Source organism: Streptomyces sp. NPDC050085, from assembly GCF_044460595.1.
Taxonomy (GTDB): Bacteria; Actinomycetota; Actinomycetes; order Streptomycetales; family Streptomycetaceae; genus Streptomyces.
In genome coordinates, this window is sequence record NZ_JBITJZ010000001.1 from 935,704 (window position 1) to 990,894 (window position 55,191).

Consider the following 55,191-nt stretch of genomic DNA (forward strand, 5'->3'; position numbering starts at 1 on the left):
TGAGCGGGCGACGGTAGCCCTTCTTTGTGTAATGGACGTGGTGCTCGCGCAGTTTGGCAATTGGGCGAGCCAGCGGGTTCTCGCCCTTGAAGTCCGGGTTTGGGCTGGTCAACGCGATCGACGGCTCCGGCCGGGACACCCGAGGCAGCTTCCCGTAGATACCTTGAGCGCGATGCAGCACGCCTGACTCGGTCACCAACGCCGTCACCTGCCGACCGGTTGCGTCATTACCCAGCCGAAACCCCACAACCAGCGTCGCCATCAGGCTGATCTCCCTCCACCAACACTGCCACGCTAGCCAGTAGATATGTCCCACGCCTCGGGATGCCGCAGGTTTCCCCGAAACTGACGCCGACGAGCCAGGCAGCTGCCCAGACGGCACGGCGAAGGCGTTGTCAGTGGCGTACGGCATGGTGGAGCCATGAGCACGCGTGCGACGGGTCACAGCACCGAAACAGAGCGGCAGATCCCAGCCCGGTTGTCCGAGATCGGACCCGGCTGGCGCTCCTTGCTGCAGCGCCTGCACCAAGACCTCTCCGATCTTGCCCCGGACTATCAACTCGACTCCCTCACCAGCCGATTCGGCGGACTCCGGATCAGCCTCGCCGACCGTTTCGACACGGACGGAGAGTTCGACGGGAACTTCGCCGACCGCGCTGGCGCCCTTATCGACGCCGCCGAGATCGAATCCGAGAAGACCTGCGAGACGTGCGGTCGGCTGGGCCGCCCACGCTTTCACGGGGACCAGACTCGTACCTCGATCGTCACGCTGTGCGAGTCCTGCCACGCTCGGCCGCAGCCCTGACCCCTGACGCACCACCTCGACCGGCAGAGTCGTCCGCAACGGCGGCATCAAGCTGCACGGTGACAAAATTGACACCAACATCCTTGATTCTCAGGGGCGTTGCTGCCTGAGCCGGTACGTTATCCGGTCGTGAAGCCGTTCATGTTCCGCATCGCCCCCGCCGATTCCGCTCACCGGGGAACGATGAGAGGGGAGACGAGGGCGTGATGCTGGACGCAGGGAGGGGCCGCAGAGGTGAGTAGCACCGGAGACGCGGGCGAAGGCCGTGTGCAGCTGTACATGGAGGAACGTGGCTGGAAGCTGATCGAAGGAGGGGTCGGCCTCAGGACCGAGGACTTCGATCTCGTCTTCAAGCGGGGCAGCCACGTCCTGGTGACTCAGATCAAGACCTCCAGTGCGGACGACGGGCGGATCCTGTACCGGAACACGCACCCGCACGAATCCGCCAACGCCCTGGTAGACAAAGCGATCGCCCGCAGTGGGCGCGCCATCATGGTTCTGGTCCACCTGCCCGAGGCACCGACAATCACCCTTGTCACACGCGACGGACATCCCGTGCTGGAGACCACCATGCCCGAGCCCAGCCTTATCACTTGGGCAGATCCCGTCGACTTCGCGGCCAAGGTCGAGAAGGAGAGAGATGAGTACGCCAGCAGCACGTATCTGATTGGAAAGAGGAAAGGCCAGCCGCGCCGGCGGGAAGGTCTCTGGTACCCGGTATGCGTCGATGAGTTCCCCGCCCTGTCATCGCTCCTGGAGGACCTCGAAGTCGGGGACGAGGACCGGTGACCTGCCCAACTCGCCGTGATCCTCGACACATCGGACGTTCGGGGTGGGGGCGGAATGCGACATTACTCGTCTCACCCAACGCGACACCCACTGCTCGCCTCCACCGCTCGAAAGCGACACGACCTGCGGGGGACACAGCCTGTGCCGCGACTTCAGCTGCCGGATCGTCGTACGGGCCCAGCGGCGTTGCCGTGGTGGGCACGATCGGCAATGCCGCCTTGTTCGGCGGCCCGGCGGCCGTCGGAGCCCTCGCGACCGCCACCACCTTGCCCGTCGCGCTCACTGTTCCCATCGCCCTGGCGTTGCTGCTCGCCCTCGCCGCGCGAGCCGTCACACCACCTCAGGGCCGCTGACGCCCTCCGGCTCGCCGGACGTCCGGCCCGTGAACCGAGCACCTCGCTCCCCTACCACCCCGTGCGCCTTCCCGACACGAGACAAGGAACGGCACGATGCCAGCCGGAAATCCGCTCCCGGCAGCGGGAAGTCGAGGACGGCGCTACGGCCATGGCCAGGCGACTGTGCTGCTCCCGACAGCGCCCCAACGAATCCAGCACGGTGGACAACTCCCTTGTGTCGACTGCCGTATGTATGGTTGAGCAGCCATGGATCGCAACAATGCGGAGGGCTCTCTGTGACACTGCCCCTTTCATCTTTGCCCCTCACAGAGCGACATCCATTCACTCGGTATGCCCTCGCAGTAAATACATTCCGGCAGGGCAAATTTGAGGCTACGGTCAAGCGGCTTGACAAACTCGCGCCCAGCCTGGAAAGACGCTCGCTACTCAGCCAGGCCCTGGTGGAAGAAGCAGGCATACAACTCGCCTATGCGCTGCACGGACTAGGCCGGCACGCGCACGCCGAGACGCATCTGCGGTGCGTCGTCGAAGCGCGGATCGCCGATTGGAGCCGAGATTGCGCAGCTACGCTCGAAGCCTGCGCCCGGCTCGCCGAGGTCATCGGAGCACAGCGCCGTATCACGCAGGCAGAAACCCTCCTTGACGAGGCAGTCGAACACGCCGAGCAACTGCCGCAGTTTCGACGGAGCGAGACGATCGCGGACCTGCAAATGGTCATATCCTGGCTGCAGTTACGCGACGGTCGGCCAGCAGAGGCCGCTGTCCTTGTCGGCCCGGCCCACGCACAATTGACCTCCGGCTATGGCAGCGATGACTACGAGGTACTGTCCGCACAGACCCTCTGGGTCGACTGCCTCGCCCGCACCGGCAAACTCAACTTCGCGGCCCAGAAGGCCAAGGACGCCCTCACGATCCGCCCACGCGAACTCGGCGCGGACCACCCCTACACCCGGACAACGCAACCCCGCTGGCCAGCATCGAGAACGCCTGCCGCCCAGGCGAGAGCTCCACTGGGCGGACTGGGCAGTCGCCGCAGGATCCCGGCCGCAACGCCCCGGACGCGCGGCCTGACGATTAGGCTGCGGACCGAGATCACGTGTACAGGACAGCCGAGGCCGGCACTCGCGGTTCCCGGTCAACGAAGTTCTCCACATGGAATGGTGCACGGACAACCGCCTCGGCGACGGTCAGGTCGAGCTCGGAAACGGCTTCTCTCAAAGCCCACGGGCACCGTGTACGGGGAGGCGCGCACATGAATGAGCAGTCGGAACCACGAGCACAGCCCCAGTGGAGGCACTGGCACCGACGCGTGCTCGCGACCTTCATAGGCATGTTATGCGGAATGGGTTACTACGCCTGGGCAGTCCGTGATGGAGCGCGCTTCCAAGTATGGCTTCTCGTCCTCTTCTCGGGCGTGGGCGCGATCCTGGCGAGGCGGATCATCAACAAAGTCACCGCCGGGCGATGAGACTGTTCGGCCGACCCTGGCCGAACAGGTCATGAGCCGGGTCGCCACGGCATGACGTCCGCGCTCACCAGCGTTTTCACATACTGACGCCAGCAGGGGCATGAGGCTCCTCGCGGCGGTGGCGCTCGCCACACACCGCGGTCGCCGGTGCCCGTATCCCGCGCGCACCGACGAAACCCCCGTGACTGGGAGCGATGCCCATTACGTTCGTAGTAGAGCCCGGTTCGGGCTCGTGGCCTTCGGGGCCGGTATGACTCGTTGCCCCTGTCGTTGATGATCCGGGGGGGTGCTGTCGTCGGTCCCGGTGGCACCGGTTGATCGCTGATGGAAGCGTGTCCGCCTGCGGGCAGGGCTGCGTAATCTGGCTGCCGGTCTCCGGTGCCCCGGTGGGCCACCGGCCGCGACTCCGGGGAGGGATTGCCCGTGACCAGCAACAACTTCACCTCGATCGACGTGTTCTGCGCCCTGGACGTGGGCAAGTCCGAACACCACGGCACCGACCTGCTCCTCGATCGTTTCCCACACTGACGGAGATCATTTCCCGCCGTCCGAGCCAGGTCCCGCCCCACGGCCAGGTATTTGACGCCCAACCCGAACGGCTAAAGCAACGGCGTTGCACTTCGCGGGACGCGATCGAACTACTCGCTGCCAGGGTCCACCGTCAGTGCGCTGGACGAGGTAGACGTCAGGCCATGTGTTACGGCTGTCGGACAGGATCGCCTCGGCTCTCCGTCGTGAGCTCATCTCCAGCGGGTCGACGTCGGGGTGAGACTCGGAAGCGATGCCGTATTCAGTGGCGACGGACTCGGTCACAGTGACTCCTGATGCGTAGTTGGCGCCTACGCACGTACGGCCCACGGCATGCTCGTCAGCGACCTCGTCCTCCTGTAAGTAGGCAGGCAGGTCCCGTCCCCAGCGGCCTCCGCCCTTGGCCGAAGTCCAAACGGGCCACCGCCTCGCCGAGCGGCGGGCCTCGAGTACCGCTACGACTCTATACGGGTGGGGCTATACCGGCGGTTCGTAGTTGATGCTGAACCCCTGCTCGTGCAGCCGCATCGCCCTCCGCTCCCGACTCAGCCCCGCCAGCATATCCTCGATCATCAAGTTGGGGCTGGATCGCATCAACGCATCCTGGAACACGGTCATGCCGATGGCCAGATTCTGGTCCGCCTGGTGGGGCAGTGCGATCTCGTTGGTCTCGCCCTGGTCATCCGGACGCGGCGCTTCGGGCTCTGTATCCGCCCACGCCAACTCCAAGATCTGCGAGGAGTACGTGAGGTTGTTGATGTTCCAGGTCAGAATCTCCTCGTCGTAGCCCTCACCAGCGGCATCACCCAACGGGCCAACCTCCATATCGACCAACGCCCGAGCCAGCGCGTACTCAAGCCGATCGCGCCGAGCCCCGCCGACAGGGCCAAGCTCCTCGACCATCGCAACGGTGATCCCGGCAGCGACGAGCCGACGTGCCACAGCCCGGTACCCCTCGACGTTCTCCGGCGAGAGCGCCTTCAGCTCCCGGGCAACATCGCGCGCGAACAGCTCCCGGTCGCTCTCGCTGTACTCGGTCATGCGCAGCCCCCGCCCCCTTGATCTGGACAACCCCCGTCACCGTACGAGGCGCGCCGTGCTCCCGGCAGCCCGTCCTTGCAGTTCCGAGCCGACCACCGGTTTCACGCGGACGTCCCAGCCGAGTTCGCCCAGCTCACGGGCCAGCTCGCGGTCGTACCGGTTCCCGCCCGACGATCGGCGCTGGTCGTCCCATCCGGCCGGCACGACGAAGTACACGATGCTCTTCACCCATACCCCCTCGGTGTCCGCTCCTGAATACCGTATGACCGCCCCGCTTTGGGCTCAGTCCAAATCGCCGGTTGCCACGAGGTGCGCGATGAACTGCTCGACGACCTCGTCCTGGGACGCCTCCGGTACCAGGGCATCGGCGACGTCGCTCTCCCAGCCCCATTCCGTGTTGAAGGTGATGGACTGCCCCTGAGGCACGATCTGGTCCCGAAGCCATTGACTGAATTCGGCGGCGAGGGCGGCGGTGCCGTCGTTGAGGGCGATCCCCTCAGGGTCCAGCTTTGCCACTCCCTCCAGCGCTTCGTCGCTCAAAGTGATGCCGAAGTGCATGGCGCGCCCGCCGAGCAGTGGCTCCGAACGCGGGTCCTCGACCTGAATGAAGGAGTCGGGATCGCGTTCCAGCAGTCGGTCCTTCAGCGCCGAGTACGTCAGCCCCCAAGTCTGCCCGGGCGGCGGGGAGAAGATGTACATGGTGCGCAGCTCGGCCAGTTCAGACGCCTGCATCACGAGACCTTCCAGTCAGAGTTCCCTCGCAATCAAGGAACATAGCGGGCATAGCCCTTGACTCCGTACGCGGCCATCATGACCCGCCAGTACCCCACCGAGTCCTGGCTGTTCGTGATGGTCTCCACTCCGGGAAGTTCCGGGTTCTGCTCCAGGGCGGACTTGTACTTCTTGAGCTCCAGACGGTCCTTGGCATAGAGGAAGTCCTTCTTGCTCGACTGGTGGTTCTCACGCAGGTCTTCCAGACTTCGGTAACACCGTTGGTCGGGTTTGTTCACGTACTTGGCTTCGACGGCCATGCCGTCGCTGTCCCGGATGCCGTCCACCATGAGGGTGTTGCTCGCGCCCAGCCCCTTGGCGATCGGCACCTCGTACTCCGGGTAGCCCGCGACACGCTTCTGGTAGGCGACCTCGGCCGGCTTGCCGCCGGAGACGTCGCCTTGGCGCAGCGAGCTGAGCCATAGCTGGAAGTCCTTCTGTTCCTGGCCGGCCAAGAGCGGGAACCGCGGGTCCGGTGGATTCGGCTGCGGGACGGGCTGGACCCGGGGGCCGTTCGCGGGCCGGTACGCCGCCGGCACCAGCAGGGGACTGCGCACCAGCGGGGCCAGGAAGGGCGGCACCGGCGGCAGGAGTCCGCGCCCCTCGTCGGGCTTCGGGATCTTCACCCGGGCCTTGGACTCATCCAGCGCGTGCGCGATCTCGCCGAGACTGGCGATCTTCGGGTCGCCCGAGACCAGTTCGTGAAGGCCGCCGTCATGGCCGTTGCCGCCGAGGATGGGACGCTCCCAGATCGGCTGGGGATCGCCGGTCAGCGGGTTGTCCTCGTAGGGGATCTTCGGCAGGGCGGTGTCGATGTGGTCGGCGTACGCATCGCAGGCGTCGGCGAGCATCTTGCACGCGGCGTGAAGGTTCGCAAGCAGCGTCTCCTCGGCCCCCACCTTGCCGGGCGGGACCGTTTTGCCGACGAACTTCTCGAACCACTTCTGCGACGCGTCGGCAGCCTCTCCGGCCTGATCCAAAGTCGCCGTGCCCCAGGCGCCCTCCGCTTCCCAGTAGGTGTCACCCATGATCTTCGCGGCGGTGCGCCAGGAACCTGCGACGTTGCGCAGCTTCTCGCGCTGCCCGTGGAAGCGCTTGTTGAGGAGGTACTGGTCCGACCAGCTGGTCTCGCCGACGACTTCCGGCAGGTCCTCTGCGTTGTGGCTCGCGTACGGGGTGCAGTCCGGCCCGGTCGGCTGGGCGCCGATCTCCGGAGCCGTGATCTTCCCCAGCAGTTCGGCCGCGACCTTGCTCTCCCGCTTCAAGAACTCCTCGGCGCCTTTCACCAGAGCGTTCGCGCCTCCGGCCATGGCCTGATGGGCATGGCCGGAGGCGTCGAAGACGGCCGTCACCGCCGGTTTGTAGACGGCAGCGAAGGCGCGGCCCGCATCGTCGTCGCCGGCCATGCCTCCGTGTTCGCTGAGCTCGGTGAACAGCAGGCCGACCATCTTGTAGATGAGGTCACGGAGTCCCACCAGCGACCATGACGCATCCACGAAGTTGCGCGTCTGGTGCTGGATGTCCACTGGCATCGCGAGTCTCCTCCGTGCTCCCCCGGCTCATCCGGAACCGTACCCACCGCCGGTCCGGCCGCGGTCAACGCCCCCTTGCCGGTTCGGGGATTCAGCCGCATTCTCGAAGCCGCCGCTCCGCGCATGCGGTCGGTTTCGGTCACTCGTAAAGCAGTGCCTGCACTCGACAAGAACGCCTGAGCACAGGCGAATTACGCATTCGAACGCAGTTGCCGCGATCTGGCGGGCGCCTCTACTGCACTCAACGGCGATTTCACGCCGATCCTCATCCGGGTGCCGACTTGCCCCGTTGCCTTGGCCCAAAGCACGTTGCTAGCCTCCATCGATCTTCACGCGCGGAAGCCGGGCAGCGACGAGTTGGGGTGGGCACATGGCGGACCGTCCTTGGGAAGCGGATGCGTCAGCTAGCTTCGTGAGGCGCCTGGGACGCTCACCACAAGAACTGGGCCTCACCAGCAACTCCGAAGCATGTCCCGACATCTGGGAGATGAGCAACGGCGACATCGCGGTGATCGGCCGCGACGCCACCACCGAGACGATAAACCGGCTCCCCGAGGGCGTATCGATCGCCGCGGACGAGCGGCTGGTCATCATTCCCCGCAGCATGGCCGCTGCCGCAAAACTGGACCTCCCTGATGCCTGAGAACCACACCCCTTCGCCCGCGTACGGTCATCACATCAGCAGGCTCCGGAACTTGCCGTCCGGAGAGCGCGGCAGCTTCCTGCCTACCAAGGAGTATGTGAAAGCCTTCTAGTCCGACTACGCCCGTCCGGAAGTGGCCTACCTCGACAAGGTGGAGTGCGGCCAGGAATTCCAGGAACCCGGCTTCGACTCCTGGGAGGCATGCCGAAGTGGCGCCTGGAACAAGGCCGTTGACCTGCTGGGCGACCAGCCCGCCTTGGACCGCCATTTCTCTGACGCGGCCAGGCGGCGCATGCGCCAGCGGCGGCTGCGCTATATCGAGTGCCCGCCGACGGACTACATCGTGTGGGAAATGGCCGTTCTGAACGAGCGGGTCGCACGGGGCGAGCAGATCCGTATCGCGTCCGTCGATACGAAACCCGGCTTCCAGGCACCCCCCCCCCGCTGGTTTTCCGAGCTTGTCATTCTCGGGACCCTCAGCCTGTATGAACTGAGGTACAACCAAGACGGAATACTGGCCGGAGCATACCGGCACACCGGCCAGGAGCTGATTTCCGGCTGCCGGAAAGACTTTGACGAGCTGTATCAGCGGGGCGAGGAGTTCGACTCCTTCCACCAGCGCGTCACCCAGCCACTGCTCGACAGGCGCCGCGCCGAGGCCGCCTCATGACGGCACCGCCCACGGCTCCCCCGCCAGAACACCGTACGGGCCGCCGCTGGCAGGCACGGGCCTGGTTCCGCTCACGCACCATGGCCCTGGCGCTCGCCGTGTTCGCGATCGTGTGTTCCATGGGCCTCGTAGTGATCTCCCCGCTCGCCCTGCCCGCCCTCGACGGCCGAGGAGAAGACTGGCAGAAGATCAGCAACATCGCTCAGGCGTACGGCGCCGTATCCGCCCTCCTGTCCGGACTGGCCGTCATCGGCGTGATCGTCTCCCTGATCCTTCAGGCGCGCGAGGGGAAAGCATCGCGCGTACAGACCGCGCGCGCCGCGCACACCGATCTGATCAAGACGGCCATCGAGAACCCCGATTACCTGGAGTGCTGGGGCGGCCCGGACCCGACTCGGAGCGTGCTGTTGCGCCGCCAGCACATGTACATCAACCTCGTGATCTCGTACTGGGAGATGTCGTACGAGATCGGCGACCTCAAGGACGACTGGCTCGCGGCCGTCAGCGACGAGGTCTTCACCGGCGAAGTCGGCCGGTCCTTCTGGGAGCGGTACCGCAGCGCTCGGATGACAACGGCACCGTCCCGGCGGCTTAAGCGCTTCAATCAGATCATCGATGACCGCTACCAGCGGGCCCTCGCTACGCCCCCACGCACCGGTGTGCCGCTGCCCGACCACTCCGTGCCCGGGCTCGCACCGCCAGGTCCTCGCAGCTCGAGGCAGTCCTGACCCGCCACACAATCAGGAGCCTGGCGCGTCCGTAAGGTCGGCGAAGCAGACGCAGTCAACCGCCCTCCCGGCCCGCGTGGGATGTGTGATAGATCTGCACCCGGCGGTCTTTCGCCCGGCCCCGGATCCTTTTCGACTCGGCTCCCCAAGTACGGTCAACCAGATTCCGGGGCCGCTTCCTCCCCAGCCCACGCACTGGCATCGAGAACTGCCGACGCCACCTGGTGCCTGCCCCGCCGTGGGGACCCGATGCGCTTCCCGTCCCGCAGCCCGCGATCTGCCCGACTGCCGGAGATGGTGCAATCACTCCACTCACCTTCACATGCAATCCGAAGCATCACAACTGTCCTATGAATTAGGCTAGTTCAGGTATCCGCATGACACCCGCCGCGCGATTTCGTTCTAGCCCGGAGCGCCACATGCCCAACGACAAGCCGCTGCTCGACAGTTCCGTCCCGCATTCCGCACGTATCTGGAATTACTGGCTCGGCGGTAAGGACTGCTACGAGGCCGACCGCCGGGTCGGCGACGAGATCCAGGCCATCAACCCAGAGATCGTGCACGTGGCCCGTGCGCAGCGCGCATTCCTTACCCGCGCCGTGGCCCACCTGACTACCGAGGGCGGGATCCGTCAGTTCCTCGACATCGGAACCGGACTCCCCACCATCGACAACACGCACGACGTCGCCCAGCGCCACGCCCCCGAGTCACGCATCGTGTACACCGACCACGACCCGGTCGTCCTGCGGCACGCCGAGGCCCTGCTGACCAGCACGCCACAGGGCGCCACCGACTACATCCAAGCCGATCTGCGCGAACCCCGCGCCATTCTGGAACAGGCCGCACACACCCTCGACTTCACCGAGCCGGTCGCCCTGATGCTCCTGGGTATCGTCGCCCACATCACCGACGACCAAGCGTACACCATCGTCGACGAACTCAAGAGCGCACTGCCCAGAGGCAGTTACCTGGTGCTGTGCGATAGCACCGAGGCGTATCACCCCGCAGCGACACGCGCGATGGCCGAGCAGTGGAACGCGAACAGTGACAATCCGCGAGTCAACCGCACTCCGGAGCAGATAGCCCAGTTTTTCAACGGCCTTGACCTCGTCGAGCCCGGCCTGACCTCCGTATCTCAGTGGCGCCCCGGCGCCAACAGCACGCCGGCGCCGGTCAGCAGCTTCGGCGGCATCGGCCTCAAGCCCTGACGCCCACGCCCCGGCAAGAAGCAACGAGGTGCCGCTGGACGTGGCGCTCGTCCTGCTCTGCGGCGCTCACACACGCCGCAGCCCGACCTCATCTGCCCGGCGGGCAGCCGCAATGCGGTGGCACGAAAAGCCCGGTCAGAGCACGCGGACCGGCGTGATGTCATCGATCTGTATCTGCACCGGCTCGCTGTCGCCGGCTTCCGGTCGGCTCAGCTTGAGCTGGGCCGGCCAGGGAACCGGCCACTTGGCCAGCGCATCGACCTCGCTCCCACGGGGTTGCGCGGTCGCGGTGGCCCACCAACAGAACCAGCTGTAGAGCGCGGGCGCGTGCAGGCCGCGCACCAGTTGCCGCGACGGTTCGGCTCGCGGAGCGTGCGGGCTGGAGCCGGACCGAGCGAGGCAATTCCTTGGCTGGTGCTGGCATACAGGCGAGCGAAGGGTGTTCAGACGGCCGTCGGTGGTGTCACACCCAGAAGGGGCCGCCGCGCTGGGACAGGACGGTGGGGGTGAGCGTGTTCTCGAGGACGGCTTGCCTCCACAGGGTGCGGTTGTTGTAGTGGGTCTGGTCGATGACCTGAGGGTCGTTCTTCCACTCGGCGAGGTGCTGAGCGACGGCGGCCAGGATCACAGCGTCACTGGCCGCCCCCTGCTGGGGTGTGGCTGCGTGCAGGGCGGCCACAGCCGCATGAGCCGGGTGGTACCTCAGCTCCATCACGGGCTCCGGCGCGTCAATCCCTTGCCGGAGTGCGGTGATTGCCTCCTGGAGGTGCTCGTCGCTTTCCGGCGCGGGCACCGTCAGCAGCGCTTCGAGAAGCGCTGTGGCCTCGGCAGTGTTCAGCAGCGTGATGGTGCTGCCGCTGAAGGTGTGGTGGAAGACCCGAAGGAGCACGTCGGTGAGCCGGGGCTTGTCCCGCCGATCGAACAGGCAGTGGGAGCAAAGCCAAGCCATGGGAACGTACCGCCGCCGCGGGTGGGGCATCCGGCCGATGAGTTCACCGGTCATCACCGGTGCGGCGCACAGGTTGCAGGAGGAGTCCGCGATGGCCGCCTTCGTGCGCATCGGCGCGGTCAGGGCGCCGGGCTCCGGCGGCTCGGGGTAGGTATAGGCGCGATAGGAGTCGGGATCCTCGATCCAGGCCCGGGCCTGGATGATGGCCTCGCGTAGCTGCTCGTCCGTCGCCTCGGCGCGGCTGGGCGCACCCATCCAGTCGTTCAGCTGCCGTTGGACGAAGGGGATCGGCTCGTACACTACTGCCGCCAGCGGCCCCACGTAGGTGGCGAGTAGCTTGCGCAGCTCGGCCCCGTGCAGCATGTCGAGACCCTCCCAGGACAAGGCCGGGAGTCCGGTCGGCATGGAGTGCGGGTCTTCCAGCCATCGCTCGACATGGGTGAGCGCGAGACCGAGTTGAGCCAGCGAGACCTCTGACCTCGACTTCTCCCCAATCGAATCGTTGACGATGCCATTGACCCTGCGTTCATGGATACCCAACGCCGCAGCGAGCTGCTCCACCCCCCAGTTGATCCGCTGCCTTGCCTGGTTTTCGGTCAGCAGGTTGACCGGCTCACACATCCGGCACGGAACACCAGCCGCAGTGGCCGGCCGTTCGCCGCACTGCCCGCACACGAACCCCGGGCACGCCGAGCACAGCGTCTCAAGGCCCTCGCTGTCCTCTCCTGCCGGCAGGCACCGTTCCTCACGCAGCTGCTCGGCAAGCGACCAGCACTCACCCGCACACGTCTCGGCGGCGGCCGCGGCGCCGACTTGAGGTACCAGGGCCTCACGCACGATGGGCCACTGCTTGTCCGCGTGAGCGTCGGTGTAGCTGTCGGCATGCCAGTACTCGAACTGCGCCGCCCGGTAGGCGGCCAGGAGGCGCTTGTCGCTGCCGCCTGCGACCTTGCGGTGCTCGCGGTGATCGAGACAGCCGCACCGCAGCCGCTCGGCGTATCCCCAAAACTCGGCACCGAAAGCCCCGCACTGCGGACACATAGTCCACTGGTAGGGCTCGTCGTCGTAGATACTCATCCCGTTCGCCTCGTAAAACCGCCACGGCCCACTCAAGGGGTCCAGACGGCCCCACGTGTCGACGTCCGCCGTGTCCTCCGGGAAGAACGGGCCCTCGGCCAGCAGCACTTGACCGTGCCACTCCTCAGGTACCACTACCGGCATGCAGCGGTCCGCGTTCTCATCCCGGCCCTCGAACCACTCCTCGTAGCCTCCGGCCGCCATCGCGAACCGGGCCCACCACGCCGGGGGCTCGGCCTCCGCCATGAACCAGATCCGCTGCTGCGGCAGCCAGAACGTCGGCGTGCGCGGCGAGCTCTCGGCGTCGTAGAACGTCACCGGCTCGTACGCCCACGGCACCCGCAGGTGGTCGAAGAACACCGACCAGCGGGCATGGAGCTCCGTACGGAACCCCACCTTGACCACCTCATACGCCACGTTCCCGCTCCTGTCAATGCATCGGGATGCCGGGCTTCACCCTCCACCAGCAGGGCCAGCACCGGTGCGCGCCGTCACCAGTACGGCCCATCGGTGCCCCCCTTCCGAGGTACGACACCGGCTGTCGATGCCACCCAAGCACCGCCCGGAGTCGGCCAATCAGCAGACGAACCGACGCCGCCGCGGCAGCGTGGGCGGTCGACCCACTACCAGCGTCTGCCCTCGCGGCAGAACTCCTCCAGGGCACGGGAGGCGACAATGTGATCCGCCGCGCCCAGGAACTCCTCATCACTCAAGGGCTGTTGGAAGGCCGCCCAGGGGCGTGCACCTACGTGCGCGCACCACACCGTCCGCGCCATGTCCTGTCCGCGCCGATCCACGCGCTTCTGCCGGATGCCTTCGAGTGCTCCTGCTCTGCCTTGTCCAGTACGCCGCATGTGCTGGCGCCCGCCACGGTCGCGGCCCGTCAGGTACCTGCCGGGGCTCCGTGCGTGCGGACCGACTACACGGGCCTGGACAGAAGCGGAGCCCCAGTGGTGACCGTCACCTCCTGGGAGCCGTGGCCGTAAATGACGCCAGCCCAATCGTGCTCCCCGACACCGATCCGCTCGCCGGACAGCCCGTCACCACGCGAATGGCCCGCATCGGCATCACCGTGACCCACCGGAGCGAAATCCTGGAGCAGGTGACACTGGATCGCGACGAGGCCGCCCGGGTATCGGCACCGGTCGGCTCCCTGGCGATCCGACTCACCCGCGTCCACTACACCGACAGCAACCGTGCCGTCGAGACCGCCGACTTCCTGCTCCCCGCAGCCCACTGGACCATCGCCTACCACCACAAGCACCCTGCGGAGATCGCACGCACGCCCTACAGTTCACCTTGACCCCTCCTGCTGCCTGTCGCCAGTCAGCTACCGTGCCAAGGTGGACCCCAATCTCCTTGAGCAGATAACCGCGGCACGCTTCCCCACCATGTGGGCCGGCTGCATCGCCTGGTCCCAGGTACTCACCGACTGGCACGCAACCGCGTACCCGTCCACCTGGGCGAAGATCCAGGAGCCGTCGACCGCCGCGCCCGCGCAGACTATGACGTTCGTGGCCGCGCTCGTCGCCTCCGCGCTCCACATCTCCGCCGTGGAAGGCGGCGCGGATGCCTCCGACGGCGCCGCCGTGACGATGATCCCGCTCCACGAGGCGGCCCGCCTGCCGATGGAGCAGGGCCTGATGCTGCTGACGAGCGCACCTGTGACCGATCCCGTCTGGCCCGACCTGCCCGACCTCATCGCCGACTGGCGGGCCGAAGGGACCCAGGCCGCGCAGACCCGCGAGGCGGCGCTCGCCTTGGCTAACCGTGTCCTGGTCCAGCATGCCGAGCACGCGGTATCACTCGGTGACCGCCTGCGTGACCTCCCCCGCTACGTGCAGGCGATCGAACGAATGGCCTCCGCCCCCTACCCGCCCGGCCCACCCAACACCGGCCGCGCGAGAGCCGCGGTGCAGGCCACATCCGCAGGCATCGTGAAACAACTGCACATGGTGCGCTCCGGGTTGGGAATCGCCCAGCTGTTGGGGAAGGTAACACCCGCCGAGCGGCGCGAGGCGAACCTGCTCGAGGCCGCTCTCGCCGACAGCATCCAACTCGCCTTCGCTCACGACGCATCCGTGGAGCAACACGAACGCGCAGCCACCGGGGCAGCGGCCGTGCGTGACCACGATGCCGAACACCACACCCACGCCGGCCCAGTAGCCGCTACGGACGCCCGATGGCACGCCGACCCACTCGGCTACCTGCGCCAGGAGTACACCGCCTACCTCGCGGGGCGACCTCAGCCCTCCGCCGCGAGGAGCCGGTCGGACGGCACCTTCCACATCGAGCTCACCGCCCGCATCCGCGCACACCACGATCTCCCCGCCAGCAGCGTCTGCGGACAGGGGCGTCACGGGCACAACTACACGATCACCGTTGAGCTCACCGCACCCGCGGCGCTGATCGACGACGACGTCTCCACCCAGCTGCGTATCGCCATCGGTGAACTCGAGCATGCCCAGGGGCCGTTGGCAGGTGGCGGCCTGGATACGCTCAGCGACAACAACGTGACATCCGATCCGGTGCCAGACGAACGATGGTTCGCGTCCTGGCTCCACCAGCACATCAGTGCCCGCCTGCCGCACCCGGTGGGCGAGTACGTCCTCGTCCAGGTCGCCACCGACGGCGTCGGCACCGTGCCGTCGGTGCACCTGGGCGCTGCACGCTGACCACCACCCCGGCCGTCACGTCACCCTCCCCCGCGCTCGCCGGGGTCCTTGAAGCCGTGGTAACGGCAGACCAGTTGCCAGGTACGGCGGTTACTGTCCCACCACAAGGCATCGGCGACGCGGGCCGGGGACAGCCACTGGTGGGCCTGGTGCTCAAGCGTGTTGACGGTCACCGTCGTGTCCGAAGTGCTGACGGTGTACAGGGTCTTGTCGAGCGTCAGCGACGGGGATATCGCCACGGTCACGCTGGATGCGACTTCAACCAGGTGGGCGGCGGCCAGCACCAGACCGGTCTCCTCTTGGACCTCGCGCAGTACGGCGCGCAGCGGTGTCTCCCCGTCCTCGATGCCGCCGGTGACCGGCTGCCAGAAGGCATCGTGCCGACCGGGGCGGGCCGGCACCTGGAGCAGGAGCACGCCCCGATCACTGGTGATCCAGCACTCGATGCTGGAACGGATCTCCATCAGGCTTTGTCTGCCTGGGACAGCGGGCCCTCAGGACGCGGAGCTGGACGATCAGTCATCGTGTGTGCTGTCCAAGGCGATGGGATGGGGGAAGGCGGAAGGGTAAGTTCTCCGCGGCCGACGAGCCAGACGCTGCCACCGAACTGGATCGAGGAGATCCGCTCAGCGTCACCGCGCGCGACGGCGAGAAGCGTAGACGGCCGGCCCACGCACCCTGGGACAGGGTGATCTGCGGACCTGAAGCAACACGGCCGTAGCGTACGAGATGAGCAGCCAGCGGTCCGGCGGCAGATCCACAGGCGGGGTCCTCTGGGGCCGCGACGTCGAAGGGGGAGAACATCCGGGTCGTGAAGGTCTCGTCGTGCCCCGCGAAGACATTGATGCGGCAGGAGCCGACGATCTGCCCCAGCACCGGGAGTTGGGGACGAGCCGTTCCACCGCGTCCACCGAATCGGCCATGACGTACAGGTGAGGAATTCCCGTCTGTCAACGGCCAGTTGTGATCCCCGGTGGCGGCCAGATGTCCCTCGCACTTCACCCGTCTCGGGAAGACCGGATGACGATGGCCGCCCCACACTCACATGTCCATGCGCCTGGCCGTCCGAGGCACGGATGCCGTCAGGCGTCGACGCCGCGCTCACTGCGCCCTCGACCGAGAGACCTGCTCCACTTACGTTGTCCAGCCAGGTCTCGGACGAGGGCGGTGACCGCACGCAATGAGCTCTGGGTCGCGGACGATGCTGCGTCGCTCGGGAATTCTTGAGCATGTGCAGAGTCCAGCAGGAGTGCGATGAGCTTGTCGTTCATGCCGGCGACGCAGCGGGCCCCCGCCTCGCCCAGCACCGTGCAGATGTCGTCCCGAGGGATTACCGGGCCCGGGATTCGACTCAGCGCGGTGAGCACCTTGCGATCCCATCGGTTCGGCCTCCACTGTCTGCTGTGCGCCTGCGTGGTCAGAGCCTCAATGCCTTGGAGTTCCTGCGGTCCCGCCAGTCTCATCAGCACCATGCCGGGGATCATTGCACGCGTCACGGCCGTGGGGCAGACACTCATGAATCTCGAGTAGAGGAGAGGCAATCACGGTGGCAGCGAGGGCGTTGATGTTCCGCCACGCTGCAGGCGGGCGTCGTGTTCTGCGCAGGGGCACCGGCGCAGTCGACGCTCCACTCGGCGACCAGAGGTCAGGGGCCCGAGGCGAGCAGGCGGGACCAGCTTGTTGTCAGGTGCGCAGAGCATCGGCACCGTTTCCGCGTAGTCGCTGAACCAGCTCGTCGATCAGTGCCGCCTCGTCCTGGGCCGGCGCGGACACGGTGGCCCGGGTGGGCTTGGCATCGCCGGTGGCGAGGATGCTGGCAGCGACACGGATGTGGGTGTTCGAGATGTCCCAGGTGGCGTGTACCGCACAGGAGGTGCGGCAGGTGGCTCCTAGGGCCTGCTTGACACGGCGTTCGATCCGCCACAGCTGAAGGGCGGCGGGGCGGTCGAGCTGATGGAACAGGGAGCGGACGGATACGTCGTCGGAGCGGCACTGCACCACGAGGAATCCGGCGCCGGTCGCGGGCAGGAAGGTCTCGGTGTCCAGGACCTGAGCGGCACGGTCGTCCAGATCGAGCACGCGCAGCGCGTGATGGGAGACGAGGAGGGCGTCCAGCCCCTGCGTTCGGGCGTCGAGTTGCTCAAGCCGCTCCCCCAGGTGTCCGGCGAGGGGTCGCACGGTGAGGTGGGGCGCGGCGGTGTGCAGCTGGGCGGTGCGGCGCGCGGATGAGGTCCCCACGACCGCGCCGCGCGGCAGCTCGGCCAGCGTCAACGCGGCCTGTCCGGTCGGCAGCACGAGGGCATCGCGCGGGTCGTCGCGATCCAGAACCGCCGCTACCGTCAGGTCCGGATCCTGCTCGCCTTCGGCGGGCATGTCCTTGCCGCTGGAGACCGTGAAATCGACGCGGTATTCGGTGAGTGCCAACTGCCCAAGGCGGTGGAGGTCCGTTCGCGCGCTCCCCCTCCTCGACGGCGCCGGCTCCGCCGCGCCGACGGCGAGGTCGGCGTAGTGCACGGCCAGGTGAGGGTGAACCTCTTCAAGGAGTCCTGCCACCTGGGCCGCCTGTGCCATGGCCACCGGTGATGCGGGCGTGCCGAGAATCACGCGGTTGGGCGGGAGCGGGGAGATCACGAGCGCCTCACCTTTGCGGCCGTCGCGCGGCCAGGCCAAGGCAGCAGAGCGTCGCCCATACTGCCGGGATCGGTCAACGAGTGGGGCCTCTGCATACGTCCGACCGGCAGGCCGCACGCGATTCCCGTCGCGGACTGCTGTGACATGAGCAGCGAACCGTTCACTCTGCCTGTGACCGCGGCAGCCCGGAGCCCGTTTCGAGCCGAGATCCGTACTGTACTCGTGCCCGCCGTTCAGCTCCCGCCCGGATGGCCATGACGGTCAGGCAAGCTGTTGATCGCGATCATCCCGGGGCACGGCATCAGCAGGCTCCACTTGAAGGCCCCGATGAGCAGTACGCCTTGACGCACCCAGTCGGACGGCACCAGAGTCTGATCAATCCCGTCGCTCAACAGGAAGGAAATCCAGTGAAGTTACAGCTGATGGGCAAGGATCCGGAATCCGGCGACCACGGCTCGCCCACCGTGTGGGTGGACGGTGACACGCACGAGCTGGTGATCCAGGGTTGGAGCGCTGATGAGGCCACCTTGGACGCTTGCCGCCGGGACGGGCCGATCCCCGGGCATGAGTCTGTGATCCGGATCCCGCCACGTATGGTGCCGCTGGTGAGGGAGGCTCTGGGTGTCGCAGAGCTTGACTGAGTTCGCCGCGCTGCTCGGTGCCGCCCAGTATTCGGCGCTGCACCTGGAGATGCGCGATCACTACGCGATGGGCAACGAGCAGGAGGCGTTCGCCGCCTGGCGCGACGGTGAACGTCTCGATCCGGAGGACCGGGCTTCGTGGTGGCGGCCGTGGCTGGATGTGGTGGCCGAGGCGACCGGGCGCGGGGTCGCGATGCGGCGGGCGCGGATCGTCTCGGCGCCGCCCAGCGAATACTCCCGCTACCTGTACGACATGACGTTCACCAACGTCTCGGCCGGGGAGGAGATTCGCTGGCTGAACCGGCGCCACGCCTCTGATCTCGCGCTGCCCGGCAACGACTTCTGGCTCTTCGACGACCGCATCGTGCAGTTCAACGTCTTCGACGCCCAAGGGGCGTGGGTGCACACCGACGAAAGCGACGATCCGGTGACGGCCGGGCTGTGTGCGACGGCATTCAAGGCCGTCTGGGAACGCGCAATCCCGCACGGCCAGTACCCGATCTGAGCCGCCCGCACATCTCTTCTGTCATGGCCGCCTCGCCCCTGTCCACGGTCCACTCCGCCCGCCAGAACGTGGCCGCAGCCCTGGCCGGGATCCGGGACGAGGCGGGGCTGAAGAACATCGAACTGTCCGCCCGGTGCGAGTGGAGCCGCAGCAAGACGTCGCGGATCGCCCGTGGGCTGACGCTGCCTTCACCGGCCGATATCCGCACCTGGTGTGCCGTCTGCGGCTCTCCGGACCGTGCCGACACACTGATCGCCCAGGTCCACCGTGTGCAGTCGATGTACCGGGAGTGGCGGCAGCTCCACCGCAACGGGATGCGCCATGTCCATCAGCAGTCCCGGCCGCTGTACGAACGCACGCGCGTGTTCCGCTTCTATAGCTCGTCCGTGCTGCCGAGTCTCCTGCAGGAGCAGGGATATGCACAGGGGCTGCTGAGGATGATGACCGCCTTCCAGGGCACCCCCGACGACGTCGACGCCGCCGTCCAGGCCCGGCTGAGCCGAGCCCGTCTCCTGCACCACGGCCCCCGCACGCTGTGCGCACTCATGGAGGAGACCGTCCTGTACCACCGGGTCTGCTCTCGCGAGGACATGACCCAACAGTTGCGCGCGCTGCTGACCATGATGTGCCGGCCCAACATCACGCTGGGGGTATTGCCGTTCGGCGCAGAGCGCACTGTGTGGCCGGGCGAGTCCTTCTACGTTTTCGACTACGCCGAAGTGGCACTCGAGACGTTCACCGCCACGATCACCATCACCGCTCCGGGCGAAGTCACCTCCTACCGTGATGCGTTCGAGCAGCTCGCCGCCAGCGCCGTGTACGGGCCCCAGGCCGCCGAGTGCATCGAACGCGCGCTGCGTGCGCTGGGGTGAATCGCTGCAACGGCATGCAACCGCGGTAGACCGTCCGCCGGAGCGGCTCCTACCGTCGCTGTCCTGGTGACGGCAACCTCGATGAGCAAGGAGCGTGTTCGGTGAGTCCTACGCGGCTGGCGGACCAGCTGTTCGCCACGAGGGCCCTGACGCCGCGGTGGAGGCCGCTGTTCACGAGCGTGCCGCGTCATCACTTCGTGCCCGAACAGCTGTGGATCCTCCGGGAGGGCAACACCCGCTGGAGACAGGTGAGTCGCCAGAAGCAGCCCGCCGCGTGGCACCCGCTGGTCCACTCCGACCAGGCGCTGACCACCCGGCCCGCCACGCATCTGCCCGACGGGACATGTCGGCCGGGCGTCGTCACCGCCCGGCCCTCGCTCGTGGCCCGTGTGTTCGATCTCCTGGATCCACGGCCGGGCATGCGTCTCCTGGTCGACGGGTGCGACTGGACGGCGGCGCTTGCCTGCGCCGCCGTCGGTGCCGCCCAGGTGACCGTGCTGGCCGAGGGCGAGGAAGACGCCGCCCGTCGCCGGGAACTGCTCGGCGCGCACGGGCACCGCCCGCGCATCATCCATGCCCGGCCCCTGCCTGCCCACGGCCGGGAAGCGCCCTACGACGGTGTCCTGGCCACACGCGTCGTGCGGGAGCCGCCCTGGGCGTGGATCACGCAGACTGCTCCGCGAGCGCGGATCGTCGTGCCCTGGTGTACCGCGTTCGGCCCGGTGGGCCTGTTGCGGCTCACGGTCGCCGAGGACGGCACGGCCGCGACGGGCCAGGTCCACGGACCGGTGGATGCCGGGCCGCCACCTTGCACTGGGGACGGCCCTGCGGTGGACATCGACGAGCGGGAGCCAGCGCGCACGAGTCTGGCAGTGTCTGCGCCAGCCGAGGTAGCCGACCTCCAGCTCGCTGGCGCCTTCCTCGGTACACGGCTTCCGCACGTATATATGGAGCACCGCCGCCCCCGTGCCCCGTTCGAGCAGGGCACTGGGGAACGGCTCCATCTCCATGACGGCGCCCGATCGCGCGCTGTCATCTACTGCAGCCGCCCGTACGCCGTCTACGAGTGGGGGCCGCGCGCCCTGTGGCAGGAGGCCGCGCGCGAACTGGAGCAGTGGCAGCGCCTTGACCGGCCCGGCCTCCAAGATCTCCGCGTCCGCCTCGACCAGGCGGGTGTGCACGTCAGCGTGGCACGCGCCGCGCACACGTCTTGGACGCTGCCGCCCGGCTGAGCACGGCCTGGGGCGCACGCAAGCGGGCGACCAGCTACGCGGCCTGTGGCTCTGCGCGGGGCGTCGGCTGTGAAGCGGCGGCAAGGCGTCGGCACAACTCGAGCCAGTGAGAGTCCTGCGGGACCGCGCCGGTGCGCCAGCGGCGGGCCATCGCCTCGACCACCTGTCCCAGGTTTTTGGATTCCACACTCCAGGCGGGTCCGTCGGCAGCAATCCACCACAATTCCTGGTGCGCCGGATCGGCAAATACGAAGACGCCGGGAATTTGCACCTTTAGCGCAGTCATGGTGCCGATATCCCGCGCGGAGAGTTCTTCGACCAGCCGCACGGCTTGACCGTAATCGTCGACGATGGCGATGGGGGCCATTTCGTTATCTCCTGTCTCAAGCCGCGAGATGCGGGGCGGGGTCGTCCTGGCGGGCGGCCAGCGAGATCAGGTGCGCCGCGTGCTGCACCTGGGGCAGGCAGTCGGCGATGTCCCCGGACGTGTCCTTGATCGCCTGATACAGCAGGACCACGCCCAGGGCCGCGCCGCCGGCGAGCACCGGGACGGCCACGGAGTCCCAGCCTGGCTGGCATTCCTGCCGCCCAAGGGAGTACCCGTCACGGCGCACGGCGGCCAGCGAACTCAGCAGTTCCTCATCCGGCAGCGCCCCGGGACCGGCCGTGGCCGGAATCGGCTCGGCAAGCACGCGGGTTTGCACGGACTGCGGGGCGTAGGCCATCAGGACCCGGCCGCTGGCTCCGGCGCGCAGCGACACACCCGTGGTGAAGATCGTTTCGGCGGATGCGCCGAAGACATCCAGGCTCTGCCCACCCGCGGCGAAGTCGCTGCAGAACCGGACTGGCCGGGCGCCGTTCTGCGCCAGCGTGTAGTAGAAGACGAAGCCGCCGCACGCGGCTTGGAGGTCCACCAGGACCTGATGCGGGTCCACGTGCTCGTATCGGCTGACCAGTGCGTTCGCCCCGAAGTGCGCCGCATGGGCTCCCAGCCGGTAGGGGCCGCGCGGCTCCGGCTGCTCGACCCATCCTCGCGCGATGACGACGGCGAGGATGCGGTGGACGACGGCGTTGTCGAGGCCCGCGTAGTCGGCGATGGCCGTGAGGTGATGCGAGTCCCCGGGCAGGTCGACGAATGCCTCGAGCACGCGCGTAACCCGCTCGGCGTGGCTGTGACCTGTTATCCGCTCCACTGTCATGTCGGCTCCCAGTTCTGAGGAAACGTTTCCCGTCCGGCTGGTCCCGCCGGAGGGCATGGCACGTCCCGCGGAGCCCCTGCCGAACGGCAGGGGCTCTCCCGTGCGGACACGGTGCCAGCCCGAAACCGGAAGTGGACTTCCAGGGTCCGCTTTATTTATCGTTCAACCACGACGCTTCGCCGGTCCCCCGTACGGCTCAGCCTGGTTGCCCGGCCTGGGCGGCTCCGGGAATGTGGCCGCCAGGGACCGATCGAAGTGGGGGTGCCGTTATGGACGAGGATGACTTCGAGGGCGCCGAGAGGCCGCCCACGGTCTATCTGAGTCTGGCCGAGGCGCTCGCTCACTGGCGGCTTCGGGCCGGGCGCCGCGCCGGGCGCCGTGGCGGGCTGTCCAAGATCGAGGTTGCGCGAGGCGCCGGACTGAGTCAGCCCTGGTACCGCAAGCTGGAGAACGGAACCTACCCGCGCGTTCGGGTCGCCGCCGTCGAGGGCCTCGTGGACGTGCTCGGCCTCAACGAGGACGAGCGGCAGTTCCTTTACGCGCACACCCCCGGAGGGGGCGCGCGCACCCCCGGCCCGGCGACTCCGCAGGTGGTGGATCCCCACGTCCTGGTACTGCTCCACCTCCTGCCCTTCCCCGCCTACGTCACCGACGACGCGTGGAATGTGCTCGCTTACAACCGCCCCATGGCCTGGTGGTTTAGCTGGGCGACGGAGCCGGGCGCGAATCTGCTGCGCTGGGCTCTGTTCTGCCGGGAAGCCCGCGCCATCTACGTCGACTGGAAGGACCAGGTCCCTCTCTATCTGGCCTTGCTCCGCCAGGCGATGGCCCACCGGCGCGGCGACCACCGCTTGCTGCAGCTGCGGGGAGCCGCCCTGGAGGATCCGGAGTGCCGCCGCGCCTGGGAGGAGAGCCGGCACGCCCTGCGCGCCCACCGCGACGGCGACCGGTTCCGCATCCTGCTCCCGCACGTTTCCCCCACCGAGATGCAGGTCACCTCGCACCTCCTCTTTCCCGCCACCCAGCCGCATCTGCGGTTCGTAGTTCTTACCCGGCCCGAGGACGGCCCCCTACCGGAAGGCATCTCCGGCCAAGGCCCGGCAGCCCCCTGACTGCGGCACCTCCATGCAGCCGTCTCAGTACGGAAAGCCGTCTCATTTGCGGTCAGCGCAAATAGCCTTCCCCGCCTCATGAATTGCGCTGAGCGCAAATCCATAAGGCACCTTTAAGAGTCCTTGACGGGCTCTTACAGCGTGCCTTAAATTCCCTCCACTGGCGGAGATCAGCGCGAAAGTCGAGGAACAGCGGTGCGTGGCTACAAAAGCAAGATTGCCTACGTCTTCGACGACAGCAGGTCCGCGTCGCATGTGCGTCCCGACATCGGCCGCACCACCGGAACCGTGACCATGCTCGCCCGGATCACTGGGCGACGCCGTCTGTACCTGCGCTGACACAGCACGCCTCGGCGGCTGATTCAGCGGCCCGTCACACCTCCGGACAGACCGCCCGCGCCGCACTCGGCATCACATCGGCTGCCCAGCGGACGGAGCACCGGAGCCCGGCCAGTCCTCGCTGTATCCCTCCGGCATCTGACGCACGCGCCGCGCCGGTCGGGGCACCCCGTCAACAGCCACGTCACTGCCGACGTCTTGGCCACGGATTCAACTTCTGACGCTCGGCGTCTGAGAGCGGTAACTCCCAGACGCCGAGCACCATCACCGCCTCCAGGCAGGGCCCGGAGGACCATCACCACGCCGTACCGGACTCTTTGCAACGGAGCACACCGGCAACGGCGCATGAGGCAGGGGAGAGTTTGACATGTCTGATCGTCCGGGCAAAGCGCCGGGGTTCCGCCTTGGGTGCCGGACTCCGTGGACCGGATCGTCCCGGCCCGCCATGGCTGCGACGCGGGCAGGAGGCGTTCGCTGATGTCCCGCATCCGTACCCTCAAGCCGGAGGCGTTCCGTTCGGCGAGCCTGGGCCGGGTGTCCCTGTCCGCGGAGCGCACGTTCTTCGGGCTGTTCGGTGTCGCCGACGACCACGGACGATACGAGGACCGGCCCCGACTCATCGCCGGGGACCTGTGGTGCGAGCGCCCCGGGCACGGCCCCAACGGCGTCGCGGACGATCTGCGTCAGCTGGAGCACGAGGGCATGATCTGCCGCTACACCGGCTGTGACGGCAAGGCATACCTGCACGTCATCAACTGGTTCAAGCACCAGAAGATCGACAGGCCGTCGGCGCCTCACCATCCTCGCTGCCCGGCACATGCTGCTGCGCAGAAGTGCAAGGAATGCGGCTCTGCCGCCTGCCTGCCGCCCGTGCCCGCGGACGATGCCGCCATGGCGTCCGACACCGCGCTCGTTCCCCTTCAGTTGTCTCCTGCGCACAGCGCTGACTTCGAGTCGGCCCCCTCCGCCGTGACCTCCCCCACCGGGCAACTGTGCGCATCGGCGGCAGACTCGTTTCCGTCGGTGTCGGCCGTTGCGACCGTCCCCGCCACCGTGCAGAACACGGTGATCGAGGCCCGTGCGGAGGCGATCCTCGCGAGGACTCGCGAGGATGCATCGGATACTCGCGAGGATGCGGCGTCTGGATCTAGGACCCAGGATCCAGGATCTACCCCTACGGGGGGCGGCGCTGCCGCCGACCCCATCCCTGTTCTGCGGACCGTCACCACTCCCCTGTCCGCGGAGGACTCCGGCGAGGCGAAGGTGACTGCGGAGCAGCTGATGCGTGAGTACCTGAAGGGGTGTGCGTATCGTCCGCCGCGAAAGCTCCTGAACGTCCTGGGCCGGGAACTGCGTGATCTGCTCAACGAGGGCTACGAGGCAGCGGTGGTGCGTCAGGCGCTGGAGCGGTGGCGCCACCGTGAGCTGGCGCCGACCGCACTGCCCGGCTTCGTCAACGATGTCCTCAACGTCGGCCCGGCGGCTCCCGCCGCCATTCGGGGCGTGGCCGGCCGGTCCGGCTACACGCCGTGGATGAATCCCGAGGAGTCCGAGGGTGCGGATGTGTGGCACGAGGCGGTGGCCGCGTGACCCGGGCACGGCTGAGTGATCCTCAGCCCCTGGCCGGCAATCGGGCGGTGGCGTGGATGGAGTCCAAGATCGCCGCGCTCGGCATTGATCCGGCGCTGCCGCTGCCCGAGACGCCGGAGCCGCTGCCCGCGCTGGAGGCCGCGCAACTGCGCATCCCCGTCGAGTACCGGCAGGCGCTCGCCGACCATCCCGCCGTGCTCGCCTGGGTGCGCTCGATCACCGAGGCGGCCGTCGCGCCCAGCCGCGGCGGGCGCGGGCGCCTGGAGCTGACCACCGGTGGCTCGCTGTTGCTGCACGGCTCGACCGGGCGGGGCAAGACCTGGCAGGCGTTCGGTGCGATCCGCGCGCTGACGGCCTCCGGGTGCGCGGTGCGCTGGCATGCCACCACGGCAGCCGACCTGTACGCGGACATGCGACCGAGTGCCGGGGTGGACCCGGAGTATCAGATGCGGCACGTGATGCGGATCCCGCTGCTGCTGCTCGACGACCTCGGTGCCGCGCGGACCACGGAGTGGACCGACGAGCTGACCTATCGGCTCGTCAACTACCGGCACAACCACCGGTTGCCCACGCTGATCACCACCAACCTGCCGCCCGTGCGCACCGCGAACGTGCCCGCTGGGCAGCCGGTGCTGCGGGACAAGGTCGGCGACCGGGTGATGTCCCGGCTGCGCGGCATGTGCGAGCGAATCGAGTTCACCGGCCCCGACCGGCGCATCCACACGGCCTGACGGCCGACCGGCACCATCCCGCATCCGCTGCGCCCCGGCGCAGCGGCAACACCTGCGCGGCTACGCCCGTCTCCAGTCCGCTCTGTTCTTCACCGCGCCTGCTCGGCCCGCCGAGCGCCGAGCCGCGGCTCCCTGTTCTCTCATGCATCCGGAGTCTTCTGACCATGCGTCACCTCACCAGCGTCGATGCCCCTGCCACCGCTCTGCGCGGAGCCAGTGATCCGCACTGGCGCGACCACGCCGCCTGCCGCGAGATGGACCTCGCGGAATCCGAGCGGCTCTTCTTCTGCAGCACCCGCGCGAGGCGGACCATCAGCGAGGCAAAGACCTGGTGCCAGGGCTGCCCCGTGCGTCAGGACTGCCTGCAGGCGGCCATCGAAGAAGGACTCGGCGAGGGCATCCGCGGCGGTCTCACCGCCACCGAACGCCGCCCCTTGCACGCCGACTGGAATCAGCGCTTCGACGCCTCCCGCATCCTGCGCGCCTTCTGGTACCGCCGCGACGTCGTCCTCAACACCGACGAGCGCGACGCCCTGGCCCGCCTCGCCCACCTGGCCGGGTGGACCCCCGACCGTCTCGCCCAGGCCCTGAAGGTCGGCCCCAAGTTCGGCGGCGAACTGCTTCTGATGGCCCGCGCCGACATCGAAGAACTCGAACTGCCCACCACCGTCACCGCCCTGTGCGACCACATCCGCGAGCAGCACAACCCGCAGCCCAAGACGAAGGACGTGAAAAGGCGCAGAGGGAAGAAGGCTGCCGCAGCCGCCCGTGTACTGCCGTTCCCCGTCGCCGCACCGACGTGCGACAGCCGCTGGAAGGCCGCGGCCTGATGCGCGCCGCTCCCGCCCAGGCCGAGGCGCTGCTGACCTGGCTCACCCGAGTCCTGGTCGGCGTGGCCGTGCTCACCTTCGCCTTCACCGAGGTGAACGTGACCCTGTTCGCCACCAGTCGCGGCGTGCCCTGGCCCATCGCGATCCTGCTCGACCCGATGGTCGGCCTCGCTCTGGCAGGCGTGCTGTACGCCGACGCCCGCCTCGCCGCCTGGGGCCTGCGCCCGCCGGGCTGGTCCGCCGCCCTGCGCTGGTTCACCGCCCTGGCCGCTACCGCGATGAACACCTGGACCTCCGTCTGGCCCACCGGTGTCATCGGCTGGCCCCGGCACGCCGAGCCGGCCGGGATCGTTCTGCACGGCATCCCTACCGTCATGCTCGTCCTGCTCACCGAAGCCATCGCCGCCTACCGGCGGGCCATCACCCCTCTGCTGACCGCCCCCTCCTCCCCCGCGCCGAACACCCAACCGGTCGAACCGACCGATACAGAATCTCGGATCGTGCGCAGCCGACCGACCGCACCGGCCGCGGTCGACACTCGCAACAGCGCACTGGAGCAGACCGACCGAGGGCGGGCGCTGCCTTCGGCACATCCGGCATCCGCCGACAGGCCGGGCCGGGAATCCCACAGCCACTCCCCAACAGCACCGATTCCCGTTCCGCACGGACACCTCCCCGCCGCCTCGGCGACGACGACCGCGTCAAACGGCCGAGGTCCCGTGCACGTCCCCGGGACGCCCCCTGCCGCCAGCGCCGCCACGAGCGGCCCGCACAGCCTCCGCGACGGCGCGGACACCGCCGCAGACGACCCGGACCTGGCAGCCCTGCGCGAGCGCGCCCGCCAACTCGACTCCGATGTCCGGGCCGAGACCGGGCAGGGCGCCAGCACCTGGCGGTTGCGTACCCAACTGCGCATCGGCCTGCCTCGGGCCAGGGATCTCTTCGCCGAACTCAATCCCGACACCGATGAGATCACCGATCCCCGCTGACCGACCGCTCCCACCGACCCGGGCTATCCCGGCGATCTGCCGATACGTCCCGGTGCCGGGCTGATCCACCGCATTCCGGGACGGTCGGCCCAGTCGGCCTGCATCGCCATGTTCCGCCGCACGTCGGCGCGGTCTGCCCCAACAGGAACCATCGGGCGTCGCCGATCGGCCCCCGCCCCTCACCTACGTCGAAGGATTCTCATGCACCACTGTGCTCGCTTCGAGCGCCTCAAGGCCCACTACGAGCGCACCACCCCGTACGCCCGCACCGACGCCGCGCCGAGTCCGCGACAGAGGGCGGACTCCTACTACCTCAACAGCCACCGTCGCCAGATGGCCGTTGCCATGAACAGCCACATCGCTGCCTGCCCCGAGTGCGGGTGACCGCCAAGAACCCGCCCAGCCAAGACCCACAGCCCTCCGACCTCCTCCCCACAGCAGGAGCGCATCCCGTGACATCGCCTCAGAGCAGCCCCTCCAACCACGACCGTCCATTTGATCTCAACCGTCACTCACGCGCAGCAAGTTGTGGACCAAGGCACTCTTCCCCGTTGGGGAAGGTGCCTTGGTCCGAGCCCGCCCCGGGGGTGGCGGGCTCCGGTCGGCGCCAGGGGGCGCCGACCGGGGTGGCAGCGGCCGAGGGCGGATCGCAGCCGGTGAAACAACCCACGCCGCGCATCCGTCGTGACGCACCGCACCCCTCGCGCAAGCGCACGCCCAAACCCCGTACGCACAAGCGCCGTTACGTCATCAGCGTCCGCGTGAACGATGACGAGAAGCGCCGCCTCACCGACGCCGCCTCCACCGTGCATGCCAGCCTGCCGGCCTTCCTCGCCCGCAGCGGTCTCGCCGCCGCCGACGACCTCGATAGCACCGCCGCCGCCATCGCCGGCCGCCGCGAGCTCGTCACCGAGCTGTTCGCCGCCCGCCGCCATCTGCGCCAGGTCGGCAACAACCTCAACCAGGTCGCCCGCGCCCTCAACACCGATGAGCGCCCGGCCCAGCTTCATGTCGTCCTCGACGCCGTCGCCCGCGCACTGCACCGCGTCCAGAGCGTCACCGACCAGATCCTCGACCACGAGTAGCGAGTCCCACACATGGTGCCAAAGATCCACAACAAGGGGAGCGATACGCACAAGCTGCTGCAGTACCTGTATCGCACGGGCCGCGGTGAGGCGCACGTCGACCCGCACCTCGTCGCGGCCTGGGACGAAGGAGCTCCCGACCCGGGCCGTGATCGCGAGGCCACTTTGCGGCAACTGCAGCGTCTCCTGGACCAGCCGGTCATGGCCCTCGACGCGGACGAGCGACCGGCCCAACACGTGTGGCATCTGTCGGTGCGCAACGCCGCCTCGGACCGGCTGTTGTCCGACGCCGAGTGGGGGGAGGTGGCCCGGCGCATGCTGGCCGCGGTCGGCATTGACGATCCGGCGCAGGGCGCGGGCTGCCGGTGGGCGGCTGTGCGTCATGCCGACGACCACATTCATATCGTCGCCACCCTGGTCCGTGAGGACGGGCGCAAGCCCGGCCTCTCCTTCGAGCGGCGTCGCGTCCAGGCCGAGGCCCGGGCGCTCGAAGTCGCGTGGGGACTGCAGCGGTTGAATACCGGGGACGGCACGGCCGCCCGGAGGCCCAGCAGCGCAGAGCAGCACAAGGCTCGCCGGCAGGGCCGCGCCCGGGCTGCACGCGAGGAACTACGTGAAGTGGTGCGCCTGGCGGTGGCCGGTGCGGCCGATCCCGAGGAGTTCTTCGCCCGCCTGGACGCTGCCGGCGTCCTCGTGCGCCGCAGGTATGCCCCGTCCGGGGACCTGCTCGGCTACAACGTCGCGCTGTCTGGTGATGTCAACAAGGCCGGCAAGCCGGTCTATTATTCCGGCTCCAAGCTCGCCCCCGATCTGTCCTGGCCCAAGATCAACGCCCGCTTCGAGGCTCCGCTCGACGGACCCGGACCACTCCAGGGCGACGATCGCGGCCGTGCCGGACGCACCCGACCGGCCAGGCGCACGGCGTCTGCCCGTGGCCGCGCCGCGGACCGGCTGTGGGAGTTCACGTTCACCCTCCATCGGGACGAGGAGGGCACGGCCGCAGCGCGGATCGCGGCCACCGCCGAGATCCTCGACGCGCTGGCCGCGACCTCGGCGGACGAGACGCATCGTGAACTGCGCTCCGCTGCCTGGGCGTTCGAACGGGCCTCGCGCTCCCACGTCCGCGCCGCGCACCGCCACGCCCGGGGCCTGCGCCGCGCCGCCCGCGACCTGGTGCAGGCGGGCACGGCCCGGCACAGCGGTCCGGACGGCGCGATGACCGCGCTGGTTCTGGACGTGCTGTGGTTCGCCGTGATCGCCTCGGCGCACTGGCACGCCCGTCGCGGCCACATCCAGCAGGCCGCCGCCGCGGACGAGGCCGCGCGCCACCTACGCGCCGCATACCAGCTGGCCGCGGCCACCCCGCTCGGCATCCTGCGCGAGCGCGGACGCCGTCTGATGCCCGCACAGCTGCACCAGCAGGCCCAGTTGCTGCGGACGGCGCTGCCGCAGTGGGCCCACGCTGTCCTGGCCGAGCCGGGCTGGCCCGCCTTGGCCGCCACCCTTGCCGAGGCCGAGCAGGCCGGCCACAACACCCGTCGCCTCCTCGCGCGCGTCGCCGCCGCACGTGAACTGGACACCGCTGACTCTGTCAGCGACGTCCTCGTCTGGCGCCTGCGCCGCCTCGCGCGCCTCCCCCAGGACCCTGCCGCCAAGACCACGTCGCCCGGCAGGCCGCGAGCTGTCGCACAGGACAATTCCCGGTCCCGTCAGTCCCGTTGACGCAAGCGTCTATGCATCGGGCACAGGGTTCAAGGCCAGCTGATGCCGCGCGAGCCGATGCGCGTCGATCAGGCTGTCGAGCCGGTCGGCGAGGCGCGTGAACCACTGGTGCCAGTCACGCGCCCCACCGATGTTCAAGCGGCCCGGCGTGGTCCCGCGGTGGACCGCCTCGCCCCGGATGGTGTTGAACAGGTCCAGGTGGGAGGCGACGCGTTCGGCGGGCATGCCCTGCCAGGTGCACTGTTGAACGGCCTGCGGGAGATCAAGAATCCGCTCCAGGAGTGTGTTCACGTTGCCGGAAGTGGGCGCGTTGAGCGCGTCCACTTCCTTCTGCACGTACGCCGGGGTGAAGGTCTTCCACCCGTCGCCGCCAGCACCCACGGATTCTTGTTCTTGGCCTGGGTGGTAATGCGGTGCCGCAGCTGTCCGGGGAGGTCGTCGGGGTGATTTCTGGCTGCTCGAGGACGGCGCGTATCGCTTCGACCAGGACGTCCTCGACATCGGCGACGGCACCGGACGCCGCATCGCACAACTACAAGATCCATCGTCCAGGCGTGCCGCTGGTCAGCGTCCGTGACGTTCAGGCGGAGCCGCGTGCGGGCGGTCCGGCGATGACGATGCGGTCGATGAGGTCGTCGACCGTACGGTGGACGGCGTGCGCCTCCGCGCCTGCGGGGCCAAGGGGGACGAGGCAGAACCGCAGCAGCGCCTCGAGGCGGCTGTTCGCGGGGAGTTCGCCCGCCGCCAGCGCCTCGTCGAGCGCCGTCTCCACGACGTCGCCGTTGACGCCTCGGCTCCGGATCCGGGTCGCGAGCAGGTACTCCCCCGCGCTCGCTGACCAGGTGCCCGCGCTGTGTGCGGCGATGAACTCCTCAAGGAGCCCCAGCAGGTTGTCGAGTGCGGCCTCCGCCGCCGCGGGCACGGCGGCGCCGTCCCCCTCATCGTCTGCCTCGCTGCCGGGACCGCTCGTGGTGTAGCGCTCGGCATCGGGGCCGTAGTACGAGGCGGGGCTGCCCAACGTCAGTTCCCAGGGCTGCCAGTCGCGTAGCCGGGAGGACCGCTGCTCGTCGATGTACAGGGAGAGCGCGTCGCGGGCCGCGTTGCACCACCGGTCCCAGTCCTCGGCCGACGCCTCGCGCAGCCGGCGGTCATCGGTGGCGCGGATCGGCAGCACGCCGGTGTATGCGCGGTCGGCGACGGGCCGCGCCGTGCGCAGATGGTCGCCGGTGAGGTGGGCATTGGGTGCGGGCAGCGGCAGGGCGCGCAGCTTGTAGACGCGGTTGGCGCGGGCCGCCTCGTAGATGGCGAGCCCCAGCAGCAGGATCGTCATGTGGGCATCGACGGCGTTGCCGCCGGCCGGGACGTACAGCCGCTGGTAGAGCCGTCCGTCGGTGGGCACCACCGTGTTGACGATGGCCCACGCCTCCCTCCAGCACTCGCCGAACATGCTGCCGCGCGCGACGCCGGAGGCGATGGCGGCGTTGACGTCCCACCAGTCGTCGCGGTCCCGTACGCCCTCTCCCAGCTCGGGCCCGACGTCCGGCGTGGTGAAGGCGGGCGCGAGGTTGTCGTCCAACGGGAAGAGCAACGGCATCCACAGGTGCCCGGAGGGCCAGCCCACTTGCTGACTGGTGATGCGCAGATGGTTGAGGTGGCGGATCGTCGCGGGCCGCACGTACCGGTCGGACCACTCGTGGTCATTGGGGCACCGTATGACCGCCTCGCGGCCGCGGGCGATGAGCATCAGCCCCGTGCTCTGCCCGCAGCCCGGCTCGGGACAGGCGAGCGGCTCCGGGGCCTGAAGGGCGCCCTCATCTGTCCAGCGTTGGATCGGGATCTCGTTCCCGACCGTCAGCCGGACCTCTCCGGCGTGATCCTGCGTGTCCATAGCCTCATCTCATCCTGCGCACGGGGCCGTTGTCAGTCGATCAGGCCAGCCCGCCGTCAGCTGACGTAGAGCTCGGCCAACCCCACCATCAGCGAGCCGGCATGCCCGGGCCCTGCGGCGCGCTGCCCGCGACCTCATGTACAGCGCCCCGCCCGAGGCAGCGGCGCCGAGGGCGCGATGACCGCGATGGTCCTCGACGTGCTGTGGTTCGCCGTCATCGCATCCGGGCACGACACGCACGCCCTGCTCATCTCGGCCGCCGCCGCGCGGGAACTCGACAGCGCGTCGCGCCTGAGCGATGTGCTGGTGTGGCGGCTGCGCCGCGCGGCCCGGCTCGCCGACGATCCCGCGCACCCCGATGGGACGCAGGGCTCCACGCGCCGTACGAGTGCCGCCCGCGATCGGCAGTCCCGCTCACGCTGAAGCGCCGGAGCCGCAACGCCGCGTCCCCGCGGCCTACGGCAGCGTGTCCAGTCTGCGGGGCGGCGAAGCGGGATGAACATCCCGCTCCTTCGCCCCGCAAGGCGCGTTCTACGCTCCGTCTGTGAACAAGACCGCTACACGCCTTCCCGCCGATCCCGGGCACCTGCACCTGCGTTACACGCTCGTCCACGGGCTGCTCGACGATCCGCACGAGCGAACCCTTGAGGCGTGGAAGGTCAGCATCCGGCACGGATACGAGGTGCACGACGTCACCCGCTGCCCCGCGCCCGGCGAGGAAGCGGGTGACTGTCTTCGCGAGGACTGCCCGGCGTTGCAGGAAGACGGCGTCGAGATCGGCCACATGGCCTTCTACCGTGCCCGCCTCGCCCAGGGCGCGACCAACGCGTTCTGGGCGATGGAGGAAGAGTCTCAGGAGCTGTCCGAGATCGCCGAGGTGCTTCTTGACCCGGCCACCGGGTACTTCACCGAGGACGCCGGGCAGCAACTCGCCTATGCGGGAACCGATCTGCTGGTGATGGACCAGGTCGTCCTCGTCAAGCCGTGGCGGGGTTTGGGCCTCGGCACGGTCTTCGCCGCCGAAGCCATCAGCCGCCTGGGGATCGGCTGCCGGGCGATCGCTTGTGTGCCCGGCATCTCCGATTACGAGGACGACTGGCGGCCGCAGCAAGCCGAGTGGGACCGCATCACCGCCCGGATCACCTCGGCATGGCAGCGGGTCGGCTTCACCCTGTACCGCGACGGCGTCTACCTACTCGAACCGAACTCGGAAGCCGCAGAAGAACACCTGGCCGCGGCCCGCGTCGCGTTCCACGACCTGTGTGCAGCCTGGCGTACGACGGCCCCGGACTGATCCGCTGCCTCATTTCTCACCCTGCGCCCGCGCAGCTGACGCGCCCGCCCGGCAGCACCCCGTAATCCACAGGCACGCACGTCCCCGCGCCCTCTCCTTTACCGTGACGCCCCTGTGGATCACAAGGGGGTAGTTATGCACAGGGTCGACTTGGCGCGGAAAGCCGACGAAGTGCTCGCCGACCTTGATGACCGAGCTCGCGCACACGTCCTGGCACTGATCGACTCCGTGGCCGAGGAGCCCGACGACTGGCCGACAGCCGGAACGTGGGAGCTGGCCGAGGAATTCACCGACCGCGCCTGGATCATGTACATCGCCCACGCTGACGGCATCGAAGTCCTCGACATCGGATGGCTCGCGCCCTGACGCCTCTCACCGGCCGCAGGACGGGTACCACCTGCCCACATGCTGCTCCCTGCCCTCGCCCCGCTGAGCTGGCCCTTAGTCGAACCCGTACTCCTGACGCCAGCCTCTGCGGACGGCTGGCACCGTCGGCCAACGGGTCCGCTCCGGTTCCGTCAGATCGACCCGGAACGTGCGCCACGCCTCGGTGATATCCAACTGCAGTGGAGGCGGCGGGAGTTGTTCCATGTCACGCGTCCGATCCGAGAGGACCTTGGCCTGTGCGATCCACCAGCGGGCCCAGCCCAGCAACGCCGAGGGGTACAGGCGCGGTGGGTGGGTGCCGTTCGGTGTCGCGGTCATGGTGACGGCGTAGCCGAGAGAGTCGGCCGGCCGGGCGTCGGTGGCGTTGCGGTAGTACGCGAACTGGGTGCGCAGACCGACCAGGCAGCTCAGCTGCCCCTCACGCCGGTCGGTCTGGACGCCGATCGCATACGTGCTGGGGAACTGCCTCATCTTCTCGTCGAGCACCAACATCGGCGGCCGGTCCAGTGCGGCCGTCATGATGACGTCGGCGCGGCGGGCGATCTCGTACTGCTCATGGGTGTAGCGGTGGCACGCGTCCTTCTCCGCCTGGTAGCGGGGGAAGACCGAGTGCCGGTGCTTGTCCCAGACCGGCGGATCGACGGCCCACAGGTGGAGGTCAAGGCTGTCGGGCTCCGGGTCGAGGTCATCCGGCGGGTCGGCGATATACCGCGTCAGGTGCACATTGAGGACGCCGTCGGCCGCCAAGGTCGAGTGGGCGTCCACGCGCGCCGCAGCGACCTGAGCGCGCGGGTACAGGGCATGCACCGCCGACTCCTACTTCCTCTTGCGGTTCCGTTTGGGCTGGCGCCGCGGCTGCTTGCGTACGGTGCCGGGGGCGCGCTGCTTCTTCGGTGCCTGCTGCGGCGTCCCCGCCACTGCGGAGAGCAGGGTCTTCACCTTGGCGTCTAGAGCCTTGAACTGTTCGGGAGTGGTGGCGTCGGCGGGCACCTCCAGCAGGTGCTGCTTGATGACAGCGACGATGTCCATCTCCACAAGCGCCCGTTCGGCGGGGTCGCGCGGCAGCGGATACCCCTCGCCGTACATCCGCTGGAGCAGGGCGAGCGCCTCGTCGTCACTGACCTCCAGCACCTGCTCGCGCTCCGGGATGCGCAGCGCCTTGGCTTCGCTCTCCCTGATCTCCTTGATCAGGGAGAGGCGCACGGTCTCCGGGGCTTTGAAAATGGTCTTGTTCGAGGCCAGCCACGCGCCGCACGCGGCAGCGGCCAAAAACCCCGCCGCGTCGGTGAACGTATCGGGCGGCAGATCCTTCTCAAGTCCGTTGCGGCGCATGGCCGTCAGCACGTCGCGGGCAGCGTCACGGTGTTCGGCAGGGGCGTGGGCGTTTACCAGTTGGATGGCGCCCTCGGTGACGGTGCGGTGGGAAACGCCGAAGCCGTACTCCAGCCCCAGGGAGAGCAGATCGGCCGCGTGCCGAAGTGCCTGCTGGGCCGGGAACTTGAACGCAGGGTCGGGGTACTTGATATGCCCCGGCTCGCTGTCCCAGGTGGCGATGCGCTCGACGACCGCGGCCAGCGTCGGGGCGTCCTTGTCCATGTAGGCCAGGACCGCGCGGCGGGCGAAGGCGTGCATGCGTCCGGTGCGCTCCACGGCCCCGTCCGGCAACGCATCCATGAGTGTGGCCACTCTGTCCTCCAACGCCTGCTGGTGCTCTGCGGCCACAGCCGCATCCTGCGGCAGCTGCTGCAACCGGCGGAACGTGGCGATCATCATGGCCAGGGACATGACGAGGAACACCTGGGTCTCACGCGAGCGGGCCTCGAACCCGGCGTGCGCCTGAGCCAGTCGGTCGGCATTTTCGCTGTGGGCGGCGAGAACCGCCTCGTGGACGAAGCCCTTGGGATAGTCCGCGGGTGCCTGCGGCGGCAGATCATCCTGGGCGAAGCCATGAACGGCGGCCTCGGGGATCACGGTTGCCGCGACCTGGAGCCACATACGCCACAGGTCTGGGGCGCGACCGTCCTCGCCGACCAGTCGGACTAGACGCATCTGCATCTCGTGTCGGTTCATCTCCGTCAGCGCGCCGACCATCCAGGCGCCCGCGCTGACCCACAGTTCGTCGCTGCCGGCGGCGAGCTGGTGCAGGGAATCAAGTTCGAGGAGGCCGGCGAAGCTGCCCACCTTGTCGACGATGGAGGAGACGGCGCGTGACAGATACTCCAGGAGCAAGGCCCTCTCGTGTGCTGTCAGTTCCGTCGCGCAGCGCACGGCAGCCTCGTACACGGCCTCGGCCTGGCCACGGCAGCTGGCGTCCATGACCGCCTGGCCACGTTGTACCCACCTGTCCGTGGCCGAGGGCGCTGCGGCGAAAATCGCCGGAGCGTAGCCGAGCGCAGCGGCCAGTACGTCCGCCCAGCCGGCCAGCAGACGTGCCGTCCGCTCGGTGTCGTGCGCCACGCTCTCTGCGTCACGCAGGGCGGTGGCCGACCAGTGGGACGGGTCGCTCCACAGCGACGCGGTCAGCTGCCGAGCGTCAGCGAACTCGGCTTTCTGCAACAGCATGTGCTCTGCCCCCACGTTCGATCACGACAACACAGCACGTCGGCCGTGACCTTGATCAGCGTCAAGTGATGCTGCCCGTCAGACTTTCAAGGAACAGGCGCGCACAGCAAGGAGATCGCACCCCCGGACACCAGCACGGCCGGAAATCGCCTTCCGGTTCTATCCGTTCACTCGGCGTCGCCAAACTTGCAGGTGCCGCGTCAGGCCGAGGCTTCTGTGCCCCTGCCGATCAGTTCCGGAACGTCAGACTCCTTCAGAGCGAGGTAGCAGACCGGTTCCGTGTCGTTCAGGTGCCGGGTGACGACAACCTCGTACAGGCAGATCACGTCTTGCTGCGGCCCCTCATCCGGCCCCGGCACGCTGGCTGTCTCCTCCGCCCGATGTGCCGGGTCCGTGTTCAGGTTCTGCTCGCCCTGCTCGTACCGGTGCAGGATCACTTGCCAGGAGAAGCGCTGCGGCTCCGGTGTGGCCTGGGTCTCCAACTGCAGGTGATGGTGGCGCCGCGCGGCGGCGACGGCCTGTTGCAACGGGTCGGGGACGACCTCGGGGTTGCGCACTCGGTCCAGGAGCTCGTTCAAGTCCTCGGCACATGACGGCATCGGGCCAGCAGGTCGTGCAGTCCGGGCGGCGGGCCATCCTTGAGCGAGCCCTCCGGGCGGCGGGGCCAGCGCAGGTCGGAACAGGCCGTGACCTCATCGGCGTTGAAGTCTTCGGTCCCCTCGATGTTGTCGAGGTCGACGACATATCCGGCCGGGCCGTCGACGGTTTCGCTCGATTCGTCGAAATTCCAGCCCGTCTCCTTGACGTATCCCCGCTGCCCGTGGAATTCCGGAGCGGTAATCTCGACGCGCGCCAGCCGGTGGTGTCCGCCAGCCTGGGTGATCATCGTGGACTGGACGACATGGCTGGCCCAGGGCGTGCAAATTTCGAGTCCGGGATCGGGTAGAGCATTTCCGATGCCCCGTGTCATGCCGCCCCACCGAAACTCAGCAACGTCGGGCACACCCGTACCCCAGAGCCCATCTGGGGCGGGAGCGGCAGGGACGAAAGAGCTCTTGACCGGGGCGCTGGGGTCCCAGGTCTGGGTCAGCCACCGCCAGCACTCGGCCACCGGGTCGCCCGGGGCGGCGGTGCGGGCTAGGTCATGGCCCGCACCCGGTAGGACCGAAGAGACCAGCGTCGCCACCTGCCGGTCGTCACGCAGTTGCCACAGCACCGCCTGCCATCGGATGTCGGCAATCTCCTGACCCTGCCGCAGGTGCAGGGCGTAGAGCACGATGGCGATGATGTTGCGCATGGCGACGTCGTCCCAGCACTGCTCGTCCATCGCGCCCGCACGGCTACGGGCAGAGGCGGTGGCCTCGGTGGCGCGTCGTACGGCGTCGTCCCACCTGTCGGTGGCGGGTGTGCTGGGCGGCATAGACGGGCTCCTGCTGAGCGGGCGGTGCGGGACAGGTAAGGCTACTCAGTGGCGGACGCGGCAGAACGACCGCTCGCCGATCAGGGTTTCAGTCCGAGTATCATGGCGGGCTTTGGGTCGTCGCTGTAGTCCTTGGCGGCCCGGTCGGCGCGCAGGTGGCGCCGACTGCTGACGACAGGGTCATCTTCAGCGTCGAGGCCGTGGCCGAGGTCGCGCCGGCGCGCACCCCGGCGGGCTGCTACGCGGGATGTGCACGGTCACCGGGCCGGTCGCCCACAGGACCGCCGCGCAGGTCTCGGGGGACGGCCGACAAGAGTCCGCTCACCGCGGCGCGCTGCGGGTGAAGTGCCCGGTCGACGAGGTCGTTCCAGTCGGTAGCGGGGAACCAAGGCTTGCCGGAGAGGTGGACGGACCAGTCCAGCATTCCGGTCCAGGTTCGGATCCGCTCGACCGGAATCCGGCACCCAGCCGCATAGTCCCGGCCGCACCCGTGGTGGCGCACGCGCCAGGCCGCGGCACGCCCGCGGCGGGTCGGCGGCCACGGGCTCGCAGCGTCCGCCTGAAAGGTGGCCGCCCACCGCTCGAGTACCCGTGCGGCCGAGGTGACGTTGACTTCCAACACCCCGTCGCCATCGGGGATTTCACCGAGGCAGCGATCGCACACTGCCACCAGGTCGTACGTCATGCCGGCGCCCTCTTCCTGGCTGACACCGCAGCACATGCCCTTGCCACCACGCTACTTGCCCATCTTGTCCAAGGCCACGGCGCCTGGACCCGCACGCCCCTGGGGAGCCTGTCCGCCCGGCAGCGGGGAGATCACCGGCCCTGGGGCGGCGGCCGAAGCCGCCCAGGGAGTACGGACTTTGTCAGTGGATCTTGCCGGCAGGGGTGCTCCAGGATCGTCGCAAGTCATCGACGCATCCAGGAGGACGATCCCGATGTCCGGGTTCTTCATGCGCCCACGGCGCCGCACCGCCCCCACCACGCCCTTGCGCACTCCGATCGTGCACGCCGTGCCCGAGGAGAGTCCGTTCGCGGACGGCGGGTGGCACTGCCCCGCGCCCCGACCTCGGCCCGGACGGATGATGCCGCATCCGGGCCCCCTGGGCGTGGACGGCACGCTCTTGACCTGTGCCACCTGCGCGGCAGGGCAGGACTGGCTGCTGCTGTGCCGGGACGACAGGGTCAACGTGCGCTGCCGGTGCGGCTACGAATGGGCCGAACCCGCACTGGACTCGGCCTGGTTCGATGATCACTGCGGCCCCGCGACTGGCCCCTGCGCTCCCCGCGAGACAGGCATCCGCGCCTTCGGGTTCGACGGGATCCTGGCCGGCGCCTATCTGCCGTAGGGCCACGAACGGCATCGGACGCAACAACTCACCACTCCCGTATGGGCGCCCACGCGCAGTGCCCGCCCCGCCCGATGCGGACAAGTCCCTGCCCACAACCCCCGCCCCCGACCCCGCTGGGGAAGGAATCTCTCGTGCGCCTTCGTATCCTGCCCCTGCTCCTGGCCATCGCCGCGACTGCCGGGTGCGCCACGACGCCATCGCCGCGTTCCACCGCCCCGACGTCCGCCTCCGGCGCAGCCGCTTCCGCCGGTGCCCGGCGATCGGCAGATGCTCCTCTGTCCACCACCGCCTTGCACAAGCTCCTGCTGACCAGGACGGATTTGGGCCCCGACTACGTCGCCGCCCCCGCTTCGTCCGGCTCATCGCAGGCGATCTCGCCCGCAGACTGCCCGGCCCTTGCACAACTCGCCGAGCACGCCGAGGGCCCCTTCACGAGCGCACACCGGGTCACCACTGCCTTCCAGCACAACGGCGCCCCGGGTACTCCCATCACCGAAGAGCTGTACAGCGATCGCGGCGACCGGCTTTCCCGCGCCGCCGACCAGTTGTTCGCCGCATTCCGGTCCTGCTCCAAATTCACCCTGGGCGCCACGACGAGCGTCCGGGTACGCGCGGCCTCGGCGCCGTCCCGTCTCGGCACCGAAAGGTGGGGACATTCTCTGATAATCCATGCCGCCACGGGCACGAGCGAGGTCACGCAGTTCGCGGTCCGCTGTGGCACGGTGCTGGTCATGCTCTCGGCACCGTCGGAAACCGCGCTACGTCATCTCCCGCAGGCGGTGGACCGCGTCGGCTGCGCCGCCTGAGCACCCCGCGCCCTTCGCATACTTCGGTCCTGCGCGTACGGGTCTCCGGCGCCGCCGAAGGCGCTTCGCCAAGGGCACATCATGGCGAATCCGGCCGCCGTTCCTCGATGAGGATGCCGTCGGTGTCGACAACGTACTCCGACTCGCCGCGCCCGTCATAGGCTGCCAGAAGCGCGGGTGGCGGGGCGACCATCCGATACAGGCGCCCCGGGGGTCGCCGGTATCCCCCGCGGGCATACTTCAGGGCCAGTTCATGGTCGGTGCTCCAGGACCAGTCCCTGCAGCGTTCCGCTACTGATCCGCGCCAGAGTTCCAGTGGCTGGTCGGGGCGCTCGGCCGGCTCGCAGTTCCGGGTGAACCCAGCGACCCGGAACAGTTCGCGCCACCGCGCGTGCCCCAGGGCGGCGTCGGGGAACTCGGCGAGACTCCACACATCGCCGATGCGGGCGGTGACCGTGACGCCGTCGATCACTCCGGCGTCCCACGCCTCGGACAGCAAGTGGGGGCCTGCGATCCGGCCGCCCCATGCCAGGACTTGGTCGAATCTCTCCAGATTCATCACTCCGTCGCCTATCGCGCGCTTGATCGTCGCGAAGGCTGCTGCCTCCATGTCCACGGTGCCCATCATGTCCATGGGCCGTTAACGGCCGGGGAGCCTTCGTTGACACGGTGGCGGTCCGCCCCGGCGACCGTCCTTCTGCTTGGGACGTCCCTCGGAGGGCCAGGCTGTTCGTCGGCGGCACTAGTTGTGGGTGTTCGTCCTTCGGCGGCGTGCCGTCCACAGCGTGGCGGAGCCGGCGACGACGAGCATCGTGGCGCCGCCCATCAGCCATGGCGCCGCCGCGGTGCCGGTGTGGGCCAGTGCACCGTGCGACTGCGTGGTTGCGGTTGTTTCGCTGGCTGACGGGCTCGTTGTAGGAGATGTGCTGCGCGGCGCATGCGTGCCGTAGGCCGCTGGGGCGTGCTGATGTGCTGCGGGGCTGGTGGCGGCGGGGGCGGTTGCGGTGGCTGAGGAAGTCGGCTGCTTCGTCTTGGTGTTGGTCACGGTGACGGTGACGGTGTCCCCGGGGGTTGCGGTAACGGACTTGGAGCTCGTGGACGGTGCGTAGCCGGTTGGTGCGGTGCGCTGCTTGACCCAGACGGTGGTGCCGCTTCGGCTGTCGACGCCGAGCGTGCCGGTAGCGATTCCCTGGGTGTTGGTGGTCACCGTGAGCAGGGTGCTGCTGTTGCGGCCGATGCTGAAGGTTGCTCCGCCCAGGGGCTTTCCCGTGGTGGCGTCCTTGGCGGTGATGCGCACGGTGGCTTTGGCGAACGGGCTGGTGAGGGTCAGTTCGGCAGTGTGGCCGGGGGTGATGACGACGTCCTGGTCGGGGACGGGTTCGTACGCGGAGCTGCCGGTGGTGGTCTCCTTGAGCCGGTAGCCCCCCAGGGGCAGCCCGGTGAAGGTGAGGTGCCCGGCGGCATCGGTCGTGCCCTCGCCCGCTCGCTCGCCGAGGGCGTTGAGCAGGGTGAAGCTGGCCCCGGGCACGGAGTCGCCGTCGGGGCTGGTGACCGTGAGGGTGAGACTGCCGTGGTCTTGGGCATCGTGGGTGGTGGCGGAGGGGACGGGTGCGGAGGTGTCGGCCCAGGCGACGGGTGTCCAGGCCATGGTGCCGAGGATGGCGGCGGCCGTGAGGGCAGCCTGGGTCAGACGGTTGGGTGTGTAAAGGGGCAAGCAGTGCTCCGGTGAGTGCACAGGGAATGGGTCTTCTGGGCAAAGGGATCAATGAAGGTGACGGCGGTGCGCACGCGAGTGCCCATGTACACCGCCGTCAGCTGTCGAGCGGTTCTTCCGAGAGCGGGCAGGCACGCAGGCTCTGAGTCCCCCGCTGGTGCGGGGTCTTGGTCAGCGCCCGCGGCGCGCGGGTGAGTGTGAGGGTGGCGATGCGAACACCGTCGCCGCTGGGGCCGGAAAGCCTGACTCGGTCACCTCGGCGGTCCGCTCGCCGGGGGCGGGCCTCTCGTTCCGTGCGTCCAGGGCGCGTTCGGAGAGCGGCTCGGGGCCGTGCATGCGTGCTTGGGGAGCGACCAGGGCGGTGGAGAAGGCGGCCACGAGGCAGGCCGGGATCGTGCCGTTGAACCGGGCTTCCCAGTGCCCGCCCCAGGAGTTGACGTGCCACACGGGGGTGGTCGCCCGGCGTGACGGCGAGAAATGGTGGCGCAGGAGCGTGCCTTGGGTCTGGGAGACGAAGACCTGGACTCCTTGACTGTGGACGGTGTGCTCCCAGCCGGCACTCAGCAACGGCAGGTACACCAGGGCGGTGGTGCCCGGTGTGGTGAGGGCCGTCAGCTGGTCGTCGTCCCGGGCGCGCAGCTGCTCGTACTGCTCGACGAGCGCGCGGTGGAAAGCGTGTTGGAGTTCTGCGGGCGTGTTCGGGTCGAAGTCTGCTCGCCAGGTGGGGAGCTGGAACCGGTCGCGGTAGAGAGCCGTGGTCGTCCAGCTGTTGCCCGGTTCGCGGGCAGAGCGGATGCGCTGGCAGGGGCTGGAGATCGCGTACTCGCCGGTGTCGTTCTCGTAGCGGTGCCATCCGCGTGCGCCGGGCCAGGTGGCGATCGGCGCGTCGCTGGCCGGGCTCGCCGGCTGGGGCAGCTGCACGTCCTTCAGCCGCGGATGGGCGCCGGACGCCGTGGGGTGCGGGCCGCTCATGCGGTCCCGTCGCCACATCGGGACGGCCCGGTGAGCGCCGACGTGGCGACGGGTCGGGCCGGGCTGACGGTGAGGGTGATCTGGTCGAGGGCTTCGTCCATGCGGGCGCGGGCCTGGGCCGCGGTGCGTGCGGTGATGAGGAGGTAGCCGGCGCGGGCGGTGAACATGTCGCCGTCGGGCGGCAACAGCACGTCGTCGCCGATGTCGCGCAGCCACTCGACCTGCTTGAGCCAGGGGGTGTGTTCGGCGTATCCGACGCTGATGTGGCGGGCGATGACGGTGCCGCTGACGCTCGGGTAGAGCAGGTGTACCGCGGCGCATGCGCGACGGGTCGCCGTCAGGTCGGGGGTCTTGCCGAGGGCGAGGTCGGCGGCGATGCGGGGCAGGTCGAGGCCGGTGGCCTCGCGCACCAGGCGGCTGATGAGGTCGCCGCCGATACGGCCGTTGACTTCGATCAGACGCGGCCCGGTGGGGGTCAGGCGCAGTTCGACGTGCTGGACGCCGGTGGTGATGCCCAGGGCCTGGACGGCGGCCTCGGCGACGGGTGCGACCTGGGCGAGGAGCGTGTCGGCGGCGTCGACTAGATGGCCAATCTCCTCGAAGTACGGGGCGGGGCCGAGGGACTTGCGGGTCACGGCGACGGCCTGGGTGCAGCCGCGGTGGGTGACGCATTCGACGGATACCTCGTCGCCGTCGAGGTACTCCTCGACCAGCACGGTGCCGTCGTCGCGGGCGTGCCGGCCGGTGGCCGCGGCGGCGAAGGCATACGCGTCGGCGAGGTGCTGCTCGCTGGTGGCGCGGATGACGCCGCTGCTGGCTGCCTGGGCGGCCGGTTTGAGGACGACCGGGTAGCCGATCGCGCGCGCGGCACGCTGAGCCTCGCGCACGGTGGTGACGGCCACAGCGGCGGCGGAGGGCACCTGGTGGCGGGCGAAGGCGGCGCGGGCGAGTGCCTTGTTGCGGCAGGTGCGCATGGCCTCGGGGGTGTTGCCGGGCAGGCCGAGGTGGGCGGCGAGCCGGGCGGTGGGCACCAGGTGCCATTCATTCCAGGTGAGCACGCCGATGACCCGGTGGCGGCGGGCGAGGGCGTCGGCGGCCTTGAACAGGGCGGCCTCGTCGGCCGGGTCGGCGATCTCGTGGTCGACGACGAGGTGCTTCTCCCAGGTCACTGGCCCGGGAGTGATCACGACGGTGCGGTAGGCGGCGCTGACCTGTTCCAGGCAGTCGCGGCGGAAGACGGCATCCCCCGGGGCGACGACGAGGACGACACGATCAGTATCGGGCGCGGGCAAAGGGAGTTCTCCATCGGGAAAGAGAAGGGGCGGGGCATGTCCGGGGCACGGTCCCGGTCAGCGCGAGCGCCGCGGCGTGTTCGTGGTGGCGGTGCTCGGCGCGGGGGCGGGTGCGTGGGGCAAGGCGAGCAGGGCGTCGAGGCGTGCGTCGGACAGGGCCGGGTGGTTTTCGGTGGACATCACCACCAGGCCGAGACTGTGCAGTTCGGTGTAGGAGTCCAGGTGCCACACGGTGCGCAGTTGGGTGTCCGCTTGCGGGCCCGGGACGAAGAGGATCAGGTCGTCGATGCGGGTGGGGTGGAAGTGGTGGCGTTCGAGGACGGCCGGAATGCGGGCGTCGTCGGAACAGACCGCGACCCAGAACTCGGGGATGCGGTCGGGTGAGTGGCCGTAGATGACGTCGGGCTCGACGTACCGGTCGGGCACGTGGTTCTCCGTGTGGTAGTCGTGGTCAGCCGGGGGCAGCTGCGGTGCGACCGCGGACCAGGGCGGGTTCGCGGCGCAGGCGCCAGAAGGCGCCCGCCAGGGCGAGAGCCTGGAGGACCGCGCAGAAGCTGATGACGGCGGGCAGCTGCGTGGCGGGGGTGAGGGCGGTGATCAGGCCGGCGAGCGGGAAGGGCAGCAGCAGAAGCAGGATGGATGTGGCCAGGGTGCTGCCGAAGACGGCCTCGGGGATCAGCCGGGCGCGCAGGGTCCGCAGAACGATCGTCATGCCGCCCTCGCCGGCCATCAACGCTGCGGTCGCGGCGGCGAATGCGGTGTAGGAGTGGGCCTGTCCGACCGCCCAGCATGAGGCGGCGGCCAGCGCCGCGCAGGTGGCGCCGACCGGCCACAGGCCGAACCGGTCGATCAAGGGGCGGCACACGGCCACCGAGATCAGCGTGGCGCCGGCGGCGACGGACCAGACGAGTCCGACGCCCGCGCTGGACGCCCCGTAGTGGTGCTCGATGATGATCGGGCCTGCCGCCTGCAGCAGGCCGATCGACAGGTTGGAGACGATCAGCCCGCCGATCAGCGCGGCCAGGGCGGGCAGTGCGCGGATGGTGCGCCACCCGGCCCGCAGCCCGCTCGCCTTCCGACTGCGCGGGCCACGGCCGGTGGTGGGCATGGGGGGTGTGGTCAGGGCGAGCAGTGCGGCGCTCGCGGAGAGCGCGGTCAGGGCGGTGAGCATCCAGGCGGGTGCGATGAGCAGCAGGGCTCCGCCGAGGGCGGGTCCGACCAGGGTGGCACCTTGGTCGATGCCGAGCAGGACGGCCTGGACGCGGTGGGCGCGCTCGCCGTGGCGGCGGGCGGCGACCGCTCCGGCGGTCTCGGTGGCGATATAACTGCATTCGGTCAGTACGCCGCTCAGGGCGGCCAGCGCCATGACGGTGCAGGTGGAGGCGGCGGGGATCGCCCACAGGATGCCAGCGGCGCAGGCGGCGACCAGGGCCCGGCCCAGCGATGCGGCGAACGCGACGGCGGCGGCACCTCGTTGATCCACCAGACGGCCGGCCAGGGTGAAGGCGCCCAGGCGCGGCAGCCACTCCAGGCAGAACGCCGCACCGGTCAAAGCCGCGGAGCGGGTGGTGGCCAGCACCAGCAGCGGAATCGCGTAGGTGGCGGTGGCGAACGCGAGCGCGTCGGCCAGGCGCGGCAGATAGGTGCGGCGTACCAGTCCGCCCGGCGGCTGGGCGGCGTGGCGGCCCACCGCCGGGGCGGCGGTCGTCAAGGAGGGCATGAAGCCTTTCGGTTCGGCGTCGGCGTAGCGCCGGTCAGCGTGTACGGCGGGAGGGCGGGCCGCTGGTCGTGATGGCCTCGGCCACGCGGGGTGTCCGGCAAGGTGAAAGGCGCAGCCGGCTCGCGGTCAGCGGGTGGTCGAGGACCGGCCTCGGGATCTGGGCGCGGGTGCGCACGCCCGCCGCGTCGAGGACCCGCAGCGCGGCGTTGATCACCTCATGCGGGGTGTTGTCGGTGAACTCGGCCCGCCACAACGGCCGTTCCCCCTCGGGCAGGCTGAGGCCGCCGCGCAGCAGGGAGGTGACGTCCTCGGCCACGGTGTCGCCGGCCAGGTAGGTGAAGGCGGCCTCGCCGATGATGGCGCGATAGCGGAAGGCGAGGACGTCGCCTTCGTTGGTGCGCTCGCGTTTCCACAGGATGGACAGTCCCGTGCCCGGTTCACGGATGTCGCCGAAGGTGGGGGTGGTGGCGAAGCCGGCCAGCGCCCGTCCTGCGGCGGCGGCCACGATTTCGCCGGGGGTGTGCGCGGTGAACCATGCGCTCCACCCGTGGTCGTCGCCGGGGCGCGGCTGTGTCTCGAGTTTCCAGCCGGTGTTCCCGGGTGCGGTGGCGGGGGTGTGAAGCAACCGGGCCCGGCCGCACGGGCTCACGTAGGTGACGGTGGCGTCGCGGTTGCGGGACTCGCTCCATCCTGCCCCTCGCAGCCCGTCGACGACCAGGTGGCGTGGTCCGGCGCCCGCCAGCGCCAGGGGGCGCACGGTCACGGTCTGCCGGTGGAAGGCGTCATAGCGGGGCAGGACCTGCATCAGCGTGCTCCAGGAGGAAGAAGGGGCGGTGAGTGCGGGACGGCCCGTGCGGTGACCGGCCGTGGGCTCATCGCGGCGCGGGCAGCAGGGCGGCGTGGCTGTGGATCCAGGCGTGCAGTTCGGCCAGTGCGCGGCGCAGGCTCACCCCGGTCCCGGTGAGCTGGTAGCCCTCGCGCCCGGCACGGTCGGCCAGTTGCGCCTTGAGCAGTGCCGCGGGCGGCGTGGCGACGGCGGACTGCGCCCGGTACTCGCCGTATCCGCTGGTCAGCTGGGTCACCAGTTCGGTGTCGGCGAGCAGGGCCAAGGCGGCGTCGACCCGGCGGATGAACGCCGCGTTGGCGGTGGGGAAGTCGTGGCCGCGGGCCCAGCGGGCGAGGCTGTCGTACACGTCGCCGAGGGCGTCGCCAGCGGCAGTCGTCTCGTAGACGCGGCGCCCGGCTTCGTAGCGGCAGGCGATGAGCTGGCGCCGTCGCAGGCTGCGCAGCACGGACTGGGCGCTGGCCGCCGGTATGTCGGGCAGGGCGGCGGAGGTCTGCCGGGTGGGGATCGGTCCGAAGTCTGCGAGTTCACTGATGATCCGGATGGTGAACCGGTCGCGCAGCAGCTCGGCGATGCGGGCGGTTTCGTGTGCGGCGACGGGGCGCGGCTGCGCGGGTGCGGTGAGGGTCGTGGTCATCGGTCCAGCTCTCCGGAGAATGAGGTGACGGTGCGGCGGTAGGGGTGGGAGAACAACTCGCTTGATCGCCAGGCGGGTTGGGGAGCACGGCGGCGCGGACCGGGAGGCGGCGAAGCGGTTGGGTGGGCGGCGCCCGCGTGAGAAACCACCGGCATGGCCGGCGGGGCGGGAAGCCACACAGCGCGAAGGGCGCTCGAGCCGGCGGTGCCGGCGCCCCAGTCGGACAGGGCGAGGTAGACGGGGCCAAGGGCGCGGCTGGCCGGGCTGAGGGCGTACTGCTGTGGGCCGGTGGTGGTGCGCGGTCCGGCCTCGGCGACGAGGTTGTCGCGTACCAGGGGGCGCAGGGTGTCGTAGACGCGCCGTCCGGCGGCCTGGGCCAACTCGCGCGCGCTGGCGGTGCCCTGCATCTTCAGCGCCCACATGATGGCGGTGACGTCGCGTTTGGCGAGCAGGTACACGGCCCGTTCGGCGTGCTCGGCCGGCTCCGTCACGTCATCGGCGCGTCCGGCACGGTCGGTGAGCTGGGTCTGCGCCCAGCGGGTCAAGGCCGTGCAGGCGGGCAGGAGTTCGCGGCCGGAGTCGGTGAGTGTGTAGTGGACGTAGCTCAGGTGACCGCGCGGCTCGGCGCGCTTGTCGATCAGGCCGTCGCTGTCCAGGGCTCGCAGACGGCGCAACAGGCTCTGCTCGGACACGTGGGGAAGCCGGCGCCGCAGCTCGGTGAAGCGCGCGGGTCCGTGAGCGTTCAAGGTGGTCAGAACCCACACGGTCCAGCGCGGGCGCAGCAGCGTCAGGGTGTCGCTGACCCGTTGAAGGTCGGTGGCGGCGGCAGGCGTGAAGGAAGGCACGGCAGGACTCCAGGGCGGATGCGGCCAAGGGCCGAAGGGCGTCAAGGTGACGGAGGCGAGCGGCCAGGGGCGCGCTAGTGGGCGCGCAGGCGGCGCAGTTCGAAGGCGCGGGCCCACTCGGGGTGATGGCGGATGAGCTTGCGGGCGTACAGCGACGTGTAGTTGTTGTTCAGCCCGGGGATCGGGCGGGGCTGTTGCCAGCGCAGGGCTTCGAAGAGGGCCTTCATGCCGACGCGGCGGGCGCCGCTGGCCAGGCGCTGGGCGGTCAGGTGTTCCAGCGCCGCGTACACCCACGGGTGGGCGGCGTCGAAGTGGGCGAACTCCTCGGCGATGGAGCAGTGCGCGGTGTCACGGGCGTGGGTGGGGGACGGCAATCGGCGGATCTCCGTGGCGGTCGGGGCGGCGGTCAGGTTCAGCGGCGGGTGCGCGGCGCGGTTCGTGGTGCTGTCGCGGCCGGCCCGGCTGCGCGTGCCGAGACCATGCGGGCGGCGTGGGCGGGGGGCTGCTGCAGCAGAAAGGTGAGGGTGGCGATGTGGGCGTCGCGCTGGGTGATCGCCTTGTTGAGGCGGCGGGCGGCACCCTTCTGCTCGGGGGTGAGAATTCCGGGTGTCTCGCCCAGCAGACCAGCGAGTTCCTCGGTGAGCTGAAAGACCGTGCGGTGCGCCTTTTCCAGCCGTTCGAACCAGCCGATCGCGTGGGGCAGCAATTCGGTGCGCGGGGCATTGCGCGCTTGGCGCCTAAGGGCATCGAGCGGCTTTCCGAAATGACGCACCAGGTGCTCGGCGACAATGGCGACTTCGTCGGTGGGGACCTCGGTCACGGGATGCTCCAACGCTTGTATCTGCCGCCCGTCGTGTACGGCAGAGGGATTCCGGTCCGGGGTGGCGGGCGCCGTTCCGGACAGGGATAGCAATCCACGGGATCAGCCGTTTCCCTAACGGCAGAAGTGGGTGTATAAGTGGCCGCCGCCGCGCCGGGTCCTCGTATCCCGGGCCGGCTCGTTCGGCATCAACTTGCAGGCACCGCCGCAGAATTGGGGCGCTGCGCGCCTGCGGCAACGGGCTGCGGCCGACGGTTCACAGGGACCGCCGGGCGGGGCGGCGCGGGGGTGGCGGTGTGGTGCGGTGCGTGGGGGTGTTGCGGTGGGTGAGTGCGTCACGGCCGCGGTCGGTGAGCGTGAGGGGTTGTCCGATGTGTGGCGGGCGGCTCGGGTCCCGGACGAGCAGGCCGCGCTGTTCTAGGTCTTCGACGTCGTGCCACCGGATCCGTTGGCCGGCGCGGGTGCGGATGCTCAGGCGTTGGGTGACGAGGTGTTCCACGACCATCGCCCCGCGGGCCACGGCCAGGAGGACGGCGATCTGGCGTGGGGCGAGTTCGGCTGCCGAACGCGGCGTCGGCGGCTCGGCGGTCTTGAGGGCCTCGAGGCGGTCGGCGACCTGTGCGGCCAGGCGGTCGCGGTCGGTGATCGCGTCGTGGAGGGAGGTCAGGTAGTGGTGCAGCCGGTCCATCAGGGTTGGGGTGAGGACGCGGTCAGCGGCGGTGAGGCGGTGCAGCCGCCTCTGGTGCCAGGCCACGACGCCTTCGGCCTGGGCGAGTTGGCGGTGGGCTGCTGCCACGGCGCTGGCCGGCTGGGTGAGCAGGCCGAGCTCGTCGAATTCCCACAGATCCAGGACCTGTAGTCCGGTGGCCTGCTCGATCTGCCGGTCGAAGCGCGTTTCCGTGCGGTCGGGGCCGGACGTGGGGGTCACGGCCGGGTTGTTGTAGGGCCGCACCCGGCATGTGGGCAGCGGTCGATGTTGAGGTGCACGGTGTGGCAGGCGTTGTCGACCGGCCCTGGGGCGATGCCGAGGCGGCGCAGGAGGGCGAGCGAGCCGGTGTTGTCGGCGGCGATGTGGGCGGACAGCCGCACGGCACCGGCCTCGCGGGCCAGCTCGATGGCCCGGCGGGCCAGGGCGGTGCCGACGCCGCGCCGCTGCCAGGCGTCCGCCACGTGCAGGCCGACATCGACGACGTCCGGTTCGGCGCAGGTAACGCCGAGCGTCATCACGGCGATCGCCGCGTCGTCGGTGACGCTGGTCACCAGCACCAGGTGCCGGTCCACCAGGTCGTGAAGTGCGCTGACCGCAGGGCTCCCGCGCCCGTAGCGGCGGTGGAGCGTCGCGGGTGAACTCGCCTCGTGCACGGCCCGCAGCAGCGGCACATCGTCGGCAGCGGCAGGCCGGGTCCAGGCCGGGCCGCCGTCCACGGTGATCTGTGCGGGCAGTTGCCGCGCGGCTGCCCACGCCAGCTGCGCGGCCAGGGCGTTCCGGTACGTGTCACGGCCCGCGCCGGGCGCATCCGCCGCCCGAGGCGCCAAGAGGCGGCGGTGTCGCTGGGGGGCGTGTGGCGGCGTCATGCCGCCGGCCCGAGAGATGGGGGCGTGGTGACGGGGGTGGGCAGCAGGCGGTGGGCAGGGCGGTCCGGGTTGGTCATGCAGGCCGCGAGCGGTCCGTCCGCCGCGCGGACCGCGGCCATGGTGTGGTCCAGGAAGTCCCGGTGCCACACCGCCATGCCGGAGGGCCCCGCTTCGGCGTCGCTCTGCTGCTGGTAGGACAGCCACAAGGCGTGCAGCCGGGCGACTACTTCCAGGTGCGCGGTCCACTGCGGGCACCACGGGTGGGCCGTGGTGACCTCCCGCCCGTAGGTGGGAAGCAGGAAGTCGTTGACCCAGGCGGCCAGGGCCTGGAGTTCACTGTCGTAGGCGTCGCCGTCCAGCGTGAGGATGGGGCGGGGCACCCGGGCGGGGGTGGGCATGGCGAACTGGTAGGCGGACAATGGAAGATCGTCATCGTCGCCGGCCAGGAGCCGGGCCTGGGCAGCCGAGCGGTCCATGAGTCGGCGCACATCGGGTGAGAGGGCCGACAGGGCGTCGTCGGCGAGGTCCTCGTCGTCATGCACCGTATCGGGCACGGCTTCGGGGGAATCGGCGTCCTGCGTTTCGTCGGGGCGGTCGGGGGTGGTGGACAAGCAGCGGCTCCTCGCCTGCCGGAAGCGGCAGGCCGTACGGGGTGGGGCGGATGCGGGCGAAGACCGGGGGCGGCACCGGCTGGGTGCCGCCCCGCGATGCGCGTGCGGCGGGTGTCAGGCGACGAGGGTGACGTCGTCCTGGGTGAGGGTCTGGTGCAGTGCCTCGGCGAGCCGGTCCGCGGCGATCTTGGTGTAGTGCTCGGTCGCCTCGACGCCGATGAAGTCGTATCCCTGCAGCAGGGCGGCGACCCCGGTGGAGCCCGAGCCGGCGCAGAAGTCGAGGATGGTGCCGCCGGGCGGGCAGATCTTGACCAGGTCACGCATCACGCTCACCGGCTTTTGCGTGATGTGCTGCCGCTTGCTGCCGCTGGGCTGCGAGGCGGAGTACAAGCCGGGCAGGTAGACGGGGTTGCGGTCGCCGTCGATCGGGCCCTTGGACGCCCAGATGATGAATTCTGTGTTCTGAGTGAAGCGGCCCTTTTGCGGGCGGGCGGCGGGCTTGTGCCACACGAGGATGCCGCGCCACAGCCAGCCGGCCGCCTGGATCGCGTCGGTCGTGGTGGGCAGCTGCCGCCAGTCGCTGAACAGCAGGGCCGTCCCGCCCGGCTTGGTCAGCCGGTAGGACTCCGTCATGATCTGCGTCAGCCAGAACGAGTAGGACCTTTGGTCCATGTTCTCCCCGACGAAGTCGGGCAGGGTGTGGGCGGCGCCGGCCGAGGTGTACTTCTGGCGGGCCGAACGGGAGGTGCGCTCCTTGGCGGTGCGTCCCCCGGAGTTGTAGGGCGGGTCGGTGATGACGCAGTCCACCGCCTGGTCGGGAAGCCCGGCGAGCACCGTCAGGGCGTCGCCCTGCTGCAAAGAGAACGACAAGAGAAGCAGACCTCTTTCACGGAGAAAAGCCCGCACGCAGCGGGCGGTTGGATTCCGCGCAGACCCTCTCAACCATGGAGGGAAGGGCCGTGGGCAGCCGTTGGTTCAGGAAGTGGCCGGAGCGGTCTCGACGGCGCACTCCCCCGGCAGCTCCTGCGCAGAGGGAAGAACGAATACGGTAGGCCGAGATCGGCCGTTGGCCTAGCCCGCTGCGCAATCCTGCGCTGATTCGCAGAATTTTTCTCTCCGGCTAGGTCAACGGCCGGATCGGGTCTACTGTTTTTGAACTGCCGGATCCCGTCCGCCCATCTCGCCCCGCCTTCAAGGGCGAAGGCAACGTCCCGTGCGACGCCGCCTCACGGCGTCAATTCCCCGCTATTACTGGCGGCTTCGCCGTGCTGCTCTGTGCGCGTCCGCAATCCGGCAGCTTCCTTGGTCGTGCTCGTGGAAGGAGCAATTCCTGTGGCCCCCTCCTGCCGTTCCCCGGTCCATTTCCTCGTCTCGGCCCGCGCAGCCCAGCGTGGTGCCGCCCCGTGCTGAAGGGCGCACTCGCCGCCGTCGCTGCTCTGTGCCTCTCCCCGCTCCTGCTGGCCGGGCTGTCCGGCATGGCCTATGCCGCGCACGACTCCGCTTCGGGCGACACCGACACGGTGTGCACCGACTCCACCTCGGCTGCCGCCTCCAAAGATCTCGCGAAAGCGGTGGCGGCTCTGGTCAACGGAAAGAAGGCGTCCGGCACCGTCAAAGGGCTGAGCCTGCCCGCGGAGCAGATACCCAATGCCCGCACGATCGTCTCGGTCGGCATCGCGTTGAAGGTGCCTGCCCGCGGGCAGGTGGTCGCGCTCGCCACCGCCGTACAGGAATCCAGACTGCGCAACCTGGCCTCCGGGGACCGGGATTCGGTCGGTCTGTTCCAGCAACGGCCCTCCCAGGGCTGGGGCAGCGTCGACGAGCTGCACACCCCCCGCCGCGCCGCCACCCTCTTCTACCAGCATCTGCTGAAGGTTCCCGGCTGGCAGCAGCTGACCGTCACGCAGGCAGCCCAGGCCGTGCAGAACTCCGGCCACCCCACGGCCTACGCGCAGTGGGAACCCCTCGCCCACGCCCTGCAGCACACGCTCGCCACCACCGGCTCGTCCACCGCGGCACAGCCGACGGACAAGGACTCCGCCGCCGACGCCGGCTGCACGGCTTCGCCCACGGGGAAGGACGCTGGCGCGAGCGGATCCGTGCCAACGACCGCGCTGCCCGAGGGATACACGATTCCCCGCAACATTCCCGCAGCAAAGCGCACCGCGATCACGTGGGCGCTGCAGCAGTTGGGCACCCCGTATCAGTGGGGCGGCACCTGCACCGCCGCGCACGGCCAAGATCCGATGGGCCGCTGCGACTGTTCCTCGCTGATGCAGCAGGCGTACAAGGCGGCCGACATCACGTTGACCCGCACCACGTACACGCAGGTCAACGAAGGGCATCCGATCTCCCTGGCCGACATCCGGCCCGGTGACCTGATCTTCACCGAGGGAAGCGCCGCCCGCCCGGAACACGTCGGCATGTACATCGGCGGCGGTTACCTGGTCAACGCCCCGCGCACGGGGTTGCCGGTGCGTGTCGAGTCGCTCGCCTCCTGGGCCTCCGGGGTCCTGGCCGTGCGTCGTATCGACACCTGACGCGCCGGCCTGCGCCGCGGCATCCGCGCGCTTCCTGCCGCCCTGGTCTCTTCCTTCTTCTTCTCGCTTTCGGGCCCGGCTTCGGGTCCGTCGCACGCCGCCGCTCCCGTCCGGCTGCCCGCTCGCCGGGCGGGAGCGGTCAAGGAGTTACGCCATTTCCTCCTCGCTCCACCTCGCCCACCAGCTCATCGTCCTCGCCTACGATCCCGGGATCACCCCAAAGTCCGGCGGTCTGCCGGGACTTGACGTCCTGAAGAAGGTCGTCTCCTCGATCAACCTGTTCGGCATCATCGCCGTGGTCGGCGCCCTCGCGGTCAGCCTGTCCGCCTGGGCCTGGGGCCACTTCTCCGGCGGCCACCAGGCCGAGGCCAACGGCAAGAAGGGCGCGCTGGTCAGCACGGGCGCCGCCCTCGGGCTCGGGGCCGCGAACGGCATCATCGCTTTCGCCTCCGCGCTGGGACACCAGGTGCACTGATGCTGAACCGTCCCCTCAACGCCCTGTCCGCCCTGACCAGCACGTGGTCGGTGCGCCGCCGGGTGATCACCGGCCTCGTGGTCCTGGTCGCCCTGGGCGCGCTCGCTCTCGCCGGTGCGTTCCTCGCCCGCGGTCCCGGCACCCCGGACGGCGAAGGGCACGCCGCACCCCCGGCGGCCACCGCACCCGGCACTCCCTCGGCGCCTAGTGCGGCCGCATCCGGCCAGGCGGTGGCCCGCCCGCCGCAGTTGAGCGACCCGCTGGCCTACGCACGGGCCGCCGCCGACCTGCTGTGGAGCTACGACACCCGCACCACCAGCCGCAGTGCCTATCTGGCCGGGCTCGATGCGTGGATGACCCGCGAGAGCCGCTATGCCGATCCCGACGCGCTGCATGCCCAGGTCCCCGACCCGGTGCTGTGGTCACGGATGGCCGACAACCGGCAGTACGCCACCGCCCATGTCCGCGAGGCGCACTATCCCTCCGCGTTCAAAGAGGCTCTGGCTGACCATCCGGCGCAGCTCACCACCGCCTACATCTACGCCGTCACCGTCAGCGGCACCCAGCAGGTGACCTGGAAGGACGGCGGCGCCGGCGCCGAGGAGCGCTCCATCACCCTCGCGGTGCAGTGCCGTCCCGGCCACGACTGCGCGCTGGTGTCCGTCGCCCCGACCGTCGCCCCTTGACCCACTGCCCCCTTCGTCCCGTAAGGCGCCGTC

Annotated in this window: 65 protein-coding genes (1 of these 65 only partly in view); 30 read left to right on the forward strand and 35 right to left on the reverse strand. The window is 69.4% G+C overall.

The window, feature by feature from the left end:
- Positions 1-262, reverse strand: the 5' portion of a protein-coding gene (locus ACIBUY_RS03820; protein WP_399151639.1) for a hypothetical protein. 422 nt of this gene lie to the left of the window's left edge; only the first 262 of its 684 coding nucleotides appear in the window; its start codon is at positions 260-262; its stop codon lies off the left edge, out of view.
- 159 nt (positions 263-421) lie between these two features.
- Here ACIBUY_RS03820 and ACIBUY_RS03825 point away from each other — a divergent pair, with 159 nt between their 5' ends.
- The 3 genes from ACIBUY_RS03825 (at position 422) to ACIBUY_RS03835 (ending at position 1,947) form a co-directional block, all read left to right on the forward strand.
- Complete coding sequence (locus tag ACIBUY_RS03825; protein ID WP_399151640.1) at positions 422-805, forward strand: hypothetical protein; 384 nt, start codon at positions 422-424, stop codon at positions 803-805.
- A gap of 234 nt (positions 806-1,039) precedes the next feature.
- Complete coding sequence (locus tag ACIBUY_RS03830) at positions 1,040-1,594, forward strand: hypothetical protein (RefSeq protein ID WP_399151641.1); 555 nt, start codon at positions 1,040-1,042, stop codon at positions 1,592-1,594.
- 191 nt (positions 1,595-1,785) lie between these two features.
- Positions 1,786-1,947 (forward strand): hypothetical protein, encoded by a 162-nt coding sequence (locus tag ACIBUY_RS03835; protein WP_399151642.1) that lies wholly within the window; start codon positions 1,786-1,788, stop codon positions 1,945-1,947.
- A gap of 485 nt (positions 1,948-2,432) precedes the next feature.
- On the opposite strand, the gene ACIBUY_RS03840 is transcribed toward ACIBUY_RS03835, so the two are convergent.
- From ACIBUY_RS03840 to ACIBUY_RS03860, 5 genes are all read right to left on the reverse strand, one after another.
- Positions 2,433-2,660 (reverse strand): hypothetical protein, encoded by a 228-nt coding sequence (locus tag ACIBUY_RS03840; protein ID WP_399151643.1) that lies wholly within the window; start codon positions 2,658-2,660, stop codon positions 2,433-2,435.
- A 1,763-nt stretch (positions 2,661-4,423) separates the two neighbouring features.
- Positions 4,424-4,987: a hypothetical protein gene (locus tag ACIBUY_RS03845; RefSeq protein ID WP_399151644.1), complete on the reverse strand. Its 564-nt coding sequence runs from the start codon at positions 4,985-4,987 to the stop codon at positions 4,424-4,426.
- Between the two features lie 36 nt (positions 4,988-5,023).
- Positions 5,024-5,215: a hypothetical protein gene (locus ACIBUY_RS03850; RefSeq protein WP_399151645.1), complete on the reverse strand. Its 192-nt coding sequence runs from the start codon at positions 5,213-5,215 to the stop codon at positions 5,024-5,026.
- A gap of 54 nt (positions 5,216-5,269) precedes the next feature.
- Positions 5,270-5,719 (reverse strand): hypothetical protein, encoded by a 450-nt coding sequence (locus tag ACIBUY_RS03855; RefSeq protein WP_399151646.1) that lies wholly within the window; start codon positions 5,717-5,719, stop codon positions 5,270-5,272.
- Between the two features lie 32 nt (positions 5,720-5,751).
- The gene (locus tag ACIBUY_RS03860) at positions 5,752-7,290 is read right to left on the reverse strand and encodes a restriction endonuclease fold toxin-2 domain-containing protein (RefSeq protein WP_399151647.1); all 1,539 of its coding nucleotides are present in this window, start codon (positions 7,288-7,290) and stop codon (positions 5,752-5,754) included.
- A 487-nt stretch (positions 7,291-7,777) separates the two neighbouring features.
- On the opposite strand from ACIBUY_RS03860, the gene ACIBUY_RS03865 reads away from it, so the two are divergent.
- The 4 genes from ACIBUY_RS03865 to ACIBUY_RS03880 all read left to right on the forward strand — a co-directional run bounded on the left by ACIBUY_RS03865 (position 7,778) and on the right by ACIBUY_RS03880 (position 10,539).
- Positions 7,778-7,933, forward strand: a complete 156-nt coding sequence (locus ACIBUY_RS03865; RefSeq protein ID WP_399151648.1) for a hypothetical protein — start codon at positions 7,778-7,780, stop codon at positions 7,931-7,933.
- A 133-nt stretch (positions 7,934-8,066) separates the two neighbouring features.
- Positions 8,067-8,603: a DUF6879 family protein gene (locus ACIBUY_RS03870; protein ID WP_399151649.1), complete on the forward strand. Its 537-nt coding sequence runs from the start codon at positions 8,067-8,069 to the stop codon at positions 8,601-8,603.
- Positions 8,600-9,331 carry a DUF6082 family protein gene (locus ACIBUY_RS03875; protein ID WP_399151650.1) on the forward strand — a complete coding sequence of 244 codons (732 nt, stop codon included), beginning with the start codon at positions 8,600-8,602 and terminating at the stop codon, positions 9,329-9,331. Before ACIBUY_RS03870 ends, ACIBUY_RS03875 begins: the two co-directional genes overlap by 4 nt.
- Before the next feature lie 419 nt (positions 9,332-9,750).
- Positions 9,751-10,539, forward strand: a complete 789-nt coding sequence (locus ACIBUY_RS03880) for an SAM-dependent methyltransferase (protein ID WP_399151651.1) — start codon at positions 9,751-9,753, stop codon at positions 10,537-10,539.
- A gap of 135 nt (positions 10,540-10,674) precedes the next feature.
- Here the strand turns inward: ACIBUY_RS03880 and ACIBUY_RS03885 are convergent, their stop codons facing one another.
- A complete protein-coding gene (locus ACIBUY_RS03885) occupies positions 10,675-10,881 on the reverse strand; it encodes a hypothetical protein (protein ID WP_399151652.1) in 207 nt (68 codons plus the stop codon).
- A 121-nt stretch (positions 10,882-11,002) separates the two neighbouring features.
- Positions 11,003-12,982, reverse strand: coding sequence for a hypothetical protein (locus ACIBUY_RS03890; protein WP_399151653.1), 1,980 nt, complete (start codon positions 12,980-12,982; stop codon positions 11,003-11,005).
- Between the two features lie 559 nt (positions 12,983-13,541).
- Here ACIBUY_RS03890 and ACIBUY_RS03895 point away from each other — a divergent pair.
- Both ACIBUY_RS03895 and ACIBUY_RS03900 read left to right on the forward strand, forming a co-directional pair.
- Positions 13,542-13,868 carry a UTRA domain-containing protein gene (locus tag ACIBUY_RS03895; RefSeq protein ID WP_399151654.1) on the forward strand — a complete coding sequence of 109 codons (327 nt, stop codon included), beginning with the start codon at positions 13,542-13,544 and terminating at the stop codon, positions 13,866-13,868.
- 40 nt (positions 13,869-13,908) lie between these two features.
- Positions 13,909-15,240, forward strand: coding sequence for a hypothetical protein (locus ACIBUY_RS03900; RefSeq protein WP_399151655.1), 1,332 nt, complete (start codon positions 13,909-13,911; stop codon positions 15,238-15,240).
- A 20-nt stretch (positions 15,241-15,260) separates the two neighbouring features.
- On the opposite strand, the gene ACIBUY_RS03905 is transcribed toward ACIBUY_RS03900, so the two are convergent.
- From ACIBUY_RS03905 to hemC, 3 genes are all read right to left on the reverse strand, one after another.
- Positions 15,261-15,704, reverse strand: coding sequence for an NUDIX domain-containing protein (locus ACIBUY_RS03905; protein WP_399151656.1), 444 nt, complete (start codon positions 15,702-15,704; stop codon positions 15,261-15,263).
- Positions 15,705-15,759: 55 nt separating this feature from the next.
- Positions 15,760-16,281: a PhzF family phenazine biosynthesis protein gene (locus ACIBUY_RS03910; protein WP_399151657.1), complete on the reverse strand. Its 522-nt coding sequence runs from the start codon at positions 16,279-16,281 to the stop codon at positions 15,760-15,762.
- A gap of 642 nt (positions 16,282-16,923) precedes the next feature.
- Complete coding sequence (gene hemC, locus ACIBUY_RS03915; protein WP_399151658.1) at positions 16,924-17,871, reverse strand: hydroxymethylbilane synthase; 948 nt, start codon at positions 17,869-17,871, stop codon at positions 16,924-16,926.
- Between the two features lie 407 nt (positions 17,872-18,278).
- Here hemC and ACIBUY_RS03920 point away from each other — a divergent pair, with 407 nt between their 5' ends.
- The 4 genes from ACIBUY_RS03920 (at position 18,279) to ACIBUY_RS03935 (ending at position 21,121) form a co-directional block, all read left to right on the forward strand.
- Positions 18,279-18,512, forward strand: a complete 234-nt coding sequence (locus tag ACIBUY_RS03920) for a hypothetical protein (protein WP_399151659.1) — start codon at positions 18,279-18,281, stop codon at positions 18,510-18,512.
- Entirely contained in the window at positions 18,493-19,017 is a 525-nt protein-coding gene (locus ACIBUY_RS03925) for a DUF6879 family protein (RefSeq protein ID WP_399151660.1), read from the forward strand. Before ACIBUY_RS03920 ends, ACIBUY_RS03925 begins: the two co-directional genes overlap by 20 nt.
- A gap of 23 nt (positions 19,018-19,040) precedes the next feature.
- Positions 19,041-19,889, forward strand: coding sequence for a helix-turn-helix domain-containing protein (locus ACIBUY_RS03930; RefSeq protein ID WP_399151661.1), 849 nt, complete (start codon positions 19,041-19,043; stop codon positions 19,887-19,889).
- Between the two features lie 101 nt (positions 19,890-19,990).
- Entirely contained in the window at positions 19,991-21,121 is a 1,131-nt protein-coding gene (locus ACIBUY_RS03935) for a hypothetical protein (RefSeq protein ID WP_399151662.1), read from the forward strand.
- Between the two features lie 34 nt (positions 21,122-21,155).
- Here the strand turns inward: ACIBUY_RS03935 and ACIBUY_RS03940 are convergent, their stop codons facing one another.
- The gene (locus ACIBUY_RS03940) at positions 21,156-21,488 is read right to left on the reverse strand and encodes a hypothetical protein (RefSeq protein WP_399151663.1); all 333 of its coding nucleotides are present in this window, start codon (positions 21,486-21,488) and stop codon (positions 21,156-21,158) included.
- 16 nt (positions 21,489-21,504) lie between these two features.
- On the reverse strand, positions 21,505-22,320 hold the full coding sequence (locus ACIBUY_RS03945) for an IclR family transcriptional regulator C-terminal domain-containing protein (RefSeq protein ID WP_399151664.1): 816 nt from the start codon (positions 22,318-22,320) through the stop codon (positions 21,505-21,507).
- Positions 22,321-22,589: 269 nt separating this feature from the next.
- Between ACIBUY_RS03945 and ACIBUY_RS03950 the strand changes: the two genes are divergently transcribed.
- The 9 genes from ACIBUY_RS03950 (at position 22,590) to ACIBUY_RS03990 (ending at position 30,718) form a co-directional block, all read left to right on the forward strand.
- A complete protein-coding gene (locus ACIBUY_RS03950) occupies positions 22,590-23,432 on the forward strand; it encodes a helix-turn-helix transcriptional regulator (RefSeq protein WP_399151665.1) in 843 nt (280 codons plus the stop codon).
- A 195-nt stretch (positions 23,433-23,627) separates the two neighbouring features.
- A complete protein-coding gene (locus tag ACIBUY_RS03955; RefSeq protein WP_399151666.1) occupies positions 23,628-23,771 on the forward strand; it encodes a hypothetical protein in 144 nt (47 codons plus the stop codon).
- A gap of 420 nt (positions 23,772-24,191) precedes the next feature.
- A complete protein-coding gene (locus ACIBUY_RS03960; RefSeq protein WP_399151667.1) occupies positions 24,192-25,361 on the forward strand; it encodes a hypothetical protein in 1,170 nt (389 codons plus the stop codon).
- A 56-nt stretch (positions 25,362-25,417) separates the two neighbouring features.
- Positions 25,418-26,092, forward strand: a complete 675-nt coding sequence (locus tag ACIBUY_RS03965) for an ATP-binding protein (protein WP_399151668.1) — start codon at positions 25,418-25,420, stop codon at positions 26,090-26,092.
- A 164-nt stretch (positions 26,093-26,256) separates the two neighbouring features.
- The gene (locus ACIBUY_RS03970; RefSeq protein WP_399151669.1) at positions 26,257-26,922 is read left to right on the forward strand and encodes a WhiB family transcriptional regulator; all 666 of its coding nucleotides are present in this window, start codon (positions 26,257-26,259) and stop codon (positions 26,920-26,922) included.
- A complete protein-coding gene (locus ACIBUY_RS03975) occupies positions 26,922-27,911 on the forward strand; it encodes an extensin (RefSeq protein WP_399151670.1) in 990 nt (329 codons plus the stop codon). The genes ACIBUY_RS03970 and ACIBUY_RS03975 overlap by 1 nt, the downstream gene beginning before the upstream one ends.
- Before the next feature lie 201 nt (positions 27,912-28,112).
- A complete protein-coding gene (locus ACIBUY_RS03980) occupies positions 28,113-28,295 on the forward strand; it encodes a hypothetical protein (protein WP_399151671.1) in 183 nt (60 codons plus the stop codon).
- A 272-nt stretch (positions 28,296-28,567) separates the two neighbouring features.
- Entirely contained in the window at positions 28,568-28,996 is a 429-nt protein-coding gene (locus tag ACIBUY_RS03985; protein ID WP_399151672.1) for a plasmid mobilization protein, read from the forward strand.
- A gap of 12 nt (positions 28,997-29,008) precedes the next feature.
- Positions 29,009-30,718 (forward strand): mobilization protein, encoded by a 1,710-nt coding sequence (locus tag ACIBUY_RS03990; RefSeq protein ID WP_399151673.1) that lies wholly within the window; start codon positions 29,009-29,011, stop codon positions 30,716-30,718.
- Positions 30,719-30,727: 9 nt separating this feature from the next.
- Here the strand turns inward: ACIBUY_RS03990 and ACIBUY_RS03995 are convergent, their stop codons facing one another.
- A complete protein-coding gene (locus tag ACIBUY_RS03995) occupies positions 30,728-31,099 on the reverse strand; it encodes a hypothetical protein (RefSeq protein WP_399151674.1) in 372 nt (123 codons plus the stop codon).
- Positions 31,100-31,298: 199 nt separating this feature from the next.
- Entirely contained in the window at positions 31,299-32,606 is a 1,308-nt protein-coding gene (locus ACIBUY_RS04000; protein WP_399151675.1) for a hypothetical protein, read from the reverse strand.
- 177 nt (positions 32,607-32,783) lie between these two features.
- On the opposite strand from ACIBUY_RS04000, the gene ACIBUY_RS04005 reads away from it, so the two are divergent.
- The 3 genes from ACIBUY_RS04005 (at position 32,784) to ACIBUY_RS04015 (ending at position 34,266) form a co-directional block, all read left to right on the forward strand.
- Positions 32,784-33,029 carry a hypothetical protein gene (locus tag ACIBUY_RS04005; RefSeq protein ID WP_399151676.1) on the forward strand — a complete coding sequence of 82 codons (246 nt, stop codon included), beginning with the start codon at positions 32,784-32,786 and terminating at the stop codon, positions 33,027-33,029.
- 121 nt (positions 33,030-33,150) lie between these two features.
- A complete protein-coding gene (locus tag ACIBUY_RS04010) occupies positions 33,151-33,900 on the forward strand; it encodes a hypothetical protein (RefSeq protein ID WP_399151677.1) in 750 nt (249 codons plus the stop codon).
- Between the two features lie 135 nt (positions 33,901-34,035).
- Complete coding sequence (locus tag ACIBUY_RS04015; protein ID WP_399151678.1) at positions 34,036-34,266, forward strand: hypothetical protein; 231 nt, start codon at positions 34,036-34,038, stop codon at positions 34,264-34,266.
- A gap of 75 nt (positions 34,267-34,341) precedes the next feature.
- Here the strand turns inward: ACIBUY_RS04015 and ACIBUY_RS04020 are convergent, their stop codons facing one another.
- The 5 genes from ACIBUY_RS04020 to ACIBUY_RS04040 all read right to left on the reverse strand — a co-directional run bounded on the left by ACIBUY_RS04020 (position 34,342) and on the right by ACIBUY_RS04040 (position 38,954).
- Complete coding sequence (locus ACIBUY_RS04020) at positions 34,342-35,094, reverse strand: hypothetical protein (protein ID WP_399151679.1); 753 nt, start codon at positions 35,092-35,094, stop codon at positions 34,342-34,344.
- 9 nt (positions 35,095-35,103) lie between these two features.
- The gene (locus ACIBUY_RS04025) at positions 35,104-36,849 is read right to left on the reverse strand and encodes a hypothetical protein (RefSeq protein ID WP_399151680.1); all 1,746 of its coding nucleotides are present in this window, start codon (positions 36,847-36,849) and stop codon (positions 35,104-35,106) included.
- A gap of 200 nt (positions 36,850-37,049) precedes the next feature.
- Entirely contained in the window at positions 37,050-37,406 is a 357-nt protein-coding gene (locus ACIBUY_RS04030; protein ID WP_399151681.1) for a hypothetical protein, read from the reverse strand.
- Between the two features lie 17 nt (positions 37,407-37,423).
- Positions 37,424-38,269, reverse strand: a complete 846-nt coding sequence (locus ACIBUY_RS04035; RefSeq protein WP_399151682.1) for a hypothetical protein — start codon at positions 38,267-38,269, stop codon at positions 37,424-37,426.
- 238 nt (positions 38,270-38,507) lie between these two features.
- Complete coding sequence (locus ACIBUY_RS04040; protein WP_399151683.1) at positions 38,508-38,954, reverse strand: hypothetical protein; 447 nt, start codon at positions 38,952-38,954, stop codon at positions 38,508-38,510.
- A 253-nt stretch (positions 38,955-39,207) separates the two neighbouring features.
- Here ACIBUY_RS04040 and ACIBUY_RS04045 point away from each other — a divergent pair, with 253 nt between their 5' ends.
- Entirely contained in the window at positions 39,208-39,618 is a 411-nt protein-coding gene (locus ACIBUY_RS04045) for a hypothetical protein (RefSeq protein ID WP_399151684.1), read from the forward strand.
- Positions 39,619-39,752: 134 nt separating this feature from the next.
- Entirely contained in the window at positions 39,753-40,427 is a 675-nt protein-coding gene (locus ACIBUY_RS04050; protein WP_399151685.1) for a hypothetical protein, read from the forward strand.
- Positions 40,428-40,506: 79 nt separating this feature from the next.
- On the opposite strand, the gene ACIBUY_RS04055 is transcribed toward ACIBUY_RS04050, so the two are convergent.
- The 15 genes from ACIBUY_RS04055 to ACIBUY_RS04125 form a co-directional block, all read right to left on the reverse strand.
- A complete protein-coding gene (locus ACIBUY_RS04055; protein ID WP_399151686.1) occupies positions 40,507-41,043 on the reverse strand; it encodes a hypothetical protein in 537 nt (178 codons plus the stop codon).
- Between the two features lie 126 nt (positions 41,044-41,169).
- Positions 41,170-42,075 (reverse strand): collagen binding domain-containing protein, encoded by a 906-nt coding sequence (locus ACIBUY_RS04060; RefSeq protein ID WP_399151687.1) that lies wholly within the window; start codon positions 42,073-42,075, stop codon positions 41,170-41,172.
- 237 nt (positions 42,076-42,312) lie between these two features.
- The gene (locus tag ACIBUY_RS04065) at positions 42,313-43,113 is read right to left on the reverse strand and encodes a DUF317 domain-containing protein (RefSeq protein ID WP_399151688.1); all 801 of its coding nucleotides are present in this window, start codon (positions 43,111-43,113) and stop codon (positions 42,313-42,315) included.
- Complete coding sequence (locus ACIBUY_RS04070) at positions 43,110-44,405, reverse strand: acetyl-CoA carboxylase biotin carboxylase subunit family protein (protein WP_399151689.1); 1,296 nt, start codon at positions 44,403-44,405, stop codon at positions 43,110-43,112. Before ACIBUY_RS04070 ends, ACIBUY_RS04065 begins: the two co-directional genes overlap by 4 nt.
- A gap of 57 nt (positions 44,406-44,462) precedes the next feature.
- Complete coding sequence (locus ACIBUY_RS04075) at positions 44,463-44,831, reverse strand: hypothetical protein (RefSeq protein WP_399151690.1); 369 nt, start codon at positions 44,829-44,831, stop codon at positions 44,463-44,465.
- Between the two features lie 25 nt (positions 44,832-44,856).
- The gene (locus tag ACIBUY_RS04080) at positions 44,857-46,125 is read right to left on the reverse strand and encodes an MFS transporter (protein ID WP_399151691.1); all 1,269 of its coding nucleotides are present in this window, start codon (positions 46,123-46,125) and stop codon (positions 44,857-44,859) included.
- A gap of 34 nt (positions 46,126-46,159) precedes the next feature.
- Positions 46,160-46,930: a DUF317 domain-containing protein gene (locus tag ACIBUY_RS04085; protein ID WP_399151692.1), complete on the reverse strand. Its 771-nt coding sequence runs from the start codon at positions 46,928-46,930 to the stop codon at positions 46,160-46,162.
- Positions 46,931-46,997: 67 nt separating this feature from the next.
- Positions 46,998-47,606, reverse strand: coding sequence for a winged helix-turn-helix transcriptional regulator (locus tag ACIBUY_RS04090; RefSeq protein ID WP_399151693.1), 609 nt, complete (start codon positions 47,604-47,606; stop codon positions 46,998-47,000).
- Positions 47,603-48,451 carry a winged helix-turn-helix transcriptional regulator gene (locus tag ACIBUY_RS04095; RefSeq protein ID WP_399151694.1) on the reverse strand — a complete coding sequence of 283 codons (849 nt, stop codon included), beginning with the start codon at positions 48,449-48,451 and terminating at the stop codon, positions 47,603-47,605. Before ACIBUY_RS04095 ends, ACIBUY_RS04090 begins: the two co-directional genes overlap by 4 nt.
- A 74-nt stretch (positions 48,452-48,525) precedes the next feature.
- A complete protein-coding gene (locus ACIBUY_RS04100) occupies positions 48,526-48,825 on the reverse strand; it encodes a hypothetical protein (protein ID WP_399151695.1) in 300 nt (99 codons plus the stop codon).
- Positions 48,826-48,863: 38 nt separating this feature from the next.
- A complete protein-coding gene (locus tag ACIBUY_RS04105; RefSeq protein ID WP_399151696.1) occupies positions 48,864-49,271 on the reverse strand; it encodes a hypothetical protein in 408 nt (135 codons plus the stop codon).
- Between the two features lie 256 nt (positions 49,272-49,527).
- Positions 49,528-50,199, reverse strand: coding sequence for a hypothetical protein (locus tag ACIBUY_RS04110; protein WP_399151697.1), 672 nt, complete (start codon positions 50,197-50,199; stop codon positions 49,528-49,530).
- The gene (locus ACIBUY_RS04115) at positions 50,196-50,807 is read right to left on the reverse strand and encodes a GNAT family N-acetyltransferase (protein ID WP_399151698.1); all 612 of its coding nucleotides are present in this window, start codon (positions 50,805-50,807) and stop codon (positions 50,196-50,198) included. Before ACIBUY_RS04115 ends, ACIBUY_RS04110 begins: the two co-directional genes overlap by 4 nt.
- Positions 50,808-50,842: 35 nt before the next feature.
- Positions 50,843-51,457: a DUF4913 domain-containing protein gene (locus ACIBUY_RS04120; protein WP_399151699.1), complete on the reverse strand. Its 615-nt coding sequence runs from the start codon at positions 51,455-51,457 to the stop codon at positions 50,843-50,845.
- A gap of 114 nt (positions 51,458-51,571) precedes the next feature.
- On the reverse strand, positions 51,572-52,327 hold the full coding sequence (locus ACIBUY_RS04125) for a DNA-methyltransferase (protein ID WP_399151700.1): 756 nt from the start codon (positions 52,325-52,327) through the stop codon (positions 51,572-51,574).
- A gap of 533 nt (positions 52,328-52,860) precedes the next feature.
- Between ACIBUY_RS04125 and ACIBUY_RS04130 the strand changes: the two genes are divergently transcribed.
- The 3 genes from ACIBUY_RS04130 (at position 52,861) to ACIBUY_RS04140 (ending at position 55,158) form a co-directional block, all read left to right on the forward strand.
- Positions 52,861-53,997, forward strand: a complete 1,137-nt coding sequence (locus ACIBUY_RS04130) for a C40 family peptidase (protein WP_399151701.1) — start codon at positions 52,861-52,863, stop codon at positions 53,995-53,997.
- Between the two features lie 154 nt (positions 53,998-54,151).
- On the forward strand, positions 54,152-54,472 hold the full coding sequence (locus tag ACIBUY_RS04135; RefSeq protein WP_365576643.1) for a DUF6112 family protein: 321 nt from the start codon (positions 54,152-54,154) through the stop codon (positions 54,470-54,472).
- Positions 54,472-55,158 (forward strand): hypothetical protein, encoded by a 687-nt coding sequence (locus tag ACIBUY_RS04140; RefSeq protein ID WP_399151702.1) that lies wholly within the window; start codon positions 54,472-54,474, stop codon positions 55,156-55,158. The genes ACIBUY_RS04135 and ACIBUY_RS04140 overlap by 1 nt, the downstream gene beginning before the upstream one ends.
- Positions 55,159-55,191 lie beyond the last annotated feature (33 nt).

Excerpts from the sequence above, each read along its gene's own strand:
- ACIBUY_RS03825 (WP_399151640.1), top strand. The coding sequence starts at position 422 with ATGAGCACGCGTGCGACGGGTCACAGCACCGAAACAGAGCGGCAGATC.
- ACIBUY_RS03845 (WP_399151644.1), bottom strand. The coding sequence starts at position 4,987 with ATGACCGAGTACAGCGAGAGCGACCGGGAGCTGTTCGCGCGCGATGTT.
- ACIBUY_RS03855 (WP_399151646.1), bottom strand. The coding sequence starts at position 5,719 with ATGCAGGCGTCTGAACTGGCCGAGCTGCGCACCATGTACATCTTCTCC.
- ACIBUY_RS03860 (WP_399151647.1), bottom strand. The coding sequence starts at position 7,290 with ATGCCAGTGGACATCCAGCACCAGACGCGCAACTTCGTGGATGCGTCA.
- ACIBUY_RS03865 (WP_399151648.1), top strand. The coding sequence starts at position 7,778 with ATGAGCAACGGCGACATCGCGGTGATCGGCCGCGACGCCACCACCGAG.
- ACIBUY_RS03875 (WP_399151650.1), top strand. The coding sequence starts at position 8,600 with ATGACGGCACCGCCCACGGCTCCCCCGCCAGAACACCGTACGGGCCGC.
- ACIBUY_RS03880 (WP_399151651.1), top strand. The coding sequence starts at position 9,751 with ATGCCCAACGACAAGCCGCTGCTCGACAGTTCCGTCCCGCATTCCGCA.
- ACIBUY_RS03905 (WP_399151656.1), bottom strand. The coding sequence starts at position 15,704 with ATGGAGATCCGTTCCAGCATCGAGTGCTGGATCACCAGTGATCGGGGC.
- ACIBUY_RS03930 (WP_399151661.1), top strand. The coding sequence starts at position 19,041 with ATGGCCGCCTCGCCCCTGTCCACGGTCCACTCCGCCCGCCAGAACGTG.
- ACIBUY_RS03940 (WP_399151663.1), bottom strand. The coding sequence starts at position 21,488 with ATGGCCCCCATCGCCATCGTCGACGATTACGGTCAAGCCGTGCGGCTG.
- ACIBUY_RS03945 (WP_399151664.1), bottom strand. The coding sequence starts at position 22,320 with ATGACAGTGGAGCGGATAACAGGTCACAGCCACGCCGAGCGGGTTACG.
- ACIBUY_RS03950 (WP_399151665.1), top strand. The coding sequence starts at position 22,590 with ATGGACGAGGATGACTTCGAGGGCGCCGAGAGGCCGCCCACGGTCTAT.
- ACIBUY_RS03965 (WP_399151668.1), top strand. The coding sequence starts at position 25,418 with ATGGAGTCCAAGATCGCCGCGCTCGGCATTGATCCGGCGCTGCCGCTG.
- ACIBUY_RS03970 (WP_399151669.1), top strand. The coding sequence starts at position 26,257 with ATGCGTCACCTCACCAGCGTCGATGCCCCTGCCACCGCTCTGCGCGGA.
- ACIBUY_RS03975 (WP_399151670.1), top strand. The coding sequence starts at position 26,922 with ATGCGCGCCGCTCCCGCCCAGGCCGAGGCGCTGCTGACCTGGCTCACC.
- ACIBUY_RS03980 (WP_399151671.1), top strand. The coding sequence starts at position 28,113 with ATGCACCACTGTGCTCGCTTCGAGCGCCTCAAGGCCCACTACGAGCGC.
- ACIBUY_RS03990 (WP_399151673.1), top strand. The coding sequence starts at position 29,009 with ATGGTGCCAAAGATCCACAACAAGGGGAGCGATACGCACAAGCTGCTG.
- ACIBUY_RS04000 (WP_399151675.1), bottom strand. The coding sequence starts at position 32,606 with ATGGACACGCAGGATCACGCCGGAGAGGTCCGGCTGACGGTCGGGAAC.
- ACIBUY_RS04005 (WP_399151676.1), top strand. The coding sequence starts at position 32,784 with ATGACCGCGATGGTCCTCGACGTGCTGTGGTTCGCCGTCATCGCATCC.
- ACIBUY_RS04015 (WP_399151678.1), top strand. The coding sequence starts at position 34,036 with ATGCACAGGGTCGACTTGGCGCGGAAAGCCGACGAAGTGCTCGCCGAC.
- ACIBUY_RS04025 (WP_399151680.1), bottom strand. The coding sequence starts at position 36,849 with ATGCTGTTGCAGAAAGCCGAGTTCGCTGACGCTCGGCAGCTGACCGCG.
- ACIBUY_RS04035 (WP_399151682.1), bottom strand. The coding sequence starts at position 38,269 with ATGCCGCCCAGCACACCCGCCACCGACAGGTGGGACGACGCCGTACGA.
- ACIBUY_RS04040 (WP_399151683.1), bottom strand. The coding sequence starts at position 38,954 with ATGACGTACGACCTGGTGGCAGTGTGCGATCGCTGCCTCGGTGAAATC.
- ACIBUY_RS04045 (WP_399151684.1), top strand. The coding sequence starts at position 39,208 with ATGTCCGGGTTCTTCATGCGCCCACGGCGCCGCACCGCCCCCACCACG.
- ACIBUY_RS04060 (WP_399151687.1), bottom strand. The coding sequence starts at position 42,075 with ATGGCCTGGACACCCGTCGCCTGGGCCGACACCTCCGCACCCGTCCCC.
- ACIBUY_RS04065 (WP_399151688.1), bottom strand. The coding sequence starts at position 43,113 with ATGAGCGGCCCGCACCCCACGGCGTCCGGCGCCCATCCGCGGCTGAAG.
- ACIBUY_RS04080 (WP_399151691.1), bottom strand. The coding sequence starts at position 46,125 with ATGCCCTCCTTGACGACCGCCGCCCCGGCGGTGGGCCGCCACGCCGCC.
- ACIBUY_RS04085 (WP_399151692.1), bottom strand. The coding sequence starts at position 46,930 with ATGCAGGTCCTGCCCCGCTATGACGCCTTCCACCGGCAGACCGTGACC.
- ACIBUY_RS04090 (WP_399151693.1), bottom strand. The coding sequence starts at position 47,606 with ATGACCACGACCCTCACCGCACCCGCGCAGCCGCGCCCCGTCGCCGCA.
- ACIBUY_RS04140 (WP_399151702.1), top strand. The coding sequence starts at position 54,472 with ATGCTGAACCGTCCCCTCAACGCCCTGTCCGCCCTGACCAGCACGTGG.